Here is a 57,671-nt window from a genome sequence, read left to right on the forward strand (position 1 = left end):
CGCTTCAACTGGAATGAGGACTTCATCTGATGCAGCCAGCGCATTGATCGTAATCATTCCCAATGATGGCATACAGTCAATAATGACTGCATCATATTGATCCTTGATACCATATAAAATCTGTTTCAATACATATTCCCTGCTCATTGCATTTACCAACTGTACTTCCGTACCTGCCAGTCCAATGTTAGAACAGATAATGTCTATTCCTTCTGCCTGATGCCTGATATAACAGTCTGAAGGAATATCTTCATCTTTCATTACTGTATCCATAAGAGCTGTAAGTGTTTCATTACTTTCATCACAATCACGATATCCAAATCCTGCAGATACATCAGACTGTGGATCGGCATCAACGATTAACACTTTCATATTCTTTTGTGCTAATCCTACTGCTAAATTAGCTGTACATGCGGACTTTCCAGTTCCCCCTTTTTGGTTTACAATAGAAATAATTCTAGCCATTTTTCATCACCTTTCATCGTCGTCAATCAAAAAGAGGACTGAATTAGACAACCGGAATCTATATTCCGTGCGAGCTAATTCAGTCCTATAATTACAATAATTCTGTTGTTTTTACTCTTGTCTTACACAAATCCATTTCCAGTCTGGATCTGTAATAATTCATATTCTGGAATGACAGCGCTGCTTTATTTTTCCCTTTTCAGGAAATTAAAAATAAGGACTAAATTAGTGCAACCCCTTGTATTTACTGGAGTTTTCTAACTTGTCCTTATTATAACTCGACCATGCGGGGTTATCTTCGGTAAGGGTTCATCATGGTACTTATTGTATTTCTTTACTATATTTCTCAATGTAGAAGTATAGTAACAAGCTGTCATAGGCATACCTTTCTGATTAAGAAACAGGAAATTGCGGTAACCGTCAATTACAATCCCTTTTCCAGTTTTTTTGCGTTTCAACACTCTTTGAAATGCTTTTCCTGCTTCTTCGCTCATAGGAACTTTTCGTATGCCACACTTTGTTTTTGGCGTTTCTATATAATATCCCTCTTGATTGCGTAATAACTGGTGGTTGATATTGAGTGTATGATTTTCAAAATCTAAGTCCTGTACAGTAAGTCCACACAATTCAGATATTCGTAAGCCTGTTTTTAACAGTATCAGCACATCATCATAATATTTCTGATACACCGTATCATACTGGAGAAAGGACAGCAGTTTTTCTTCCTGTTCCTCACTCAATGCCTGTCTGCTTTCGCTGTCATCATCAATAACCTCGCTTAACTGAAAATCAAAAGGGTTCTTCCTTACATAATCGTCCTCGATTGCCATATAGAAAGAAGCCTTTAAGGAACGCTTATAGTTACTAATGGTTTTGAAGCCGTAGCCCTTTTCTTTCATTCTGACCGCCCATTCTTTTGCGTCTGACGGTTTAATGCTGTCTATGCTTCGTGAACCCAGCTTGTCCTGTTTCAATGCGTCCATGAGATATTTTCGCCCTGCTAGTGTATTCTTCTTGACATTGATTCTCTGTGCCGTCTTTTTGGCATATAGTTCACACAATGTCATTTTCTTTCCTTTGGTGTCTATTCCGTCCTCTAAATCACGCTGTATCTCCCGTTCCTTTTCCCTAAGAGATAAATCATCACGCTTTCCTTTCGGTACTCTGTCCGTAGCCACCAGTTTCCATGAATACACAACCTTTGTTTCGCCTGCACGATTAACATATTTATACATATATCTGCCGTCTGCCCTTTGGCTCTCTCCAGTCCTTAAAATGCGACCTTTGTTATCCCGTCTTTTTTCTGACATCTTTCAAAACTCCTTTCAAAACTGAAAGAGCCTTGTTACGACATATAAGTATCATATCATGCACAAAGCTCTTTTGCATTAGATTTCTTCCAATTTATCAATCATATGTTCAAATTTCTTTTTCTTAATCAGCATACGGTTTCCGTTCATCACAACACACTCGTCTTTATATTCACTTGCAATACGGCGGAGTTTGTTCTCTCCGATACGGAAATAACTGGACGCTTCCTCAATCGTCATAAGGTAGCGTTCCCATAATGGTGTATTTAAATCATACATAAAACTGCACCTCCTTTCTTTTTTGATTTTTAAACAGTCTGACGGCTTTTATCATAGCCCACAGGAGTTCCACCTCTGCATAGTTCTTATGTAGCCGTACCCATTGCGTGCGACGCTCTGAACGCTCAAGCTGTGGCTGTACGGGAGTATCATTATCAGACAGGACAGGTCATGGCGATAAAAGAGGATAAATCTTTTACATGGACGCTGACAGTTTCCGCTCGCTTTAAAGGGAAAAGGTCATGGCGTATCAGCTCCAACGGCTCGCTGTCTGTCTAATGTATCAGACTGCTTTATTCAGTTGTCAAAGAACACGAAAGAAGAAAATCATCTCTCCTATATACCGCGTTGGAAAAGAGAGGAAATGTAACCAAAATTCAAACATTTTTTCTTTTTTCACTACTATCTGTATAGCAAACGTCCATTTGTTAAGCTGGTGATGAAAAAAGATTATTTTTCTTTTCACACCCTAACTACCCAAACCATACTGTTACTGCCAACAATAGAATGAAATATTTTCTTCACTCCATATCAGGACAGAATAGCGTTATTTGTATCACATTTCTTAAACTTTTTTCTTTCTACGCCATATAGGGAACGGAAACCTTAAATTGTTAAGTTGAGGATAAAATAATTTTCTCTTTCCGCATCAACACTCAACAGCTAATGCCTGTTTGAATACAAATCAAGAAATAAAGTGTGATTTCCTCTTTCTGCATAATACTGTCCGCTTAACTCGATTTTCCGACATTTTTTTCAAAACTTTTTTCGTCTTTCACTTCATATAGGGACAGCAAGCCAAAATTTAATGACCTATTTTCAAAAAAAGTTTAGATTTCCTCAACTTCACTCCATATAAGGAATAGAAACCTTGTTTTGTTGCAGATTTTTCAAAATAATTTCAATTTCTTTTTAATCTTCGTGTCTGTACACCGAGTAAAAATTTTATGACCCCATTTCAAAAATAGTTAGATTTCCTTTTCTCGCACCATATCTGTACGCAAGTAGCTGTTTTGTTGCAGATTTCTGTAAAAAATTTGTTTTTCTTCTTTTAATAAACATAGGGAATGAAAAAAGCTCTTTGTTGACTAAATCTGAAAATTTCCATTGCATTAAAAAATACCGTTATTCTTTCTTTTAAATAACGGTATCTCTATTTATAACTCATTAAAACAGATTAAACTAAATGGCTAAAAAACAAAAAGTAGGAGGAAGTATGTGTCACAACTTTGTTTTGGTTTATCTTTCAAACATATCATTCTATGTTTATTCCCGCACGACAAATATTCCGTTTTCTGATGTATCCCACATAAAGTTTTCCCTGTTTACAGTTTGTTCAGTCGCAATTTCAATTTTGGATAGTCCTATATCTGAGGGAACATCATCAGCTTTATAGACCATATAAAAATTCAAATAATATTCATTTTTAGAAGTTGATATATGATACATTCCGTCTAATTCAATTCGTTTATTTCCATTATTATTTTCACTAGATGATGCACAATCACCAGAATATTCTTGTATATCTCCATCAATAAATTCGAAGAAAGAAGAAATTTGTTTATTTATATCCTCTATGTCTTTTTTACTGTTTTGTGAAAACAATTTTTCAAATTCTTTTACATTGCCTTCATTGTATAAATCTATAATTTGTTTCATCATATTATCTGATATTTCTTGTTCCGATTTAAACCAATTAGACATATACTCATTTCTATTTGAGCCAACATTCGTACACCCACAGAAACTTAACATCAATATCATACAAAAAATAAATATTATTTGTTTCATATTATTTATACCTCATTTAATACTTAAATATTTTATATCTATATAACCTATATTTACATTGTAGCATTTAGCTTTAAACTTGTCTTTAACTTTCTCCATAAAATAAATTATTGCTTTTCTAAAACATCGTCATTCTCTTGTGGAATAGCGGTATCTATTCGTTCTTCTATGGTTGATTTTTCTAATTGTAATAAGTGTTTATGCTTGTCTTTAAGTTCTGCCTGTTCAATCATATCTTTTAGTATCGTTGTATGATTTTCTCTGTCTAATGCCTGTACCATTTTTATGGTTGGTGCAACCTGTCTTTGTAACCAATGCAACGCTTTTTGTAAAGTATAAGGTTCTGGCTTTGTAGTTAAGCGTATCGGTTCTCTGTTTTCCCCTACAAACCATGCCCAATCATCATTTGTTTTCCATTGATTTTTTGGCTTGTCGTCCTCTCTGTTAACAAAGCGGACATAATGATTGATGATAGAAAAAGCAGTGCGTTCAGCGTCCCGATAAGTCAGTAAATCTACAACCGCATAATAGGCTCGTTCATTCTTCATGCGTATTTCAAAGCGGTTCTTAATCTCCGTATCTTCAACTTCTATGCTATTCTTGACATACTGCTCATAATTTTTCTGATAAGCACACATATATAATTCACTGCTTGTTGAACCGAGATATAAGGTTTCTCCTGTATTCTTTGGTAAATCGCTACCACATTTTTCCGTACCGCTGTAATCTTTCTGCATACGAAAGTAGGAGATACATTCGCCAGCCTTGTATTTTTCCTTTAACTTTGGAATATCCAATATTCCTGCTTTATCATTGATTGCCAAGTCAAGCCGTTTCATCTTACCACCTGCCGTTAAACAATCAAGCATGAAGTCATACCATGAGCGTTCCTGTGCCAATAGATAACTTTCCATTTGACGACAGCCTCTGCCTTTCAGTTCCAATAAAACACCTAAATGCTCTTGCATGGAACACATGACATTGATGTCGCCTAAAACATATTTGCTTTCATATCCGTATTTTCCATAATCTTCATAAAGCATATAATCGGGTTTTAGTTGTAATACATCACGGATAATCGCCAATGCGTCCGTAGTAGGAAAGCGAACACGGAAGTAATCAATCAACAGGAATAGTGGTTCTTGTGGATTGAAACGCTCAATCTGTTTTTCTATGACTCCTTTTAATTCGTCATTCAATGGCTGTTTCCCTTTTTCAATGCGGTTGTAATATTCACGGCTGATACCACAAGCAACAGCAAGCCTTGTTTGTGTTACTCCGTATTCCTCACGCTTTTGTCTTAATTCTTCAATAAAGTTTTTATCATTCATTCTTTAATTCCTCCAATCAAAAAAGGCAACTACCATTTACTGATAATTGCCTATCATTAAAAATCCGTATAGAAAAAGCAGTCAATCCTAAGACTAACTGCTCTGATTGCTATGAAGTGCTTGTATTTTCTTTACCACTTCTTGCCTATAATTTTCAATATCCAAAACTCTTTTTTTACCTGCTGTTAAATACATAATCGGTAAATCAATTTTTTCAAAATCATTCAACAATAATAACGGTTCTTCAAAAATGCAAAACGGTTGTCCTATTTGACAACTAGTGCTTTCTTGATAAATTCTAAAATCCTCAAATAAAAATTCATTTTGAGGAAGTGTAATATTTTTAACTTCTTCTCTATACAAGTATCTTGCAAAGTTATACAATCCAAATGCAAAAAAGGAAATTTTTCTTGTAAATGGATTTTCTCCATAATCTTTTGATTTTCTATGTGCTTTACAGAGATTAGCCAATTCCAATGAGAATTTTTCCCAATTTTTTTCTATTAGTGCAAGGAAACCGTTTATCACAGCTTTTTCTTCTGCTGTATGTTTATTTTGAAGAAATTCTTTACTTTCATCAATCACATATTGTTTCCACATAGGTTCTTGATAATACAGATACATCACTAAATTTGTGATACTGCATGCAGACTTTAACCCATTCTTACTAAGTCCGTTTTCTTTTGGAAATATTTTTTCAATGTCACGAAAGCGGTTTGCACAGAATATATGTGGTAAAATATTCCAAGCGTGAATGGAATGGTCGCAACCGCTGTTTGTTATTGTGAGTTGTCCCCATGTTACTGCCGAATTGAACGCATTATTTAAATAGCTCATATCCTTTTCTTGTAATGCTAAGTAACTTCCTAAATAAACAATCTTTTTTCCGAAATTTTCATGCAATAATTTCAGCCATATAATAATCTGTTCTTCTGGCTTTTTACTTTGACAGTATTTCGTATACTTCTTTAATCGCTCATCAATATATGCGTTCATGTTGGCATATCCAAACATTTTATCCACATTTTGTAAATATAGTTTGATAAGTTCCTTTTTTTCCATAGAGTACCTCGTTTCACTTATAAAATTTTGCTATTTGCTACATAAATGCTTTCAATCCCATTAGAATAAGTATAATAGCAATATATACACCCCACTTATCCCAATTATAAGTGTCATAATAAAATTGAAAACAATACAAACTTTCTTCTGATTTAAAGAAAAATGTTCAAATTTTTCAAGGTTGTATTGACGAATATAACTTTTAGTAATTATGGAATAAATTGAATAACCAATAGCAATGATACTTGAAATAATAGCAATAATATCAGTCATTTTACAATCCATATCTTCCCTCCTAAAAAGTTTGCATATCATTACCACAAAAATTAAAATATTATAATGTTTAAATTTATTGTTTTTCTTTTGTGAAATAGATACATTTTATATCACATCTTATAAAATGCGGTTTTGCCTTGTAAATACAGCGTTTTCCGCCTGTTAGTGTATAGTGTCTTTTGTTTTTTGTGCCCCCCTTGTTAGATAACGGGGGCTTAATCTTCGCTCGCCACAGGCTCGCTCACAGACGAAGTAAACCAGCCACTTGCAAGACATGGCAGAAAAATCTGAAAGATTTTCCTGCCACCGTGTCTGGATCACTCCGTCTGCCTAACTAATAATATAGTATTATGTAAAAATGTCATTTTATTTAGGTACATCTACCGAATAGCTTAAACAGTCACCTCTTTTGTTACTTTGTAAGTCATTGTAATACCATAGATACATGACTCTGTCATATACATTGATTTCAATTACACCGTCCGGTTTTTGTCCTTCTACTTCCAATGAATAGATTTCTTTATCATGTGCATAGCCGTAAACAAAACGCTTGCTTGGATAATCGGGGTTTAAGTCTTGTTGGAAATCACTTAATTTCAAAGAAGAGTGAATAAGCTCTGTAATATCATCTAACAAAATTCTATCTCGTTTCGTTGTAACCGGTGTAGCATTTATAAATGCGTATTGTGTATGCCCATTCTGTATCTGCTTTTTACAACGAGCCATTACTAAGCCTTGAATATCATCGTTATCATTTCCAGCCCGATAGAAAATCGTATCATATTTTTTGCCTTGCCATATATGCAAGGTTTCATCAACATGATTAAGAAAATCAGCAGGAACCGAAAGTTCCTCATTTTCAGCATTCAAAGTGGAAAGTTGAATAGCTTCTTCAATCGTGTCATAATATACAAGCTTGGCATTATTTTTATCATAATCATTTATCGTAAATTCCACGTATTCATTATCTTTATTTTCTTCTTCCGGAACATAAGTATAACGACCATTTTCAATATGGTCATCATATTCAACATCAACAAATAACCCAATCCCTATCAGAGCTACAAAAATCAAAGAAATCGCTCCAATTATGATTAACATTATTTTCAAAAATTTTTTCATGGCATACACTTCCTTAATCACTTCAAGTTTATCTATTATTATTTATCATATTATATCATTAGAAAATTGAGTAGTCATCACTTTTCTAGTATCTGTCAGAATATTTTTTATTCCATAAATTATCAAGAGTGTAAACATTGCTACGCAACAAGCTCTTGACAATTCATGTCCTAAAAAATGATTAATAATCAAGCAGAAAAAGAATAGTTATACTGTATTACAGCAACAAAAAAGACATCTCATATTCTGTATGAAATGCCAATTTTGCCTTTATTTATGCTGTTTTCTCTGTCGTATCAAGGTTCTTTCATTCGTAGTAAATTAGTGGTAAAATTCTTTTATTTTTTGTTTCATATTGCTTAAAATCCCTGTGTTTATGCGGATAATTCGATTTTTACTCTTTTTAAACTAAAAAAAGAATCCCCATATCTTTTGTCACAAAAGATATGGGGATTTGGTGTTACATAAATAACAGAATAAAATGAGGAGGGAACGCGTGATGTCTGTTCATCACGCAAGAAAAAATATGAAAGATAAAAACCGGTTCAGTGTACTTTTAAAGCATCTGACATCTATGGCTAATTTAAAAAACTATGCGCTCGCCAAATCTCTGCAGTACGACGAGTCTTATATCAGTAAGTGGATCAGCGGAAAACTACTTCCTTCTGACAAGAACCATGAGCTGATCCTTCAGGCAATCAGCGAATGCATCGTCCAGTCCCTGACACCTGAAACGATTCCCGTGTTTCTGAAAGAATATCAGGTGAAAGATACTACCGATCTCCAGGCCGCTCTCTATAAACATCTGGAATCCGAATATAACTATGTCAAAGAACTGCAGACCTCGACAGGTTCTGAAGTAGCCTCCAAGATTTTCTATTATCCGGAACTGACTTTGGATCAGTTTATTTTCAAAATGAAACATCCGTCTCTTCGTAAGGTAGATTCCGTCAACTGCCATGCCATGGTAGATATTTTAAATATTGACACCAATTATCAGATGTTGATCGCAGAAATGAATGGTCTTCACAATGATCGAAAATTGGTTCTTCCGGGTGTTCATTTTTCCCTTATGCTGGATCTGGAACACACAGATTTAAGCAATTCGAAAATTGCAGTGTTTTTAATCGATCTTCTTTCAAATCTTGCCAATATTGATTTCAATCTTTATTATGGCACCCAGGCAGAAAAGAAGCTTATCTTTTCCGTAAAAGATATTTACTCTATTTCCGGAATGCTGATGGACCAAAACCATTGTTTATCAGTCACTACCATAGAAGATGAAACTCTTTCCTCGGAGCTTTATCATAAATTAAAGTCTCTTTGTAACAAAGAGTCTCTCTTGATCCGCAAAACAAGTATTGAAGCCATGATTCGCAGTCACGAGTATGAGCATGCTCTCTTTGCTCAAAATCCAGCCTGTCTTCTCGCTCATTTTACGGAGCATTTTCTTCCGGACGATTTACATGAAGAGCTCTTAGAAACCTTCGAATCGGTTTTGGATCAAGCAGACCCAAACACCTTAAGACACTTACATTCTCTGACAAAACAATTATTATCCTCTGCGCCGATTAAAATATTATTCTATGCTTCGGTCTTTAATGACTTTGCGATTTCCGGCGAAATGGATTTTTACGGATGCCGTGTTCAGCTTACTCCAAAACAGAGGCTTGTCCTTATGAATTATATTGATCGGTTATACCACAATAATCACAATTTTGATATCCGAGTACTTCCGGACGGTGTTCTGTCAGATTATCAGCACATACCAAGACCTAGTGTTATTTTTGCAGACACATTTTGTTCCCTGCGTCTCAAGCGAAATACACCGGACTATGGTATCTGTGTCACAAATAAGTTATTTTTGAATGAAATTTTCTCAGACTTTTACTATGAAACCTGGAATTCAGATTCTCTGATCAAGGCAGATTCTCTGATTTCACATTCCATATTTTCTTTGGAGATCCTGATTTCAGAAGTCTAGCCTCTTGACCGGATTTATCCTAATATTATTTATCCTGTTCTCAAGATAGAAGCAGACATTTTTGCACTGTTTATTTCCTGCAGACAAAAATGCCTGCTTCTTTTGTCACATCGTATCCTTTGCCAGCTTTTTGTTTTACATAATCTCTGAACTCCTGGTATCTGCTCAAGATGTACTGATTCTGATTGCCATGGCAGGAAAGGATATATGCGATCAACGGTTCTGCATCCTGAATTTCCAGCTTATCTTTATATTCCTGCCACGAAATTTCATGAAAATATGGTTTCAAGATTTCTTTTCCGTTTTCTTTCCCAAATTTCTCATACAGATTGTCAGCTGACAGTACAATCCGATTGTCAAATCCTTTTGCCAGTTCACTTACTTCTTTCATATGTTTTTTTCCATAGGTACTGCATATGAATCTTCCGGATTTCTTTAATACTCTTGCCACTTCCCTGCAGGTCTGACTCAGATCTTCACAATAAAACAGCATATGATTGGCGATCACCAGATCAAAGGTTTCTGCCATAAAGGGAATCTTTTCTGCATCTAGGATTTCAAATTCGAATCTCTTATCCTTTTGACCGATGTTTCTTCTGGCATCTCTTAACATACCCTCGGACAGGTCAGAAAGTGTTATGCTGATGCTGTCTGGTATTTTCTGTATATTCTCTTTCCAGAGCATTCCGTTTCCACAACCGATTTCTAAAACCTTCAGTCCATTTTTCAATTCAAGATTTCGATAGATCCAGGGGAACCATCCCTCCTTATTTACCGAATATAATCGGTGCAGGCGGATTCGGGAAGCAATATTGGTGGCATTTTGATACTGCTTCTTTACCGCATTTTCCATTCCTGTAAGATGAATCAGTTCCAGCATTTTGTTCCAGTTTACCGTATGATACTCTCTGATCTCGCCGGAAGTATCTTCAATTGCCTTTTCAACCAGTTGCAATTGTTCGATCTTATCACGAACCAGTTTTAATTGTACTTCCAGCGAATCTGACAAAAAATGATAATCCATATCTCCGATAGTCATATTTTTGATATCATTCAGCGAAAAACCCAAAAACTTCAGCAGAAGTATCTGCTGAAGTCTTGTGAAATCCTCATCTGTATAAAAACGAGCTCCTGATTCATTTACAAAAGACGGTTTTAATATATCATGGCTGTCATAATATCTGATGGTACGCACGGTGACATGTGCCATACGGGCAAATTCTCCCGATGAATAAAATCCCTCTTTTTTCATTTATCTCTTACTCTCCAATCCCACTTTCCACCAGTTCTACCATCGCTTCAAGTGCCTTCTCTTCATCTTTTCCCTCACACACGATCTCAATGGTATCTCCAGACTTAATGCATGCACCAAGTACGCTCAGAACACTTTTCGCGTTTCCTTCCGTATCCCGGTAATGAAAAGTGATCTTACTTTCATATTCCAGTGCCATCTTGCAGAAAAGTCCTGCCGGTCTCAAATGCAATCCCGTCGGATTTTTGATCGTTACCTTTTTACTGATCATTTTCTCCTCCACTGCTCTTTGTCAATGTGATCTGTACATTGATCGTATCTTCAAGTTCAATTCCGTCAGGAAGTGTAACCTGGATCGGAACATTATAGGTTCCCTCTGTCTTGCAATCGTTCAGATTGATTGACACGCTTCCTTTTTCAAGAGTAAAATCATCCAGATCCTCTTTCGAACCACGCACAACAATTTCCAGATTGCCCTGTTCGGCATATGACACCTTGTAATCCTTTGGTGCATTCAGCAGCGCAATGGAATTGTATGGAAATTCGACTGTCTTAGTTCCGAATTTCTCTACCTGGATCTTTATAACGATCGGTACGCCTCCTGCGCTGTCCTGGTCTGTCTTTGCCCAGTACGGAAGATAATTGGCGATATCTACTGTCTTCTCTATTGTCTGGTCCAGACCATCTTCTGCCAGCTCTTCTGCCGGAATTTCAATAGAATCCACCGTTTCCAGCTGCTCCTCTGTGCCTACGATCTGAATGCTTTCCGGCTGGATACTGATTCCGCTGAAATGATATCCGCTCGCAGTACCAATCAGTGAAGTATCAAATTCTACCGGAATGCTCTTTGTCTGAAGCATGATAATTTTTACCTTCAGTCCTTCGTCTCCCAGGTTATTCTCAATCTGTGTTGAATCTATGATCTTTCCATTGTTATCATAAAGGATCAGCTCTGCTTCTTTTTCCTCATCTTTGGACTGTCCGGAAACATCTACAAGTGCTACCACCTTATCGATCGAATCGATTACTGATTCCGGTCCGCTGATCTTGATCTTCTCCGGATTTGCTTTCAGCTCACCTACCTGATATCCGTCTCTCGGTGTTCCCGAGCTGGTTGCAGTGATCGGGAAAGTCTCTGATTTTCCAAGTTCAATGCTTACTCGCAGATTGATCGGGTTGGCAGTCGCCTCAAACCTTCCGGCATAAGAAGGGATCGATATATCGATCGGGATCAGGGATCTGGTTCTGACATCCAGATTCTTCATATCCGCTGTTGCCCTGATATCATCGGTTTTAATTTTATTTAAAATAGAACGTTTTGCCTTTACCGTTACGGATACCGTCCTGCTGTCATCCAGAATCTGATATGTATTGCCCGGATTTGTTACGATTTCCGGGTGTGTCACTGTCACCTGGATTCCGGAAAATGTCCGTTCATCCACCGGATCTTCAATATTCATAACAATTATCCATAAAAGGACAGAGAATACAAATGCCAGCAACTTAAGACCCCAGTTTTTAGTCAACGCCCTTTTCATGCGATCTCCATCCTTTCCATATTTTTTTCAAACGTCCGATCTCCGCACTCTTCTTACTGATAGATTCCAGACGTTTTTTCAGATATTCCGGTGTAACATTGCGCACAAGCTGTCCGCCCATCGCTACAGATACATACCCGGTCTCTTCTGATACGGTGACGATCAGAGCATCACTCACCTCACTCATTCCGACTGCTGCACGATGTCTGGTCCCCAGTTCCTTACTGATTCCCATATTGTCCGACAGTGGAAGATAGCAGGTCGCTGATACGATCCTGTCTCCACGGACGATGATCGCGCCATCATGAAGTGGTGTATTGTGTTCAAAAATATTGATCAGTATCTGCGGTGATACAATACAGTCCAGTGCGATTCCGGTACTCTCGTATTCTGTCAGCATGATTGCCTGCTCTACGACGATAAGAGCTCCTGTCTTCACGGCTCCCATCGCAAAGGATGCTTCTACGATTCCATCGATCGTTTTCTGACTGAAACGTACATTATCTTTTCCTCTTTTATCCAGTGCTACCATATTAGGAACAAACTGTTTTTCCCCCAGTTTTTCCAATGCTCTTCTGAGCTCAGGCTGGAAAATGATCACAACTGCGGTTGCCATGACCGGAAGTGAATTCTGTGCAATCCACAAAATCGTATACATTTTAAAAAATGCAGCCACCAGGATAAACAATGCAACAGCCAGAATCCCCCGCAAAAGCATCCAGGCTTTTGTATTCTTTATCCAGAGAATAATCTGATAGAATAAAAATGTAATAATCAGTATCTCAACAGCATCTACTACCCGGATCTGCGGGAAGTACCACGATTCTGATACAAATCTTTTTAAAACCTGTGTTAATACTGTATTCAACAGTGTACCCCCTTTCTATCCGTTATTTATACCCCTGTTTTTTATAATATTTCCCTATTTGTTATCGCTATTCAGTTCATTTTCCACAATACTCTGAATGTCCAATTCTTCCTTCAGGCTCTGTGCAAGAAGGATTTCATCTGTATTGCCTCCAACTCTTGTCGGCCGCTGAACTGCCGGACTCTTTGGACGTTTTACCTTAGAAGCCGTCTTTTTTTTGCGTACTGCCGGTTTTTCCATCTGCCCGCTCTTCGGTCTCGGTCTTCTCTCCGGCTCTGCTCCTGCAATCTCACCAGTCTCTTTCCGCTCATTGATATGTTTGACCGTCTTCTCCGGAGCTGTCACCGAAATCTTAGGGATGGCTTTTACATAATAGTAATATTCATCATCTTCAAACTGAAGGCGTTCTGTTCTGGAATAATCCACTGAGAACAGGAAAAATTCCATGATAAAGCCTATCACGACTGCTGCAATATTTCCAATGATCAGCATGTTGTAAGAGGTATGTATATCGAATGCAATATCTCCGATCACAATTACAACAATATTCACAACTGCACCGGATGCTGCTGCGATCTTCCACGCATGATCTACCGAAAGCCGGCGCACTGTATATACCACAAAAATAGAGATAATAAATGCGATCGCAGTGATCCACAGAGTCTTATCCTGAAATACCGCCTTCACAAAAAGCGAAATCTGCCTGGTAATTCCATCCGCACTGGTGATCGCTGTTGCCGAAGTTCTCACGCATTCGATCATATAGTAAATGATCGTTCCAAATACAACCGGTACTGCTGAAATCGGTCCAAGTACAAGCGCACAGGCAACCGGCACTACATACGGAATATGAAGCATAAATGCTACTGGTGTGACCAGCAGAAGAAGTGCCTTTTTTGGAGTAAATCTGCAGTAAAAGATAAACATTACCACAAAGATCAGTGCCGCCGCTGCTGCCACTCCCATAGACAGTTTGAACAGATGCACGATTACAAGTCCTGCCGCCACATATGCCGTTACAACCGGTGGAAGAAAGGTGCAGATCACTGCCAGCGCCACCGCTACAACCGGGGTTGCCACCGCTTTCATCAGTCCGATATTCTGGTTAATCATAAGAAATGTGACCAGTGCCAGAATAAACTGCACAGCTTTATCAATATAGATTGATTTCGTCGCGTATAATTCCTGTAATTTGTCTCTCCATACTATCAGATCATTCATTATCGTTTCTCCCTTTCATACATTCTGTTCAGTCTTGTAAGATCGTGATTGAATTGTTTCACACGCTTTCTTGCTTTTTCATGTTTGGTTCCGTAAAAATGGGAAGCAACGATTCCATAAAAAATAACAAGTACCAGATATCCAATTATTACAGCTGCCGCAAGCATCACAAGAAACTGCATATTCAGATTTTCCATCAGTTCATCCAGAAAAGCAATCACTCCGATTCCCACTGCAACAGCATAGCCGACCGTTACCCATATGATCGTAGCAATGGTGTGAAAGCTCCGGTAATCTTTTTTATAATAGGAACTGATCTTAAAATCTTCCTCTCCCTGTTTGCTTTCGTACATCGCCATCCTTGTCATCAGCTTAACTTTGCTTTCATTTAACATTTTGTCACCTCATACGTTTTATTCGTATATGCATTACTTTCAGTATAACAAATATCAGATTCCTTGTCCAATACTTACCGTCAAAAAGTATACATTTTCGGCTCCTGCCTTTTTCAGCACTCTCGCCGCCTCGTCTAAGGTACTTCCTGTCGTATAAATGTCGTCGATCAGAACAATATTTTCTCCTTTTACATTTTTCTGCACTGTAAATGCTCCCCTGATATTTCGTTTTCTCCCTTTATCGCCCAGATCTTTCTGAGGAATGGTCGCCTTAATCCTCTTAACAGCGCCTGCCTCCATGGCAATTTCGGTGTTTTCTGATAATACTTTTGCTACAATTTCCGCCTGATTAAATCCCCGCTTTCTTTTTCGCCGGGAATGCAGCGGAACCGGCACGATCAATGTGATCTTTCTTTCCCATAGATAAGAAAGAAAATGCTCTGCCATTTCTTTTCCGAACGTCTGTCCGTAAATCCTCCGGTTCTGATATTTCATTGCATAAACTGCATTTTCCACTGCATCTTTATGCACCCAGAGGCTTCTGCCATCGACAAAAAAATGCTTCTGTCTGGTGCAGTCATAGCAATATTCTTCTGCCGGATCTGTCAAGGGCTTTCCACAGCACATGCATCTTACTTCACCAATATAAGGAAGTTTTTCACGGCACGCCTTGCAGATTCCATTGTGTTCCGTAGAATGTTTCTTTCCTGCACTTACAATTTCTCCGCAAAACGGACATTTCGCGGGATAAATTAGTTCCAGAATTGTTTCTTTGACCTTTTTTAAGTTTTCCATTCGCTTTTCGGATTTGATTTTCTACATTTTAGTGTAACTATCCGCAGAATTCCCGGATCCGTTCTGCCAGACTGGTATTCCGGTTGTGTTCATTGGTATTCCGGATCATCTCCTGGAAGGTCTGGTCACTCCCAACAATTGTCACACATTTTCTGGCTCTTGTGATCGCCGTATAAAGAAGATTCCTGTGAAACAGCTGTCTCGGTCCGCTCAGAAGCGGGATGACAACCGCCGGATATTCGCTTCCCTGCGACTTGTGAATGGTGATCGCATAGGCGAGCTCCAGTTCTTCCAGCAATTCAAACGGATACTTTACCTTTCTTTTTTCATCGTATTCGACTTCCAGTGTTTCAGTATATGTATTGATCTCGGTGACAATTCCCATATCACCATTGAAAATCCCCATCCCTTTATCCACCGTCAGTCCATACTTGGTTGTGATCTCCCATTCAAGCTGATAGTTATTCTTGATCTGCATCACCTTGTCGCCCACGCGGAATTTGTGATCGCCATATTCTTTTTCCGCTTTTCCCGGCTCCGATGGATTCAAATACTGCTGCAAAATACTGTTCAGCCTTTCCACTCCCAGCAGTCCTTTCCGCATCGGTGTGAGTACCTGGATATCATATGGTTTTGCATTGACATATTTGGGAAGCTTCTTCTGGATCAGCGTCAGCAGAACGCTGATGATCACATTCGGATCCTGCCTTTTTAAAAAGAAGAAATCCCGGCTCTTATTATCCAGAAGGACCGGTTCTCCACGGTTGATCTTATGTGCATTTACCACAATATCGCTCTCCTGTGCCTGTCGGAAAATCCGGGTCAGCATGACAACCGGAAAACATTCCGATGCGATGAGATCCTTCAAAATACTTCCTGGTCCTACTGATGGAAGCTGGTTACAGTCCCCTACCAGGATCAGCCTAGTCCCCGGTACAATTGCGGTAAGAAGTGCATTCATCAGAGGCAGGTCTACCATAGACATCTCATCGATGATGATCACGTCGGTTTCCAGTGGATTGTCTGCATTTCTTGCAAAACCGTTCCGGTTCGGGTTCTCATCCTCTTCCGGATTACCGTTCACCTCCAGAAGCCGGTGGATCGTCTGCGCTTCCCATCCGGTTGCCTCTGTCATTCTTTTTGCAGCGCGCCCTGTTGGTGCTGCCAGCATAATTTCCATATTTTCACTGTGAAAATATTCGATCATGGCATTGATCGTCGTCGTTTTTCCGGTTCCAGGTCCTCCTGTTAGAATCATAATTCCATTCCGCACAGCCGCCATGACCGCATTTTCCTGCTTCTCGTCAAGCTGCATTTCGGCTTCTTTTTCAATCTGATGAATCTTTTTTTTGATCACTACATTGGCTTCCTCATATTCCAGATTCAGATCATGTAACATTTTCGCGGTATTGAGTTCCAGATAATAGAAGTGGGACACGTATACCCGCAGACCTTCTTCAGATTCTTTGAGTACGATCTTCTTTTCCATCGACAGATCCATCAGATATTTCTCAATATCCTTGATCTCCACTTCCAGAAGTGCGGATGCCCGGCGAAGCAACACGTCCTTTGTCAGATAGACATGCCCTTCGGCGACACTCTGCTGCAAAGTATAAAAAATACCACTCCGGATACGGAAATCCGAGTCTGAATGGATGCCGATCTTCGTTGCGATTTCGTCAGCGATCTTAAATCCAATCCCCTGAATCTGATCTGCAAGCTGGTATGGATTTCCTTCCAGTACCTGATAGGTCTTCGGACCGTAAAACTGATAAATCTTTGCTGCAAGTGTCGTCGAAATTCCAAATTTCTGAAGATAGATCATTGCCTTCCGCATATCTTTTTTCTCTTCTACCTGTACAGCGATCTCTCTTGCCATACGTTCGCTGATCCCACGCACCTCCGCAAGTCTTTCCGGTTCTTCTTCGATGATCCGGAAGGTATCTTCCCTGAATTTTTTCACAATCCTGCCGGCAAGAGATGCACCGACACCTTTGATCGCCCCTGATCCCAGATAGCGTTCGATCGAAAGCAGATCTTCCGGCGCTTTGATCTCATAACTCAGCACTCGGAGCTGTGTTCCGTATACACTGTGAACCACATATTCTCCGTTCACCTCGACCAGCTCTCCCTCTGATAAATAGTTAAAGTTTCCGACACAGGTCAGATCGCCATCGTCATTATTCAAATTAAATACGGTATATCCATTGTCTTCATTGCGAAATACAATGTGTTCTACGTAACCTTTTACTGTTTCCATACTTTTTTCCTTTTTAAAAAGGCTGTCTCTCTACAGAAACAGCCTTCTCATGTGCTTATCACTAGAAATCTTTTTTTCCGTTCATAAACTCCACATACTGACCGGTACCGATTGCAACAACCTTCATCGGGTCTTCCGCCGTCATCGTATTGATGCCTGTCCTTTCTTCAATCAGTTCTTCCAGCCCGCGAAGCAGCGCGCCTCCACCTGTCAGTACAATTCCTCGATCCAGAATATCCGCGGAAAGTTCCGGCGGTGTTCTCTCCAGAACTCCAATGACCGCTTCGACGATCTGACTTGTAGTCTCATGCAGTGCTTCTTCGGTCTCAGAAGCCGTTACCGTGACCGTCTTTGGTAATCCTGTTACCAGGTTCCGCCCCCTTACTTCCATTGATTCATCTTCTACAAGAGGATATGTCGTTCCGATCTTGATCTTGATATCTTCTGCTGTCCTGTCTCCGATCAGCAGATTGTGCTTCTTCCGGACATAACGGACGATTGCTTCATCAAAATCATCACCTGCAACTTTTAATGATGTATTCACAACAGTTCCTCCAAGGGAAATCACCGCAATGTCGGATGTACCACCACCGATATCCACGATCATGTTGCCGCATGGTTTTGAAATATCTATTCCAGCGCCGATTGCCGCTGCAACCGGTTCCTCAATCAAATGTACTTCCCGCGCACCGGCTGCAAAAGCAGCCTCTTCTACCGCCTTTTTTTCAACCTCTGTAACACCGCTTGGCACACAGATACTGATATTCGGCTTCTTAAATGTACGCTTTCCCAGTGCTTTCTGAACAAAATATTTGATCATTTTTTCTGTGACAATGTAATCGGAAATAACGCCCTGTCTGAGAGGTCTTACCGCAACAATATTCCCTGGTGTCCTTCCAAGCATCAGCCTTGCTTCTTCACCGATTGCTTTTATCATATTGGTATCTCTGTCAAAGGCAACGACTGAAGGTTCTTTCAGTACAACTCCCTTTCCTTTCACATAAACGAGGATACTTGCTGTTCCTAAATCAATTCCTAAATCTATTGACATCACGATTCCCCTTTCACATACTCACCTTATTATAATCAAATCTTTAATAAATAGGAAGTCTTTTTTTCAAGTTCAGGATTTTTTAAGATTTCTGTATCATTTTCTGTCCAGCATCATTTTGATGTATTTTCCTGTATATGAATTCGGGTTTTCTGCCACTTCTTCCGGTGTACCGCACGCAACAACCGTGCCCCCCTTGTCACCGCCTTCCGGTCCGATATCGATAATATAATCTGCTGTCTTGATCACATCCAGGTTATGTTCGATCACGATAACCGTATTGCCATCTGCCGCGAGTCTGCGCAGGATTTCCGTCAACTTGTGCACATCTGCAAAATGAAGTCCGGTTGTCGGTTCGTCCAGAATGTACACTGTCTTCCCAGTGCTTCTCCGGCTCAGTTCAGTTGCAAGCTTGATCCGCTGTGCTTCACCGCCGGAAAGGGTTGTAGACGGCTGGCCAAGACGAATATAAGAAAGTCCTACATCGTAAAGAGTCTCCATTTTTCTGCGGATACTCGGAACATTTTCAAAGAAATGAAGCGCCTCTTCTACCGTCATATTCAGAACATCATAAATGCTTTTTCCTTTATATTTTACCTCCAGTGTCTCACGGTTGTAGCGCTTCCCGCCGCATACCTCACACGGCACATATACATCCGGAAGGAAATGCATCTCGATCTTGATGATTCCATCTCCGCTACACGCTTCACAGCGTCCGCCCTTGACGTTAAAGCTGAATCTTCCTTTTTTATAGCCTTTCGCCTTCGCATCCGCGGTTGCCGCAAACAGATCCCGGATCAGGTCGAATACTCCGGTATATGTCGCCGGATTGGATCTTGGCGTCCTTCCGATTGGAGACTGGTCAATGTCGATCACTTTGTCCAGCATTTCCAGTCCTTCAATCCGCTTATGCTTTCCAGGAATCACACGGGCACGGTTTAGCTTTTTCGCCATACTCTTGTAAAGGATTTCATTCACCAGCGAACTCTTACCGGAACCTGATACGCCGGTTACACAGGTCATCACGCCAAGTGGGAACTTCACGTCAATATTTTTCAGGTTGTTCTCTGCTGCACCTACAACTTTGATCCAGCCGGTCGGAACTGCGCGGGTTTCCGGAACCGGGATCTTGATCTTTCCGCTTAAATATGCACCTGTGATCGACCGTTCTACTTTCATGATCTCCTGTGCCGTTCCCTGGGCAACCAGTTCTCCACCGTGTTCTCCGGCTCCCGGTCCAATATCGATTACCTGGTCTGCCGCAAACATGGTATCTTCATCATGCTCAACCACGATCAGTGTATTTCCAAGATCACGGAGATGCTTGAGTGTTGCGAGAAGTTTGTCATTATCTCTCTGGTGCAGACCGATACTTGGCTCATCCAGAATATAAGCCACACCCACAAGACCGGAACCGATCTGCGTCGCAAGCCGGATTCTCTGTGCTTCTCCACCGGAAAGAGTTCCTGTTGCACGGGCAAGTGTCAGATATTCCAGACCCACATCCAGAAGGAACTGCAGGCGCGCTTTGATCTCTTTTAATATCTGTCCGCCGATCATCTGCTGCGTCTTCGTCAGTTCCAGATTACTGATAAACCGCTGAAGCCGTTCAATCGACATTGCTGTTACTTCTGAAATATTTTTATCTCCGACCGTTACCGCAAGTGCGCCCTTTTTCAGTCGCTGTCCGCCACATTCTCGGCAAGGTGTGATCTGCATAAAACTCTCATATTCTGCTTTCATAGTCTCCGATCCCGTTTCACGGTATCTTCGCTCCACATTCCGGATCAGTCCGTCAAATGCAACGTCATAGATCCCTTCCCCGCGTTGTCCTTTATAATAGACCTTGACTTCTTTTCCATTAGTCCCACGAAGTAAAACATCCTGGATTTCTTTCGGATACTGTTCAAACGGCGTATCCAGGTCAAAATGATATTCCTTGCAGAGTGCTTCCAGAATCGCGTGAGTAAAACTGCTCTTATCGGTACAGGACTGCCATCCTGTCACCACGATTGCTCCTTCATTGATGCTGAGTGATTTGTCCGGAATCATCAGATCTTCATCAAACTCCATTTTATATCCGAGTCCGAAACATACCGGGCAGGCACCAAATGGATTGTTAAACGAAAAGCTTCTCGGCTCGATCTCATCAATACTGATTCCGCAGTCCGGGCAGGCAAAATTCTGGCTGAAATTCAGCGGTTCCCCTCCGATCACATCCACAACCAGAAGCCCCTCCGCAAGACTTAATACACTTTCTATGGAATCTGCAAGTCTTTTTTCAATCCCCGGTCTGACAACCAGACGGTCTACAACAATCTCAATATTATGTTTTATATTCTTGTCCAATGAGATTTCTTCGGAAAGCTCATACATATTTCCGTCAATCCTTACACGGACATAACCGCTTTTCTTTGCTCCGTCCAGAAGCTTGACATGGGTTCCTTTTCTCCCCCGCACAACCGGTGCCATCAGCTGGATCTTTGTTCCTTCCGGAAGTGCCATGATCTGATCGGTCATCTCATCTGCCGTCTGCTTCTTGATCTCTCTTCCACACTTCGGACAATGCGGAATCCCGATTCTTGCATACAGCAGTCGAAAATAATCGTAAATCTCCGTCACGGTTCCGACTGTGGATCTCGGATTGCGGTTCGTAGACTTCTGGTCGATGGAAATCGCCGGTGAAAGCCCTTCAATACTTTCTACATTCGGCTTCTCCATCTGCCCAAGGAACTGCCTTGCGTAAGAAGACAGAGATTCCATATATCGTCTTTGTCCCTCTGCATAAATTGTATCAAATGCAAGGGATGATTTGCCGGAACCACTGAGACCGGTCAGTACTACCAGTTTGTTTCTCGGAATATCTACATCAAGATTCTTCAGATTGTGCTCGTTCGCACCTCTGATCTTTATCAGTTCTTTCTTTTCTTCAGCCATCTGTTCTTCCTCTTCTATCTCTTCGCTTTACTCCATCTCATTCAAATGCTTTTTCAGCTCGATCAGCTTATCACGCAGCTCTGCTGCCGCCTCGAAATTCAGCTCTGCTGCCGCTTTCTTCATCTGCTTTTCCAGCTTCTTGATCAACTTCTCCAGCTCTGCCGCACTCATGGATTCCGGATCTTTTTCCAGCTTCATCTCTTCTGCTGCAACCTTCTTTGAAATACTGATCAGATCACGCACCGACTTCTTGATCGTCTGTGGCGTGATTCCATGTTCTTCATTGTATTTCATCTGAATCTCACGACGGCGCATCGTCTCATCAATCGCCATCCGCATCGAATCCGTCATGTTATCCGCATACATGATAACATGCCCCTCTGCATTTCTCGCCGCACGGCCAATGGTCTGGATCAGTGAAGTTTCCGAACGCAGAAAACCTTCTTTGTCCGCATCCAGAATCGCTACCAGTGTGATCTCCGGAATATCCAGACCTTCTCGAAGCAGGTTAATTCCAACCAGTACATCAAATACATCCAAACGCATATCCCGGATGATCTCTGTCCTTTCCAGAGTATCAATATCCGAATGTAAATATTTCACACGAATGCCAAGCTCCCGCATATAATCGGTCAGATCTTCCGCCATACGCTTTGTCAGCGTTGTGATCAGTACCTTATTCTTCTTCGCTGTTTCTTTATTTACCTCACTGATCAGATCATCAATCTGTCCTTCGATCGGACGCACTTCTACTTCCGGATCCAGAAGACCTGTCGGTCGGATTACCTGCTCTGCCCGCAGCAGTTCATGAGACTCCTCATACTCTCCCGGTGTCGCCGATACAAACAGTACCTGGTCAATCTTACTTTCAAATTCCCCAAAGCTGAGCGGTCTGTTATCCTTTGCCGACGGCAGACGGAATCCATAATCCACCAGTGTTGTCTTTCTCGACTGATCGCCGTGATACATGGCTCCAATCTGTGGAATCGTCTTATGCGACTCGTCGATCATGATCAGAAAATCATCCGGAAAATAGTCAATCAATGTACATGGCGGCTCCCCTGCTTTCTGCCCGGTCAGATGCCTCGAATAGTTTTCAATTCCGGAACAAAATCCTGTCTCTCGCATCATTTCTATATCAAAATTCGTTCTCTCAGAAATACGCTGTGCTTCCAGAAGCTTATCTTCCCCTTTAAAATAACGAATCTGCTGCTCCAGTTCTTCTTCAATCTCCCCGATGGCACGCTCCATATTCTCCTTGGACACTACATAATGAGATGCCGGGAAAATTGCCACATGCCCGATCACATTCAACACTTCACCGGTCAATGTATCAATCTCTGTTATTCTGTCTATCTCATCACCGAAAAATTCAACTCTGTATGCAATTTTTTCCGAATACGCCGGGAAAATCTCAACCACATCTCCTCGTACCCGGAACGTTCCACGCTTGAAATCCATATCATTGCGGTCATACTGGATCTCAACCAACTTCTTCAGGACTTCATCCCTGTCTTTGATCATGCCCGGTCTAAGTGAAATCACCATCTCCTTGTAATCAATCGGCGAACCCAGTCCGTAAATGCAGGACACACTTGCCACAATGATGACATCATTCCGCTCAGAAAGCGCTGCTGTCGCAGAGTGGCGGAGCTTGTCGATCTCATCGTTGATGGCAGAGTCCTTGGCAATGTAAGTGTCGGATGACGGAACATAAGCTTCCGGCTGGTAGTAGTCGTAGTAGGAGACAAAATATTCCACTGCGTTATTCGGAAAGAACTCTTTGAATTCCCCATACAGCTGCGCTGCCAGTGTTTTATTGTGTGCAATAATTAATGTCGGTTTGTTCATCTGTTGAATAACATTCGCCATGGTAAATGTCTTACCAGATCCAGTAACGCCAAGCAACGTCTGACACTGGTTTCCTTCTTTGAAACCTTCGACCAGCTCTTTAATTGCCTGCGGCTGGTCTCCGGTTGGTTTATATTCTGATACTAATTCAAAATGATCCATATGATTTCTCCTGATTGAATCTAATTTATTTTGGAATGTAGTAATATTATTTCTAGTATTGTTACTTGTCTAGTATATCATTCAATATAAAAAAAGTACAGAACAAAACCGAATGTTTGTTCTGTACTTTTTTATTTTCTAAATTCCATTATTCTTCCAAATTTCTTCAATAATCCAACCAATATTACATGTGATCTGCCTATGAATTTAATCCGTTTCTTATTTAATTAATTTAAAATTATAATCCGGAATCAATAATACACATGTACTCAATACCCATATAAATCCTTTTTCAAAATTTCTGCTGACTTCATTTTGAACATTCAGTATCTCAGATAAATTTATCTGTTCAAATTGCTTTCTAAGCTCATTTTCATTTGCATCTTCCTTTTGAATTCTAGCTGCCTTGCGAATATTATGACATACAATCTCTTGTAAAACTTTTCTCATATACTCCCAATATGTCCGATTCTCACATGTATATCCGATTTTTGTAATCCAATCTTTTAATTGATATTTTAATGTCTTTTTCTTCTTCTCATCTCCTACAATACACAATATTTCTTCCAATTCTTTTTCTAACTCATTCGCAGAAAGCTTCAATATTGCATCACAACATCCATTTCTTTTTTCAACATCACTTACCCGATATCTATCTCCTGCAAGTAAATCATCAATTCTATGTGGCAACTCAACCGCCTTTTCAATAACACTTTCTGCCCTTACTAGGATTTTATACTTGTCTCCCGGCTGCAATGATACCAAAATTTTTCGATTTATATACTCTTCATCTGGTATAGATTTTAAATGCAAATATGATTCAATCATTGGATAATTCAGATACAATTTCCCCATATCAGTCGAATCCGCAAAGCAATGCTGCATTTCTAAAATCTTTTCTTCAGAAAATGCCGGATCATGCCGTTCATAATCAAATACAAGAATAATATTGGTAAAATCATTTCTATAATAGATTGTCTCCGGATGTTCCTTTTTACTGATTACAAACGGTAAATCAACATCCATTTCATCTTTTGCCCAATCATTTCCGTATTCTTTTACAATATCCTCATATAACTTATAAATGTTCGTACCGTAAATCCATACATCATTTATATCAATGTTCATTTCTGGAAAACATTTAAAAATAAGCCAAAATAATTCATCCTTTTCATGTTTTCCTTCTACAACCAGTAAGCTCCGGCTACGCCGCCTTGTCTCTACTGCGTAATTATTCATATTTTTCAAACTCCCCACTGATATACATCTTTTCAAGATTGTGACCTTCTCTCAGCTCCCGTTGAGTCGCATTACAAAGAGCTGTTAATGTTCCCTTTCTTGATAAAATAAACAGGCAATCCGGTCTCATAATTCTATTTGTCATCAAGTTCGTATTATGCGATGTCATAATCATTTGGCATTTTGGATACTTCTGTTTAAAGAAACGAATCACATTTTCTGCCATTTCATAATGGTAAAACGCATCAAATTCATCTAAATAGATCAAAGACGCATCCCATACTTTCGGAACCAGTCTCCGATATAACTCTGCTAATGCCAATGTACCACTTGATGCATTTTCATAAAATGGAACTAATTGTTCATGTGAAAAATACAGTTCTCTTTGTCCGTCTGGTAATTTTTTTAATACCAATTTACATTCAATACCCATTGCATTTAAAAAATCTTCAAAATCCTTCAGATGTTCCGGATTTTCCAGACTCTCATAAAAACCTTGATTCAGTCTTCCAAAGCGATACTGCATCCCATTTCCTACTGTAATCATCATCATTCTTCTAACATAATTCGATAACCGGATAAGAGCTGAATCATTTTTCAAAGCCACATTACTAATCAGCCATCTCAAAAATGGAAGTTTTGGTTCACTGATTTCATCATCTTCTCCAACTTCCAGAGATTGTAAATAGCGCTCTATATTGGCAGTTTCTGCATCAATATAATCTAAATTATCAAAATTGTATTCTCGCAAACCAAAATTACATTTAAAAATGCTTTTTCCATTTACGGATAATTCTTCTTCACGTAATTCCTGATTTGATAATCTCGAATATTTGTAACTTAATTCTGTATCTTCAAATATGAATTCATATTGAAACATTGCTGCATCTTCTTTGGAATCCGCGTTGAGTAAAATTCCATTACTCGCATATCTTGTTCCGCCAAACATTGTTGAACCAATATCAAGAATTGCTCTTCCAAGGTTCGTCTTACCAGTCGCATTACATCCATAAATCAACATTTTGCCGATGATACCATCTGAAAGACAATCTGTATTAAACTGATAGCCTGCAATATTTTCAAAATCTATCGTAATTTCATCTTTAAAATTTTTGTAATTCTTTAACATGAATTTTTTAAGCATATCTTATACCATCCTCTCAAAAAATTATTAACGTATAATTCTATGCTTACAGTATAACCAATTTTCACTCTGTTCGCAACAACATGCCGTAAAAAAATTACGGCATGTTGTGACATGGTTTCAATTTTTTATTTTTCATTTTACTTCTGGTTCTTGTTTTTGTATGAATTCTTGCACACTTGTAAGCAATATCGGAATCAACACCACCATAATCATATGTGATATTATCATTTCTTGCACTGCCCAGTTTCTCGTAATAGATAAAATAGGATAAATATCTCCATATCCCGACGAAAAGAAAGACACAAAACTAAAATAAATATATTTTTCATTATTGGCACTACCCATATTATCTTCATTTAAAGCAATATTTAAATCTGGTTCTATAATGCCTATTTTTCCGTTTTCATTTTGTATCATAATGTCTAACGGACACAATTTTTCTTTATCTTATTCATCATAATTCCCATTTACACTCCACGTTTTTCCATCAATTTTTTTCTCTATTTTCTTTCTATGTAAAGAGACATTTTCACCTTGCATTTCAAGTAAATTCATTTGAAACGCAAAATATACGTTATTATGATATGCCACATACAAATTAGCATATACACTAATTACAACCCCCACTATAATTACATATTCTAAACATACACATATTACAAATTTTTACAGTATATCATTCAGAGTAAAAAAAGTACAGAACAGGCGAATGTTTGTTCTGTACTTTATACGTTTTCTATATTATTTATTCAAAAAACTATTTCTGAATATTTTTCTTTTTTCCCTTTTCCAGCTCTGTATCTGGATTGAAGTCTTCTGATAGATATTTTGAATTTTCTTTAATTGATTTCACCAGTTCTCTGAATGCCGTTATCTTTTCATCCTCGTTCATTTCAGTATTCCTTTTGTTCTTCAAGCTGTTCCAGACAATATTTTTCTGCCAGAATTATAAATTCATCTGCAACTGAAATCTGCCGTTCTGATTCTTCTTTACTTGCAATATAAAAATCATCATAATCGCTGGCATGGCGAATCTCTTCTGCCTGACCGATTTTCCTTCCCATTTCCCTTGGAAACACAGACGTCTTCACATAATCCTTATTGAAGTTTGCCACAGCATCTTTATGTCTTTTATATGCTTTACCGCTGACAGCATGTACTGCATTAATTGCATGAAAGATGGAATAGTACGCTCTGTTATTAGCTCCTTTATAATCTTCAATAAAAAATAATGCTCTTGCTGATTTCAGATCATTTCGGGCTGTTTCCCGACGATATAACACCAGATCCCGCCTAGTACCGATTCCTGATTATGCTGCTCCATACAAAACTACCCCTTCTTTATGGATATTGGAATAAAATGGATAGTTCACAATCCACTTGTTAAAATGTGCTTCACTTTTTGCAATAGGCTTTATGTCCGTGTCATGATCCATATTAAAGTCATAGGTCATGTACGAGAGCTGTTGTGCATATGCCTTTAATTCCAGATCTGATATATCCACCAGGATCATAATGTCTACATCAGAATCCGGGCGGAAGTCCCCCCTTGCATAAGAACCATAAAGGATTATCTGACGTACATGGGAACCATAAATCTTCTTGACCGCTTCCACATACTGTTTAATTAAATCCTGCATAATCTTTGGCATACATCATCACCTCATTTTCTGCTGATAATACTATAAATTTCTTGATTTTATTATAACCAGTTTACCCTCGTTTCTCAATCAATATTTTCCATGTAACAATGTTACTGCTTTCTTCGACGAATTTTGTTCACCGTTATGGTATACATCTTGTTCTATATTTTTACTGAAATCAAAAAAAGCAGAGCCTGCTCCACTCAGACTCTGCCTCTCACTTTTTTCTTTTTATACTGCCGCTATTCTTCTACTTCTCTCTCATAAACGATCTCACCGCCAAGAACTGTCATATCCACTTTCGTGGCCTTAATCTCATCCGGGTCGATCTCATAGATATTCTTCTCGAGAACTACGAAGTCCGCATTTTTTCCCACTTCGATGGTTCCGTTTTCGTCTTCTGTATAGGAAGCGTAAGCTGCGTTTTTTGTAAAAAGCTTCACCGCTTCGTCTACGGATATTTTTTCGGATGGGATCCAGCCTTCCTGTGGCTGACCGCTGATATTTTTGCGGGTAACTGCAAAATAAATATTCTCCATTGCATCAAAGCTTACCACAGGAGCATCCGAGCCGCCGGACGTATGGATTCCCATATCCAGCATACTCTTCCATGCATACACCTTATCCATACGTTGTGCGCCGATGGCAGGTTCCACTGTGTTCATATCCAGATCGATAAATACCGGCTGGATATATGCCAGCAGATCCTGGTCTTTCATCCCCTGCAAAATACGCGGATTGGTGATCTGGCAATGCACGATACCATGTCTGCCCTTTTTGTTATCCTTCCGGTAAGGAGATTTCGCAGCTGCCTCAATGACCATATCCATGGCACGATCGCCTATACAGTGTACCGCCGCCTGCATCTGATGCCGGTCAAAAAAAGCAAACAGATCGTCAAGCTCATCCTGACTGAATGTGATGATCCCGGTATTTTCCGGCGAATCCTCGTAAGGCTCATTCATGGCCGCTGTTCTTGCACCAAGGGAACCATCCTGGATCAGCTTCATCGGTCCAACAGTAAAGTGATCTCCCCTCTGCCCGGTACGATATCCTTCCTCGATAAAAGCCTTCGCATCCTCCGCCCGCTCAAAAAGGCACTGCTCATAATGGCGGATACTCAGCTCTCCTCTGGCATCCAGTGCCTTGTAGGAGGCCATGATCCGACGCCAGTTTTTTCCCGGAAGGGAGGCAAGATCATCGGACTGTACACCTGTAAATCCACATTCATTCAGCTTCTTCGCACTGTATCTGATGTAGCCTTCCACTTCTTCCTGGGATGGTGCTTCCAATACGGAAGAATAAAACTGTACTGCATTCTCCTTCAGAAGTCCGGTATCCAGATCAACCTCCTTCTCAATCTCCGGAAACTCCGGGATTTTTTTCAGAAGCTCCAGACCACAGCTGTTGCACACAGCCACATGCCCGCAGACACGCACCATAATGATGGGGATTTCCGTTGAGAGTGCATCCAGCTCATCCTTATGCGGATAGCGCGGCTTATCAAAATGCTCCTCATTCCAGCCTCTGCAGTAGAGCCAGGTCAGCTTCTGACCTTTACTCTCCTCCAGTCTTTTTTTTGCTGCAGCAAGCATTTCCTCAACACTTGTGCAGTCAAACAGTTTCACAGATCTTTCCACAAATGCATAATGCAACATATGCATATGTGTATCCACAAAACCGGGCAGCATCAGCCTTCCCTTAAGGTCAATCCGTTTTTTGCAGGAAAAAGCTTCCGCTTCTTTATCAGTTCCCACAAAAACGATCCGGCCATTTTCGATTCCCACAGCCTCTGCCACTTTTTCACTGTTATCCAGTGTTCTTATACATCCGTTAAAAAAAATCGTATCCACTGTTTATTTTTCCTCTTTTTCTTTTTTATCCTCGTAGAAAAGTGCCATATCCTTGTCTACTTTTCCGATTCCCATGTAACGCGCCTTATAATCCTTCAGCAGTTTAAAGAAGGTACCACTTAAGATAAATAATGTGGCAACATTTACAAATGTAGGGAATACGGTTGTAAAGTCTGCAATTACCCACAGCTGTGCCGGTGTTCCGTTTCCGTAAAGAGTAAGCACTGTGACCAGAAGACCCCATAATGGCGTTCCAAGGATAAAAACCTTCTCTGCGATCTTCAGAACCTTCTGATTGTTTTTCAGCCAGTGCTTCAGGATCACGCTGTAATAGGTGAACCATCCGGTTGATGTTGTCAGTCCGAAAAGAAAAATACTGATCGCGATCAGTGCTCTCGCAACAGAGCCCATTCCAGACTCAAATGCTGTCAGTGTCAGCTCTGATCCCTGAAGTCCTGAATTCCAGTAGCCTGTGGTGATAACAACAAGACCTGTCATGGAGCAGACTACGATGGTGTCTGCAAATACCTCAAATGCTCCCATCAGTCCCTGTTTTACAGGATGGTCTGTTTTTGCGGAAGCATGGATCATAGGTGAGGTTCCCCAGCCTGCCTCGTTGCTGTATACAGAACGGGCAAATCCAAGACGCATAGCTGTTGCAACACCGGCTCCCATAAATCCGCCGACTGCTGCCTGTGTTGTAAATGCACCCTTGAAGATCAGTCCAAAGGTTTCCGGCAGCTTGTCAAAATTCACTACCAGTATTGCAAGAGATCCTACAATGTAAAGCATGCACATGATCGGTGTCATATAGGAAGAGATCACACCGACTTTCTTTACACCGCCAATGATGATCAGGTAGATCGCTGCCACATACAGAAGTGACGGCACGATGTACGGCAGGTGGAAGGTACTACCGACAGCCTCTGATACTGTATAATTCTGTAAGGTGATGAACCATGTCATAAAAATACAGCCGCCGAACAGTACTGCAAAAAGTTTCCAGAAGGGAAGCTTTTTCTCTCCGCCAAGACCCTTCTGCATGTAGTAGGTCGGGCCTCCCTGGTACTCACCGTTTGGCTGTTTTTCTCTGTAGTACACAGCAAGTGTTACCTCTGCCATCTTGATGACCATAGCAAGAAGCGCCGCGATCCAGAGCCAGAATAATGCACCAGGTCCTCCTGTTGCAATGGCTGTTGCAACACCGGACATGTTGGATACTCCAACAGTACCGCCGATCGCAATAGAAATAGCCTGGAACGGTGTCAGGCTCTTTCCGTCGTCTCCGCCTTCCTGACGGCGTTCTTTACTGAACATATTTTTCACAATGTAACCAAAATGGCGGAACTGGAAGAAACCGGAACGTACTGTCAGATATACGCCTGTAGCGAGAATCGTGATCAGCAGCGGCAGTCCCCAGAGCCAATTGGTCAGATTTTCAAATAATTCAAACATCTTTTCCTCTCCTATCCTTTTTATTGTTTTTCTTTTGCATACATTCGGAAAATCCGCATACAGAATATAAAAAATCCCCAGAACATGAAGTCAGATACGGATACCCGGTGTTCTCGACATACAGCTCTTCTGCCATATATCTGCGAGCCCCGTTTCTGCCCTCTTTATACTTCATGCTCTGGGGATCTTACATTTCAGTCCACTAATCTTCCAAACGATCACAGTATATCACAGTTCCGGAGGAATTGCTACTTTTTCCGTTTGAATTTTGTAATGCTCAGTACCAGGTTATCTTTTCGATTCATGAAAATAACAGTCATCTTCACGTCCATATTCTTGTAAATACAATAGATTTGACTAATGGTATGCTCTATAACTGTGATATGCATAATTTCTATGCTATCAGAGACCATGTTAAATTTGTTCTACAATCATACCGTTTGTGGTATGGGGATCATCCGTTGCGCTTATTAGAATAATATCCGTTTATATAAAATTATCCCTCAGGACTTTTTTAACAGAAAAAATTACTACTTTTTGCAATATTCATAAATATTAAATGGTTCTTCTCTTTTTTAAATAAGATATCAGCTTCTTTCCTTTGATGAAAATCTGATTTCTGACACTCTTGGTCTCCTTTTTCCTGCACTAAAAAAACGCCACAAATTGTGACGTTTTTTAGTACCCTTTATATTTCAGTGAGATTTCTTGATTCTAAAACTCACTTTTTCCATATTTTCTTTCTGCCCCTCGATATGGCTGTTCTTCCAAACTTAAAATTGCTTTTTCAAATTTTCTGCCAGTGCAATTGCATTATCAGCATAATTACTAACAAGAAGTGCCTGCTCGTATATCTTATCAATATCTCTATATGCCTGTGGAAACATTTTTACGGTATATTTATCCAAAATGTTTCCTCCTGAGTTCTCCCAATGCCCCACGTGCATCTAATAATTCTGCACCTTCTGCGACTTCCCGTTCTGCTTCAAAAATTGCCTTATCAATCTGATTTGTGCTGAGTAATTCTTCATAAGTTTCCATACTCATAACTACTAAATCTCCATAACCATTTTTTGTAATAAATACTGGTTGCTGTTGTTTGTGACATATTTCAGATATTTCATTTGTATTTCTTAAATCTGTAATTGGTTTTATTATTGGCATTGTAACTCCTCCTTTCTTTGTACATTATTATAACAGAATATTGATGGAGTAGATCACTAACTTCTTTCTTCATTTTCCAAAACCTTCTGCTGATATCTCATGTCTGCCACCGTGTACACTGTGATGAAAGCCTTCGGATCAAGATTATTGATGTAATTCATGAGTTTCTGATACTCATTTTTATCTACGATCGTAATGATCTCGTGTCTTTTATCTAAATTGTACGCTCCGATGGCATCATAAATGGTTGCTCCACTATGAAGCTCATGCAGAATAAAATTCCGAAGTTCTTCTTCATACTTTGTAATAATACATACTCTTCGTTTCAGATTCTGCCCGAAGATAAAATGATCTACCACCATCCCATTAAAATAAGTACCAAGAACGCTTAAAACCACCGTCTTCTTATCATATACAAGTGCTGCCGAAAGCGCCACACACATACCGGCTAAAGACATGGCTTTCCCCAATTCGATGTGCAAATATTTATTCATGATCTTAGCCACAATATCAAGTCCGCCGGAAGAAGCATTCATATTAAAGAGAATACTGAGTCCTACACTGACTACCAGAACATAACAGAGGACATCCAGTTCCTGGGTTTTTGTCAGGGAACCGATATTCGGGAAAATCCGTTCAAAAATACCGATAAATACCGGCAGTAAGATACTGGTATACACGGTTTTCGTACCAAATTCCCGTCCACATGTTATGAATCCGATGATCAAAAGAACAACATTCAGGACCATCGTGATCACTGAAAGCGGTAAAGGTATAAAATTCGTAAGAATAATTCCAAGACCGGAAATACTGCTGACCGATGCATGGCTCGGCACCAGAAAGAAATAAACCGCTGCAGCGATAATTGCCACTGCAGCGGTAAGTGTAAATAGTTCCCATACAACTTCTTTGCAATTGATTTGTTTTTTCATTCCCAAACCTACCCTATCATGACATTTTTATAGAACTGCTATTTTACTCCTCTGATCGGAAGGACTTGCAGTTCTATATATACAAGTATAGCGTATATACAAAAAAATTGATAGTATTTTTTAATTTATGTAAATTTTGTTGAATCCTGTTGTTACTGTTTTTTGAATCTTATTCGGCAATTGCATTTCCGGTGTACAACTGATAATATTTTCCCTTTTCTGAAATCAGTTGGTCATGGGTACCTCTTTCGATAATGCGTCCCTGTTCCAGAACCATGATACAGTCGGAATTCCGAACCGTAGACAGACGGTGTGCGATCACAAACGTAGTACGTCCATGCATCAGTCTGTCCATGCTTTCCTGAATAATACGTTCAGTACGCGTATCAATAGAGCTTGTAGCCTCATCCAGGATCAGTACCGGCGGATCTGCAACTGCTGCTCTGGCAATTGCAAGAAGCTGTCTCTGTCCCTGGCTTAAGTTTGCCCCATCCCCGGTGATGACCGTATCATATCCTTCCGGAAGTCTGCGGATAAATCCATCTGCATTTGCCAATTCTGCTGCTGCAAAGATTTCTTCATCTGTTGCATCCAGTTTTCCAAAACGGATATTGTCTTTTACCGTTCCTGTGAACAGATGTGTATCCTGCAGTACAATTCCAAGGGAACGTCGCAGATCCGCTTTCCGAATCTTGTTTATATTAATTCCATCGTAGCGGATTTTTCCATCCTGAATATCATAAAACCGGTTGATCAGATTTGTAATGGTTGTTTTTCCTGCTCCTGTCGAACCTACAAAGGCAATTTTCTGTCCTGGCTCTGCATACAATTTCACATCATGAAGCACGATCTTATCATTATTGTACCCGAAATCCACACCATCAAATACTACATTTCCCTTAAGCTCAATATAATCTACCGAACCATCTGCCTGATGTGTATGCTTCCATGCCCAGCATCGGGTATGTTCCTTACATTCTATAAGTTTTCCATTTTCTTTTTTCACATTGACCAGAGTCACATACCCGTCATCTACTTCCACTTTCTCATCCAGAAGGGTAAAGATACGCTCTGCTCCTGCAAGTGCCATTACAATGGCATTCATCTGCTGGCTGACCTGGTTGATCGGCATACTAAAGCTTTTATTGAATGTTAGAAAGCTTGCCAGTGCACCCAGTGTAAATCCTCCCACACCATTCAGCGCAAGGACACCTCCGACAATCGCACAGACTACATAACTGATATTTCCGATCTGCGCATTCAAAGGTCCGAGGTAGTTTGCATAGGTATTCGCACGGTCTGCGCTTACAAAAAGTGCCTCATTCAGTTCTTTAAATTCTGCCTTACTTTCTTCCTCATGGCAGAAGACCTTGACAACCTTCTGTCCATTCATCATTTCTTCAATATAACCATTGACTTTTCCAAGATTTTTCTGCTGTTCCAGGAAATATTTCCCGCTCTGTCCGGCGGCTTTCTTGGTACCAAATATCATAATTGCAACCATGATCATCGTCACAACCGTAAGTGGAATATTTAAGATCAACATACTGACAAATACACTGATGATCGTAAATCCGCTGTTGATGATCTGCGGAATACTCTGGCTGACCATCTGCCGCAGGGTATCGATATCGTTCGTGTAAATTGACATGATATCACCATGTGCATGGGTATCAAAATATTTGATCGGCAGCTTTTCCATATGTTCAAACAGCTCATTACGCATATTCATCATCATTCCTTGTGTCACATTGATCATGATACGGTTATATGCGTAAGTCGCAACGATTCCAATTCCGTAAAATACCGCAACCCTTTCAATTGCATGTGCAAGCGGTGAAAAGTTCGGTGTACCGTCAGACAGCAGAAACGGTGTAATATATTTGTCGATCAGATCTCTTGTAAACATCGTTCCCTGCACATTTGCGATAACCCCTACAAATATAAGGATAAATACTGCAATACAATGAACTTTATAATCACGGAAAATGTAGTTTATCAGACGCATCAAAAGTTTCCCCGGATATTTCACTTTATTCTGTGGTCTTCCCATCGGTCTTGGCATTATGCTTCACCTCCGTTTTCATCAAAATCTCCTCCGCCCTGAGTCTGCGATTCGTATACTTCGCGGTAAATTTCATCGGTCTTCAGCAATTCTTCGTGTGTACCAAATCCATGAACCTGCCCTTCATCCATAACGATGATACGGTCTGCATCCTGCACACTGGATACACGCTGTGCAATGATCAGCTTTGTTGTATCCGGGATTTCTTCACGGAATGCACGGCGGATCTTCGCATCTGTAGCAGTATCTACCGCACTGGTACTGTCATCCAGGATCAAGATCTTCGGTTTCTTAAGCAGTGCTCTTGCAATACACAGTCTCTGCTTCTGACCACCGGATACGTTGTTTCCTCCCTGTTCAATGTGGGTATTATATTTATCCGGGAAACGCTCAATGAATTCATCTGCACATGCAAGCCGACATGCTTCCATACATTCTTCGTCGGTCGCCTCTTTGTTTCCCCAGCGCAGGTTATCCAGAATACTTCCGGTAAACAGTACATTTTTCTGCAATACAACAGACACCTGGTTTCTCAGTACTTCCAGATCATAATCCTTGACATTCTTTCCGCCAACCAGGATTTCTCCGCCTGTCACGTCATACAGACGACTGATCAGATTCACCAGACTCGTCTTCGCACTTCCGGTTCCTCCAATGATGCCAATCGTCTCACCGGAATGGATGTCCAGATTGATATTCTTCAGGACTTTCTCTGCACTGTCTTTTTTGTAAGCAAAATCTACATTCTTAAATGAAATACTTCCATCTTCCACTTCATAAAGCGGATGTTCCGGATTATGGATATCGCTGGTTTCACCCAGTACTTCTGCTATACGCCGCATACTTGCCATACTCATGGAAATCATGACAAATACCATAGACAGCATCATCAGACTCATCAGAATGTTCATACAGTATGCAAGAAGACTCATCAACTCTCCTGTTGTCAACGATTTCACTACGATCATCTTTGCACCAAACCAGCTGATCAGGATGATGCAGGTATAAACAGTGAACATCATGATCGGTGAGTTCCATATAACATTTTTCTCTGCTCTTACAAAAATATCGTAAATATTCTTACTTGCATACTGAAATTTACTTGTTTCCTGTTCTTCTCTTACATATGCTTTTACTACACGGATCGCAGATACATTTTCCTGAACGGATGCATTTAAAGCATCATATTTTGGAAATGCCTGCTGGAAATAAGCCGTTGCATGACGAATGATAAAGAAGAGGATCACTCCCAGGATCACAACTGCCACAAGGTAAATACTTGCCAGTCTGGCATTGATCATAAATGCCATCACCATTGCACAGATCATACTTGCCGGTGCTCTCATCATCATACGCAGCATCATCTGGTACGCATTCTGCACATTGGTCACATCTGTTGTCAGACGTGTAACCAGACCTGCTGTACTGAAATGATCAATATTTGCAAACGAATAGGTCTGGATCTGATCGAACATCTTATTTCTCAAATTCTTCGCGAACCCGGTCGAAGCCTTTGCTCCGTATCGTCCTCCTGCCATTCCGGCAAGCAGGCCACAAAATGCAGCCACGATCATAATTCCACCAACTTTGTAAATATGGTGAATATCTCCGGTATTGACACCCTTATCGATAATAGATGCCATCAGAAATGGAATCAATGTCTCAAACAATACTTCCAGAATCATAAAAAACGGTGTTGCGATCGATGCCGCTTTATATTCTTTTACTTCTTTTAATAAAGTCCGAATCATGAATTCTCTCCTTTCATTTTTTCCATATTGTAATAAACTTTATCGATCACATGCATAAATGCATGTAATTCTTCTTCTGTAATGCCTTCTTCCAACTGCGCATCCATTTTCTGAAAAATTTCTCCCAGTTTTTCATGGTTTTCCCGTCCTTTTTCTGTCAGCATTACTTTTTTCAGACGCGCATCATTTGCAACCGATGCACGGCAGATGTACCCTTTTTTCTCCAGAGTCTGGATAATATTTGTTACCGCTGAACGGCAGATACCAAAATACTTTTCTATATCTTTCTGATAAATTTCCTTATCCTGATGTTCATATAGATAACGTAAGATCCAGCCATGCATCAGGGCAATCTCATCCAGTCCTTCTTCTTTTACACGCATTTCCAGCAGTTTTGAAATCGAACGGTCTATCCGGTGCACCTGATGTCCTACGTGGATTCGCTCTTCACATCCTTCACACAAATGACTTTCCTCCTTCCACTTTTTGCTTCTTCAAAAAAAAGAAAACTGTTCACGAATAAATTGTTCATTCGTAAACAGTTTAATTCTAAACAAGTTTATCACAGATATTTCCCTGCTGTCAACCTGCTATTTACTATTTTCCATCCAATCAAAAAGCTCACAGTTTTTTGCGATCAAAACCGCTGAAACCGGCATTATCATTGTGCAGGAAATTGCTCCAAAAATCATGGAAATACAGTTCTGAAAAAGGATTTTGGAGTTGAGCAACAGCTCAATGGAGTAATTCTGCATTCTCAAATACGCGAATAACAACAGCGATTCTCCCAGATATGCAAACAATAACGTATTAACCGTTGTTCCGATCACATCTTTTCCAATCTTCATTCCACTTTGAACCAGTTTGTTCATTTTGATATCCGGCTTATGACATTTCACCTCATATACGGAAGTTGTTACTGTCAGCGCCATATCGATCACAGCTCCTAACGTGCTGAGTACAATTACGGCTGTTGCAACCTTGGGCATACTGATATCCAGGTTCATATTATAATAGAAAACATCTTCTCCGGCTGCCTGGATCTCATTCAAGCCTCCCGCCCCACTTTTCCATACGACCAGATAAATAAATGCAAATAACACACACATTGTAATTGCAACCGCAAGAAATGCACTCCAGGTTTTAATATTCGTCCCATTTTGATAAAACAAAGTGATACAGGAAATTAAAATTCCTGCACCGGCAGTAACCAGAAACACGGGTGCTCCGACGGCATAAAGCCAGATTGCAAGACTCAGGCACAAAATATTTCCCGCCAGAGCAATCAGAGACATGGCGCCTCTGTCCCCTCCAACAAGCACTATTACTATCATTAGAATCAGTCCCAATATGATCAACATCTTTTTTCCCTCTTTTTCACAGATAGTTTCATCATAACTGCTGTTATGAAAATAGACACTGGGATCGCCAGTACAATTCCGATACTTTCTACAAAGAAACGGCATAATTCACATGGAATATGCAATTTTACAATGGTAACAAAACGCACCTCATTGTTCATCCGGATCAAACATGTAGGAATCAGACCGCAGCCAAACACAAACAACAGCACATTGATCATTGTTCCCATAATGTCATATCCGATCTCTCTGCCCGAACGGAAAAGTTCCACAAATTTTACTTCCGGTTTCTGCTCAACAATCTCGCTTAAAGCCACCGATATGGCAACCGCCACATCCATGATGGCACCGAGTCCTGACAACATGATCTCTGCATGGAAAATTTCATCCGGATTATCAATACTGCCCAGATATTCCATCGTCGAATAATCCAGTTCTTCCATATGCTGCATAACAAGATCAAATATCCCCATGATCATAAGCAGGACACATAGTGTTGTCAATAGTGCGGCAAAAGTTTTCCTGTGGATTCCATTTAATCCAACAAGCGTTACCACTGCAAAAAAAAGGATCAGTCTGCTACATACACTCAGAATTTCCGATGTGTCATCCGCCATCCAGAAACCGATCACAAAAATCAGGATATTCATCATTGCTGTTATGATCGTCAAACCGCCCTGCCGTCCGGCAATCCCAAGGAGCAGAAGTGCAAGGAAGCCAAGCATAACAACCAGCATCGTATCCCGCTTTACTCCAATGATCGATGATCCCTTATAAAACACCCGGTCACCTTTATGGTATTTTTGAGCAAGCATTTCCGTTGTTGTGTATTCATTGGCAATCCTGACTTCTTTCCCTTTGTCTTCTCCGTTTATAATCTTGCCATAAAGACTCTGCTTATATTTCGTTTCTTCTGTTCCACGGGTACTTTTGCTTTTCCCTTCTACAATTGTCACCACTTTTGTCACTTTCACGATCGGTGTCTGATACAGCCAGGCATCATTCATGACAAACAAAATTGCCAGCAGATACAACACACCTGCCACACAATAAAATCTTCCTCTTTTGTTTTTCATCAAATATCTGCTAATCCTTTTCCCGTATTTCTTCATGATCTATCTTTTCTCTTCTTATTCTTTTATCTGCATATCCGCATCTGTGATCCTGCAATACAAAGTCTCATCATTTGGTTCTTTATATGTCTCGAACGTTCCCTGAACGATAATTTCTGTTTCCTGTTCCGGATAATCTTCATCCGACAAATGCAGCATAATAGCTTAATCCATAATCATCTACCAGATAACGGAATGGAAAACGATCGCCAAACAGCAGTGTTTTCTGTGACGCGCCATCAACAACTTCCTGGTACTTAGCATCCAGGTCTTTCAGCTTTTCACTGTATGCAGATGCATTCTCCTGATAAATATCCTTATGATCCGGGTCTACTTTTTCCAGCGCGTCTGCAATCGCCTTACTCAGCACTTCTGCATTTTTTACAGACAGCCATACATGCTCATCATATCCAAAGGAAAGGTATGACTTTTCATACCCTTTCTGTTTTATAAAAAGTTTTATTCAATCATTTAATCTTACCTTTTGATGAACTAACGAAATCGACAAAACGATAAAGATCACCGGACTGACAAAAAATCCTACTGCAGGTGTTGTTCCCAGATTCCGAAGGACCTGCTTTGCCTGATGAACGCAGGCACAGATCGGGCAGTCCTTTCCCGTACAGTTATGGTCTTCCTCTCTGGCAACATAAAAAAGAGAAGCAAAGGTTACAAATATAAGAAAAATACATATAACCGCTGCCATACTTTTTTTCTTTCCTGTATCCATTTCCTTCTCCTTTCCCAGATTTCATCTGTTAATAAATTTTATCTATTCTTTCTTACTGCATTCACCGCAGATTCCGTAAAATACGGTACGATGCGGATCCATCTGAAAATCATGATGCTGCTGCATGTGCTGTTTTAAGCTTTCTACCTCATTGCACTGTAAATGGATCAGCTTTCCACATTTCTCACATTTACAATGATAGCAGTTTTCATGTTCTTCCCCATGATCTCCGATATATTCAAAACAGGCGCTGCTCGAACCGTCTACTACATACTTCGCGGCCAGACCTTCTTTCACCATCTTCTCCAGATGACGGTAAATGGTCGTGGTTCCGACGGAAATCCCTTTTTCCCTGAAAAAATCGCAGATTTCATTCACTGTAACATGTCTTCCCTGTACCGATTTCAGGAAGGTAAGTATTTCGGTCATTTGTTTTGTTTTATATGGTGCTTTTGCCATACTGACCTCCTCCCTTCAATTTGGAAATCGTTTTCATTTTATCACATTATTTTTATATGTCAATGAAATTTGAAAATGTTTTTCATTTTTGTTTTTCATTTTACAGTAAAATTTCCCGTATAAACTTTCGTCTATATGGGAAATTTTTCTTTCTGTTATCTTCTTTTTCTTCTGACCACCCTGGTTGTTCTGTTCACCTTTGCTGCCTTGTCCACCACCTGACTCTGCATACGACAATGTGTCCTTCTCCCCTTCGTACTTGGATTTTACTTTCTGACTCTTATTGATGTTCTTATACTTAACAGCATCAGAGCAGGCAGCCAAATCTTTGATTCCTAAGTCTATGCCGATTCCATCGTCATTAAGCGTTTTGTTGCATAAAGGAGCTGGCTTCTTTTATCCTCCGGATTCGCTTCTCTGATCAGATAGCTTAACCGACAAGATTTTCCATAGTATCTGCCAGCACCTGCGCTCCTGCAAATATGTCTTCCCATGCCGTATCTTCATATGGTGAATGACTTACGCCTCCGATACTTGGCACGAAAATCATTCCCACATCGCAGATATGTGCCATCGATAAGGTATCATGAAACGGGCCACTTGGCATACGCATATATGTATATCCCCGCTTTTTGCACACATCTTCGATTGTGTCTACGATTGCTTCATTCATCATCTCTGCCTTTGCATCTTTCAGACACTTCTGGGTACTCTCTACATGAAATCTGTCCGAAATTTTCACTGCCGCTTCTTTTATTTCTCGGATTCCCTGTGCCCTGCGCTCCATATCTGTATCTCTGATGTCGATCGTATAGTCTACTCTTCCCGGAATCGTATTGATTCCACCCGGATGTACTTTGAGTGTTCCTACTGTTGCCACAAACATATCTCCCAGACGGGATGCTATTTTTTCTACTTCTGCAATATAATTTGCAGCAGCCGTCATTGCATCTTTCCGCATATTCATCGGTGTGCCGCCTGCATGATTTGCTTCCCCCTCAAAGCTTCCTTCAATCCAGTATGGACCTTTGATCCCGGTTACAATCCCTATCTGCCTGCTTTCCTGTTCCAGCACAATTCCCTGTTCAATATGAAGTTCAACAAATTTTTCATATTTATCTGCGTGCGCTGCCTCTTCCAGTTTTTCCGGATGATATCCGCACTTTTGCATTGCCGCCTCTTCACTGATGCCCTCATTGTCTGTATATTCACTAAGCCGTCGTTCCATTCCAAGACCGGCAATTACCTTACTTCCAACCATACCTGCATTAAATCTGGCACCTTCTTCATCTGTAAAAAGAATTACTTCAAACGGGCTTTTTAATTTTACATGATTTTCTTTCAGGCACTGTGCCACTTCAATCCCTGCTATACTTCCGAGTAATCCGTCAAATTTTCCTCCATTTCGTACCGTATCGATATGGGAACCTGTTGCGATCACACCATGCAGCTCCTTTTCATTCCAGTTATCCGGATACAGGCGTCCCATAAGATTTCCAGCTGCATCGATTTCTACCTCCAGTCCTGCTTCCAGCATCATCTCTTTTGCCATCATCCGCGCTTTCGTCTCTTTTTCGCCGAACGCCAGACGTGTATAACCGCCTGTCTCATCCCGGCTCATCTCATTGATCCGCTCTATCCTTTCCTTTAATCGCTCCTGCTTGATCTGCATATCTATTACTCCTTTCTACTGTAATTTTCATTCTGCTCCCACTCTCTTTTCTATCTTGATAGTACATCAAATAGCTCTCAAAATCCACGATATTCTTACCAAAATTTTTCTTCCCAGTTCAAAAAATAACAGAAGCACCACACACAGATTACTCTCTGCATTGCGGTGCTCCTGTCTCTTCCTTTATTTAACCTTTTTCAATTTCTCTGGTTATTTTCTATTCGAATGACTGCTCTGTACGGTTGATGATCTCATCCTGAAGCGGTTTGCTTAAGTTACGGAAGAAATCACTGTATCCTGCAACACGCACGATCAGATCTCTATAATCTTCCGGATGCTTCTGCGCTTCCTGCAGAGTCTTTCTGTCGATAACGTTGAACTGTACGTGATGTCCATCCATTGCAAAGTAGCTGCGGATCAGACTTGCCATATTGTCAAGACCTTTCTCTCCTGCTACAACGTTCGGTGTGAACTTCTGATTCAGAAGTGTTCCTGCTGTAGCAAGATGATCCATCTTAGCACATGATTTGATAACAGCTGTCGGTCCATTTACATCTGCTGATTTCTCCGGTGAAATACCTTCTGAAACCGGGATATGTGCTTTACGTCCGTTAGCTGTTGCTCCGATCACATCTCCGAAGTAAACATGGCAGGTTGTAGGAAGCATATCGACTCCGTATTTTCCGCCTCTCATAGTCGGACGTCCTGTGATCAGGTCATGATACAGATAGAATACGTCCTGCATCAGATCATCTGCGTAGTCATCATCGTTACCATATTTTGGTGTCTTGTCATGAACCATACGGTAGATTGCATCGTATCCTTCAAAGTTGTGATCCATTGCTTCGATCAGTTCTTCCATTGTGAAGTTCTTCTTGTCAAATACATTGTATTTAACAGCTGCAATACAGTCTGTAACGGTTCCAATACCAACACCCTGAATGTAGTTCGTGTTGTATCTTGCTCCTCCTGCATTGTAATCTTTTGCATTACTGATGCAGTCGTTTGTTACAACGGAAAGACACGGTGCCGGCATATTTTCTGCATATAATCTCTCGATTACGTTGTTTCCACGGATCTTGATATCGATGAAATGCTTCATCTGTTTCTTGAATGCATCCCACAGTTCATCAAATGTCTTAAAGTCTTTTGCATAACCAAGCTTCAGTCCGAGCTGTTTGCCTGACATTGCATCATAACCGTTGTAAAGAGTCAGCTGGAAGATCTTCGGAATATTCATATAACCGGTCAGGATATATGCTTCACTTCCCCATGCACCTGTCTCTACACAACCTGAAGATCCACCACGGCGGGCATCCTCCAGAGTCTTTCCTGCATTAACAAGCTCCATGATCTGTGCTTCTGTATTGTAGAATGCTGGCTGTCCCCATCCTTTTCTTGAGATCTCGCATGCTCTCTTAAGGAAACGTGCCGGTGTTTTCTTGCTGATAGTTACATTAGAGTTCGGCTGTACAAGCTTCATCTCATCCATACAGTCAAGGATCAGGTAGCTGACTGCATTTACACCGTCTTTACCATCTGGTGTAACTCCACCTGTATTGATATTCGCAAAGTCTACATAAGTAGCACTTTCTTTTAAGGTAATACCAACCTTAACCGGTGCCGGTTGGTTGTAGAATTTGATCCATAAGCATTCAAGCAGTTCTTTTGCTTTCTCGTCATCAAGGATTCCTGCTTCTGTATCTGCTTCATAGTAAGAGATCAGATGCTGGTCCAGACGTCCCGGGCTGAATGCATCCCATGGGTTCAGTTCTGTTGTAACTGCAAGATGTGTGAACCAGTATAACTGGATTGCCTGCCAGAAGGTCTGCGGTTTGTGAGCCGGTACAACTTCCAGGTTGGCTGCGATCTGCTCTAATTCTTTCTTACGTGTAGGATCTGCTTCTTTTTCTGCCATTTCAAGGGCAAGCTTGTGATATCTTTCTCCAAGAATGATAACCGCATCACATGCAATATCCATTGCTTTAAGTTCTTCAAGCTTATCGGTAGCTTCCGGATCATTCATGAAATCCAGTGCATCCATTGTCTTTTTGATTTTTTCTTTGTACTCCTGATATCCGACTTTGAAGTTCTGTTCGCCACCACATGTATGTCCAGGTCCTCTCTGTTCCATGAACTCTGTGAACATACCTGCTGAATAACAGTCATTCCATTCCGGAGTCATAGCTGCAAGGATCTTCTCTCTCATGCTTCGTCCTGACCAGTAAGGAATGATCTCCTTCTCCTGGATCTCACGGTCTTCTTCTGTTGTATGGAAAGATACAAGGTCACGTTCACTCATGACTACCATATCTTCTTTGCTGTGACAGCAAAGTTCCGGGAATGTAGGCGAAGCCTGTGGGTCTTTTCCTTTTTCACCGACGATCAGTTCACCGTCTCCCAGATAAAGTGTCTTCTTTGAAAAATATTCCTTTAATACCATGGCTCTCATAACCGGAATCGAATATTTCCCATCATTTTTTCTGTAAAAATCTGTCTCGATTCTTGCTCTTTCGAGATCGATATGAACCGGTGTTGTAACACTCAGTTCTCTCAGCTTCTGAATTCTTTCATTCATGCCTCTTGCCATTTTCTTATCCTCCTATTTTTGTGTTGGTATACCCCGCATCCTGAAAAAGCTTTATAAAACTTTCCATCTCTTCTTTTTCCGGTGCATGTAAATCAGTTCCCTTGTATTCCATACCCAGCTTCGGATATTTACTGCTTCCTGTATTATGGTAAGGCAGCAGATTGACCTGTGCCGGATGAATGCCGTGTTTCTTCAGAAAATGAATGGTATCTTCCATGTTCTGCACATTGCCGTTCACTTCTTTGATTGTCGGGATTCGGACGTAAATCCTTGCCCCTGCATCCGAAAGCTTCACCAGGTTATCCAGAATCAGCTTATTGTCAACTCCGATATACTTTTTATGTAATTCCGGATCCATCACTTTTACGTCATATAAAAACGTATCTACATACGGTAAAATTGCTTCAAATTTATCATACGAAACATATCCGCAGGTGTCAATGGTAAGCGAAATTTCTTCTTTTTTAAGTGCTTTCGCGATCTGTAAAATATAATCCGTTGACATCGCCATCACTTCCCCGCCGGAAAGTGTGACTCCACCGCCGGACTGTTCATAAAACATCCGGTCTTTCATCAGCTCTTTAACCAGTTCCTTTACCGGATACTCCTGCCCTACGATCTCCCGAATGCCTTGCGGACAGAAATTATCACATTTTCCGCAAAGCTGACATTTCTCTTTGTCAAGCTCCGGCTTTCCATCTACCATAGTGATGGCATCGTTCGGACAGACCTTCGCACAGGTTCCACATCCGACGCACTTTTCTTTATCACACTGAAGTTCTCTCTCAAAACGCTGTGTCTCAGGGTTGTGACACCACTCGCACTTTAATGGACATCCTTTAAAAAATACAGTAGTACGGATTCCATCTCCGTCATGGATCGAATACTTCTGAATATTCGTTACTAAATTCATGGTAGCTCTCCTTCTTGTCATTTTTCTTTTTAGACTAACGTTTGTACCATAGTCTAAAGATACCAAAAAAACAAATAATTGTCAATCCTTTGGCAAACTTCTTCTCAAATATTTTTACAATCCTGATCTTCTTTCCTTAAGTAGACGAAACTCTGCACTCAGCTCATCACATATATAAAGAAGAGATACTTCACAGACTGTTTTTATCTGCAAAGTACCTCCCACTTCTCTATTGTACATTCTTCAAAATCACACACTGATTACCTCTGGAACAAAAAGCCGATTCAAACTGTGCTCTGTCATAGCTCACAATCCCTTCGATCGGGTCTGCAACAGTCACACTGTCTACACTGTATCCAATCAGTACAACACAATGATCGTTCATCGCCCAGCTGGCTTCTCTTCCATCTTCCGTATTCCAGCTTTCCATTATCTGACGTTCTTCCATACCAATTGTTCCCCATACAACCACGGGGGTTCCTTCACTTACAAAACGATACAGCTGTTCCGGCTCTGATCCTGTCTCGTCCTCTGCTTTCATTGCATTTCCATTATCTGCAAGATAGCCATCTGCTGCCGTCACGATTGCTCCCGCTCCGCAGCTTAATCCATCCGTCTCAGACTGTGGATTTCCTATAAAATAATTGTAAATATCATTTCCATATAAAGTTTCATTGTCTCCGTAATAAGTGTTGGTCCATCCAACTGTCGGTAAATATTCGAGTGCCATTGCCATCTTATCTGCAGAATATCCATAATAATTCAAAGCCATTGTAAGAGATGTGATCTCACATCCGGTAGGAAGCTCCGGCATCTGTCCTGTAAATGCAAAATCAGAAATACAGCTACTCTCTGGAAGGGGTGTCTCTTTCACTATTTCCGCATTTTTTATCTTCTGCGTCTTTGCTGTCGTTTTCTCCACTGCTGTAACAGACTGTCTTGCTCCTTTGATCTGTTCCAATTTTGCTTCTATATATGTAGTATCTTTTAATGTAAATCCTACGATAACGGCGCCAACCAATATCCCTGCTGCCGCTGCGATCCATTTTGCTGCACTGCGAATCTGCATCCGTACCTCCGTTTCTTAATACTTCTGTAACAATTCCGTCATATATACTACAACTTTTTTCGTGTTTCGTCAAATCTGCGGGGGAGTTTTCACAAATATTTCATAAATGAGAGTTGGCAGCACAAGTGATTCCAGATAGAAGGATTGCCTGCGCAATGGGTGCAGATCCGATAAAAATTAATCTGTCCTGCTGTTTTTTATCAATCGAATGAAATCCTGGCAAATACTATGCCATATATTTCTTCTTCAGTTCTTCCACCTTCGCGGTATAAGCCTCCTGCTGCTTTTTCTGCATGATCTCACTCTTAATCTGCTCTTTTACATCATCAAGCTTCGCATCTTCGGCTTCTTTCTTATCTTCCACTTTGATCAGATGGTATCCAAACTGTGTCTTGACCGGTCCAACCACATGTCCGATTTCTGCTGCAAATGCGGCATCTTCGAATTCTTTGACCATCTGTCCTTTTCCGAATTCGCCAAGGTCTCCACCGTTTGCTCCTGACGGGCAGGTAGAAGATTCTTTTGCAACATCCTCAAATGCTTTCCCACCACTTACAATGGATTCAAGTAGTTCGTTACATTTGTCTTCGGAATCAACCAGAATATGTTTTGCATGAACAGATACTCCTTTTGCAAATCTTGCTTTGTTTGCTTCAAAATATTCTCTGATCTCTTCAGCTGAAATTGTGATTTCCTCAAAGATCTTGCCGATCGCCATCTGTGCAAGGATATCTTTTCTTGCATTTTCCAGAATTGCTTTAAACTTTTCTGTCTCGTCTAACTTTTCTTCTTCACCATATTTTGCAAGTGCATAAACTGCGATCAGCTGATCAACACACTGTTTGCGGAAATCCGGATGGGATGCGTATACCTGCTGTTCTCTCGGAAGGCTTGCGATAAATGCATCTACCTCTGCTGATGTAATTTCATGTCCGCAGATTACTGCTTCAACTGTTTTTTCCATAATTTCTTTGTACTCCTTTTTCTCGTAGTGTTTCAATTGTACCATTTCATACGGTGTTAGTCAAAGTTGGTTTTATTTCTATGAAACTTCTCTTCATCTGATATCTTTTCTTCCGACTTCATGTTATACTTCGTTTAGGTATGTTTTTTTAGTTTTTTCATTGGAGGTTATTAACATGTCAAACGAAAGTACAAAAACCAATCAGATTACCGAAGGAGTTATCTGGAAGCAATTATTGATTTTTTTCTTTCCTATTGTAGTTGGAACTTTGTTTCAACAGCTTTATAACACCGTAGATGCTGTCATCGTCGGTCGTTTTGTCGGAAAGGGCGCACTTGCCGCAGTCGGGGGATCTTCTGCCGTTCTTTCCAATCTGATCATCGGATGTTTTACGGGACTTGCAAGCGGTGCATCTGTAATTGTTTCCCAGTTTTATGGTGCAAAGGATGAGCGGAATCTGCAAAAGAGTCTGCATACCGCTTATGCTTTTTCCGTTATCCTCAGTATTGTATTTACAATACTCGGATGGGCCTTAACACCATTTCTTTTGAAGCTCATCGATACACCTGCAGATACACTTGCGGATTCTATTCTTTATCTGCGGATTTACTTTTTAGGTATCTTCGGTACCTTGATCTTTAATATAGGCTCAGCCATCATGCGCTCCATCGGTGATTCCCGCAGACCACTATATTACCTGATCATCTGTTGTTTTCTAAACATCATCCTCGATCTGGTACTAGTAATCGTATTTGATATGGGAATTGTCGGAGCCGCTATCGCGACCATTATTTCACAGGCAGTAAGTGCAATCCTTGTCACCAATGCACTGATGAAAAAATATGATGACTGCAAGCTTTATCTGAGCAAACTGCACATAGACCTTTTGAAGCTGCGTCTGGAATTCCGCATCGGTATTCCAAGTGCACTGCAGGCATTTATGTACAGTATTACCAATATCATTATTCAGGCAGCGATCAATGGTTTCGGAACCGATACTGCCGCTGCATGGGCTTCTTTTGGTAAACTAGATGCGCTTTTCTGGACAGTCAACGGAGCATTCGGAATTGCGATCACAACCTTTGCCGGTCAGAATTACGGAGCAGGAAAAAAAGACCGCATTTTCAAAAGTGTCCGTATCTGCCTTGCAATGGCAGTGGCTGTATGCGGAGGGATCGTTCTGTTTTTAGCCATCTTCTGCCGCCCACTGTTCTCAATTTTTACGACAGATCAAAATGTGATCAATATCGGTATTGATATGCTGCGTTTTATGGCACCGTGCTACACTATTTATGTATTTATTGAAGTTCTCTCCGGTGCACTTCGCGGAACCGGCGATGTCCTGCTGCCGACACTGATCACACTTGGCGGCGTATGTCTGATCCGTATTCCGTGGATTATGTTTGTCTTACCGGCACACCATACCACAACCTGTGTAATGCTTAGTTATCCGATTTCCTGGATCACTACCACAGCTTTGATCATACCGTACTATTTATATAGAAAAAAACATGCTTACGATTAAGGAGAATTGAACATGGCCAAATCCGAATCTACCAAATACCGGCTCGCCGAAGCAATGAAAACCTGCATGAAGACCACTTCTGTCGATGATATCACCATCCGCCAGATTGTGGAAGTCTGCGGCGTCACACGCCAGACCTTTTACCGCAATTTTCTTGATAAATATGATCTGATCAACTGGTATTTTGACAAACTTCTTCTTAAATCATTTGAACATATGGGCGAAGGTACCACTGTTTATGACGGACTGGTCAAAAAATTTGAATATTTAAAGGAAGAGCACCTGTTTTTCGCTGCAGCATTCCGCTCTGACGATCAGAACTCTTTAAAAGAACATGATTTTGAACTGATTCTGGAATTCTATTCAAACCTTATTTTCCAGAAAACCGGAAGACGCCCGGATGCAGAAACTTCATTTCTTTTAGAGATGTACTGCCGTGGCTCGATTTACATGACTGTCAAATGGCTGCTTGGCGGAATGAATTTTCCGCCTGCGCAGCTTGCAAAACAACTGGTACTTGGCATGCCGGAAAAACTTGTGCAACTCTTCACTAATTTGCATATTTTGTCTTAAGCTTTTGTATAAATGTTACACTTTTCATATTCTGTAACTTTTTTTACCGCCTTCTTATTGTTAAAATAGTATCAGAAACAAGTGGTTTTACCATAAACGAAAAGGAGATATGTATCATGGCAAACAGAATTATGTTAAATCAGACATCTTATCACGGAGCAGGTGCAATCGCAGAGATTGCAACAGAAGCAAAAGCTCACGGTTTCAAAAAAGCTCTTGTATGTTCTGACCCGGATCTGATCAAATTCAATGTTACTTCCAAAGTAACAGATATCTTAGACAAAGAAGGACTTGCTTACGAAATCTACTCTGATATCAAAGCAAACCCGACTATCGAGAACGTACAGCACGGTGTACAGGCTTTCAAAAATTCAGGTGCTGATTACATCATCGCAATCGGTGGCGGATCTTCTATGGATACTTCCAAAGCAATCGGTATCATCATCGCAAACCCGGAATTTGAAGATGTAAGAAGCCTGGAAGGTGTAGCTCCGACAAAGAAACCTTGCGTTCCGATCATTGCCGTTCCGACAACAGCCGGTACTGCTGCAGAAGTTACGATCAACTATGTAGTAACAGATGTAGAAAAGAAACGTAAATTCGTCTGTGTAGACCCACATGATATGCCGATCATCGCTGTTGTAGACCCGGAAATGATGTCCTCTATGCCAAAAGGACTGACCGCTTCAACCGGTATGGATGCATTAACTCATGCGATCGAAGGCTACACCACAAAAGCCGCATGGGAAATGACAGATATGTTCCACTTAAAAGCAATCGAGATTATCTCCAAATCTCTCCGCGGTGCTGTTGAAAACACCAAAGAAGGAAGAGAAGGAATGGCTCTTGGACAGTACATCGCCGGAATGGGCTTCTCAAACGTAGGTCTTGGAATCGCTCACTCAATGGCTCATACCCTTGGAGCAGTCTATGACACACCACACGGTGTTGCATGTGCAATGATGCTTCCGATCGTAATGGAATACAACGCAGACTGCACCGGAGAAAAATACCGTGAAATCGCCCGCGCAATGGGAGTTGAAGGCGTAGATAATATGTCTCAGGAAGAATACAGAAAAGCAGCTGTAGATGCAGTCCGCAAACTCTCTGAAGACGTAGGAATCCCATCCAAACTCGAAGCCCTCAAAGAAGAAGATCTCCAGTTCCTCGCAGAATCCGCCCACGCCGACGCCTGCGCACCTGGAAATCCAAAAGACGCATCCGTAGAAGACCTCAAAGATCTCTTCAGAAAACTGATGTAAAGAACAAAATATACATAGTCTGGTAATAAAGCAAAATAATATTCACATCCTATAAATTGATATTCCACTTGCTTTGCTTACCAACAAAGTAGAAAAAGCAACCCCCACAAATTCCGCTAAAAGCGAAATTTGTGGGGGTGAACTTTTTCTCCCCGTATCTTAGTTGATGCAACCCACTTGAGGTATCAGCGCCCGAATCGCCATACATCTTGTTTGGATGCATTGAGGGAGCTGATGCAGTTCTTAAGGTTGTGGAAATTTGTGTTATTCCGTGAAATCCATCTGTCTGAGCGCACCGCGCGAGTTATGGATTTCACGGAATGCCCTTAACAAATTTACAGAACCTCAAGAACTGCCCGCGCACCGAACCGCATCCAAACAAGATGTATGGCGATTCGGGCGCGTCCCTCAAACCAATCCCCCATCAAATAAAATACTCTATCGTCTTCTCTTCCGACAACTTCGTTTTCTCATTAAACAACAAAACTGCTTCCCGCCCCTCTTCCGGTCCAAAAGAATACAGTTCCAGAACTTCCCGGTTAAACATCTCCTCCGGTACGATCCGGTTATACCGGTCCGGCTTGTCCGTCACAAGTACAACCTCCTTTTCCTCAAAAGGCTCTTCCCTGTAATACGGATCAAACATATAAACTATTCCATTTTCTGCCCCGGTAAGAAGCACATAATGCCACTCATCCAGAAAAAGCCTTACAACAACTGCACCACCACGATGCAGCGCATCATTGATATAACTGGTATCACCCAGATAGACATTTTCCCCATGAAGATATTTTGCAGAGATTGCAAGTTGTCCCGTCTTCCCAAATCCATTCAGCCAGTTGCTAAGAAACATCATTGCCGCACAGGAAGTGCCACTTTTTCCGGCAACTCCCTCCGCACTGTAGCAATCCAGGCAATAAAGCATGATATTTCTCAGAATTTCCGGCGGGATTTCCTCCCTTGGAAATAAATAGCTGATCGCATTCTGCATGGACGTCGGTCCACAATCATAATCCGAAAACTGATAATGCAGTGGATTTTTCAAGGTTATTCCTCCGTTCCTTTTACCAGGAATTCTGTGTCTACAAGATTCCAGATCTCATCCCGTCCCTGCTTTGTCTCTGCTGAGAAAGGAATCACAACGGTTCCCGGAAGCAGCTTCAGTCCGGTCTTAATTGCCTTTACCTGCTTCTGTACCTGACTTCGCTTCAGCTTGTCAAGCTTTGTTGCGATAATGATCGGATTGAATCCCTGATCTACGATCCAGTCATACATCATCTTATCATTCGCAGATGGATCATGACGGATATCGATCAGAAGGAAGACGGCTCGCAGCTGTTTAGAGCCATGAAGATAACGCTCGATCAGTTTTCCCCACTGTGCCTTCTCCTGCTCGGAAACCTTTGCATAACCATATCCCGGAAGGTCAACCAGATACATTTCTTCGTTGATATTGTAAAAGTTGATGGTCTGTGTTTTTCCAGGTTTTGCCGAAGTTCTGGCAAGCGCCTTCCGGTTCATCAGTGCATTGATCAGAGAGGATTTGCCGACATTGGATTTTCCGGCAAATGCAATCTCCGGCAGGGTGTGATCCGGCAGTTTACTTGTAATTCCACATACTGTTTCCAGATTTACATTCTTAATTACCATCGTTTTTCCTCCGTGTGCGCACAAGCGCGATCTTCAGAACCTCTTCCATCTGCGATACCGGAATAATCTCCAGTCCCTTCGTAATCTCAGAAGAAAGTTCATCCACATCTTTTTTGTTCTCCTTCGGTACAAGTACCGTCCTGATTCCGGCATTCTTTGCCGCCAGGAGCTTCTCTTTCAGTCCTCCGATCGGAAGTACTCTTCCCCGCAGCGTAATCTCACCCGTCATGGCAAGATCGGCACGCACTTTCTTGTCTGTAATTGCAGAGAGCATCGCAGTCGCCATCGTAATGCCGGCTGAAGGTCCATCTTTCGGAACTGCCCCTTCCGGAATATGGATATGGATATCATGTTTTTCAAAGAAATCTTCAGCAACCTTATATTTACTGCTGATTGACCGGATATAACTGATTCCTGCCTGCGCAGATTCTTTCATCACATCGCCAAGCTGTCCCGTCAGAATGATCTCACCCTTTCCTGGCATTACATTCACTTCAATCTGCAGGGTATCTCCTCCTACACTGGTCCATGCCAGGCCACGGACGATTCCCACCTCATCCTCTGCATTAGCCATCTGATAGGTGTACTTTTCCTTTCCAAGATACTTTTCAATATTCCGCTCTGTTACCTGAACTCTCTTTTTATCATGTTCATAGATCTCTCTGGCAGCTTTCCTGCAGATATTACCGATTTCACGCTCCATCTGACGCACACCGGCTTCCTTGGTGTAGTTCTGCGCAATTTTCCAGATCACACCCTTGCTGATCGTAAGCTGTTCTTTTGTAAGTCCATGTCTTTCCAACTGCTTTGGAATCAAATGTTCTGTCGCAATATGCAGCTTTTCATTCTCCGTATAACTGCTGACCTCAATTACTTCCATACGGTCAAGAAGTGGTCGGGGGATCGTCTGCAGCGAGTTAGCCGTCGTCACAAATGTCACCTCAGACAGATCGACCGGGACTTCCAGATAATGATCACGGAAACGGTTGTTCTGTTCACTGTCCAGCACCTCCAGAAGCGCAGAAAAAGTATCTCCCTTATAGTCTGTGCTGACTTTATCAATCTCATCCAGAAGGAGCAACGGGTTCTTTACCCCGGCGCTCTTAATACCGTTTGCAATCCGTCCCGGCATTGCACCAACATAAGTTTTTCTGTGCCCACGGATTTCAGCCTCATCACGGACACCGCCAAGAGAAATCCTCACATACGGTTTTTTCAGTGCTTTTGCAAGTGATCTTGCAATAGATGTCTTTCCAGTTCCCGGAGGACCTACCAGACACAGAATCGGGCTGTCTCCCTTTTTCGTAAGAGCACGTACTGCCAGAAATTCCAGCACACGTTCTTTAACCTCTTCCAGTCCGTAGTGTTCTGCTTCCAGAAGCTCTTTCGCATATGCAATGTCTGTGAAATCCTCAGCCCGCTTATTCCATGGCATTTCCAGCATGGTTTCGATATATGTACGGATCACACCCGCTTCTGCCGGACTCTGCATGGAATTTTTAAATCTGCCGATCTCTTTTTTCAGCTTTTCTTTTACCTCATCCGGTGCATCCAGCGCTTCTGCCTTCTGTGTAAATTCCTCCGCATCGGAAATTGTAGTATCCTCACCAAGCTCTTCACGGATCAGCTTCAACTGTTCGCGCAGGATATATTCTCTCTGATGCTTATCCACACGCTCTTTCACCTTCATCTGGATTTCATCACGGATGTTTATGATCTGCATCTCATTGACAAGCTTAAAGGAAATAAGCTCATAACGTCTGTCAAAATTAAGTTCTTCCAGGATTTCCTGCAATTCCCGGTAATCCAGAGGCATATTCGCTGCCACCTGATTCACCATCTTTTTCAGATCCGTGATCTCTTTGATCTGGTTTACCATATCTTTTGTGATCTTCGGCATTCTCGCCGCATAATCCAGATACAGATCCCGAAGTCCCCGCATCATCGCTTCCCGGTTGATCTCGCCTGCAATATCCGGATCACTCTCTTCCGGGATCGTGATATTTGCCCGAAGATACGGATCGGTAAATTCTATTGTATTTAAAACCGCTCTCTCTTCTGCTGATACAAGCACCCGCAGAATCTGCTTTGGCAGTTTGATGATCTGTTTTACTGTCGCAACTGTTCCCACACGGTAGAGATCCGCTTCTCCCGGATTTTCCGCTTCCACATCTTTCTGTGTCAGCAAAAAAATCTTCTGGTCGCTTGCCATCGCTTCCTGAACCGCTTCAATCGAGCGTTCACGGCTGATGTCAAAATGAGCCACCATCTCCGGCAGAATTGTCATTCCCCGCAGGGCAACCATTGGCAGACTTTCTGTTCTGTTCATATAGTTTTTTCTCCTGTTAAATAAAAATGGATGCTTCTGGTCTTAACCGTCAGCACCCATTTCCATACGTCTGATTTTCTTATGCACTTTCCGGTCTTGCTTCGATCTTTTCTGTACTCGGTGCTTTCTCCCCAAGTACTGCCTCTTTTGTCACAAGACAGTATTTCAGATTCTCGTCAGACGGTGCTTTATACATGATATCCATCATTACATTTTCCATGATCGCACGGAGTCCTCTGGCTCCTGTCTTACGCTTCAGGGAAGTCTCAGCAATCGCCTCCAGCGCCTCTTTGTCGAATTCCAGTTCCACATCATCCAGCTCCAGAAGCTTCTGGTACTGTTTTACGATCGCATTCTTTGGTTCCGTCAGAATGCGGATCAGATCTTCTTTATCCAGAAGTTCCAGGGATACAGTTACCGGCACACGTCCTACAAGTTCCGGGATCAGTCCGAACTTCACAAGATCCTGTGGAAGGATCTGCTGCAGAAGCCGGTCGATATCTTCCTCATGCCGCTGCGCGATCTGTGCCTCGAATCCAATGGATTTCTTATCTATTCTGTTCTCTATGATCTTATCTATTCCCTCAAACGCTCCACCGCAGATAAATAAAATATTGGTGGTATCGATTTGGATCATCTCCTGCTGCGGATGCTTACGTCCACCCTGTGGCGGTACATTTGCGATTGTACCTTCCAGGATCTTCAGAAGTGCCTGCTGAACACCTTCTCCTGATACATCACGGGTAATCGACGGATTCTCAGATTTTCTTGTGATCTTGTCAATCTCGTCAATATAAATAATTCCGTGCTCTGCACGTTCAATATCACCATCTGCGGCCTGAATGATCTTAAGAAGAATATTCTCTACATCTTCTCCGACATATCCTGCTTCTGTAAGCGCAGTTGCATCTGCAATTGCAAACGGTACATTCAGGATTTTTGCGAGAGACTGTGCCAGAAAAGTCTTACCGCATCCTGTCGGTCCTACCATCAGGATATTACTCTTCTGAAGCTCCACGCCCAGATCTTTTTCTGCCATAATACGCTTATAGTGATTATATACCGCAACAGAAAGTACTTTCTTCGCTTCGTCCTGTCCGATCACATAATCATCCAGAAATGCCTTGATTTCTTCCGGTTTCAGAAGATTGATATCATCATATGCATTTTCTTCTTCATAACCAAGTTCGTCTTCAATGATCTCAGTGCATACATCCACGCACTGGTCGCAGATAAACACCCCGTTTGGTCCGGCGATCATCTTGCGTACCTGACTTTGTGGTTTATTGCAAAAAGAACATCTTACGATTTCTTCATATTTTCCTGCCATATTCTTACCTCGCACTTTTTTACACGTAAAGGGAATGTCCCAATAAGGACATTCCCTTTTCCCGTTAACGGCTTGTAATAACCTTATCAATCAATCCATATGCCAAAGCTTCTTCGGCAGTCTTCCAGTTATCTCTTTCCGTATCTGCACAAATTGTCTCATAACTCTGACCTGTATTTGCAGCCATCAATCTGTTCATTCTTTCTCTGATCTTCAGAATATGCTGTGCATTGATCTCAATCTCGGTTGCCTGACCCTGTGCACCGCCTGAAGGCTGGTGAATCATGATCTCTGCATTCGGAAGGGCATATCTCTTTCCCTTTGCTCCGCCTGCGAGAAGGAAAGCTCCCATACTTGCAGCCATTCCCATACACATCGTAGAGACGTCACATTTGATGTAATTCATAGTGTCGTAGATCGACATACCTGCTGAAATCGATCCACCAGGACTGTTAATATAAAACTGGATATCCTTTTCCGGATCTTCTGCTTCCAGAAACAGCAGCTGCGCTACGATCAGGCTCGCTGATGCATCATTCACTTCGGTATCCAGGAAAATGATTCTGTCTTTTAAAAGTCTTGAATAAATGTCGTAAGAGCGTTCTCCACGGCTTGTCTGTTCAACGACATAAGGTACTAAACTACTCATGTAACACTCCTCCTGCTATATTAAAGTATGAAACAGATACTTATTTTTCTACGGCATTGTCAACTACAAATGTAATTGCTTCCTGAACTGCCATATCCTGCTTCATCTGTTCTTTTTCTTTGTCGCCCATGAAGCTCTTAAGCTTGTCAGCTTCCATCTGGTAAGCTTCTGCCATCTTAGCGATCTCTTCGTCTAATTTTTCATCTGTGATTTCGATGTTTTCTGCTTTTGCAATTGCTTCAAGAACAAGTCTTGTCTTGATTCTCTTCTCAGCCTGCGGACGA

Annotated in this window: 54 protein-coding genes and 1 pseudogene (2 of these 55 cut by a window edge); 5 read left to right on the top strand and 50 right to left on the bottom strand. The window is 41.1% G+C overall.

Features of this window, described 5'->3' with window-relative positions:
* The 7 genes and pseudogenes from G4407_RS02495 to G4407_RS02525 all read right to left on the bottom strand — a co-directional run.
* A protein-coding gene (locus G4407_RS02495; protein WP_129794750.1) for a ParA family protein crosses the window boundary here: on the bottom strand, positions 1-465 show its 5' portion. Its footprint begins 321 nt before the window's first position; 465 of the gene's 786 nt are visible here — the first part of the coding sequence; the start codon lies at positions 463-465; its stop codon lies beyond the left edge, outside the window.
* A gap of 284 nt (positions 466-749) precedes the next feature.
* Positions 750-1,775: pseudogene (locus G4407_RS02500) on the bottom strand (integrase DNA-binding domain-containing protein); the annotation flags it as partial.
* 78 nt (positions 1,776-1,853) lie between these two features.
* Positions 1,854-2,054 (bottom strand): excisionase, encoded by a 201-nt coding sequence (locus tag G4407_RS02505; RefSeq protein ID WP_055065933.1) that lies wholly within the window; start codon positions 2,052-2,054, stop codon positions 1,854-1,856.
* A gap of 1,266 nt (positions 2,055-3,320) precedes the next feature.
* A complete protein-coding gene (locus tag G4407_RS02510; RefSeq protein WP_055065934.1) occupies positions 3,321-3,845 on the bottom strand; it encodes a DUF5104 domain-containing protein in 525 nt (174 codons plus the stop codon).
* Positions 3,846-3,952: 107 nt separating this feature from the next.
* Positions 3,953-5,176: an XRE family transcriptional regulator gene (locus tag G4407_RS02515; protein WP_173687620.1), complete on the bottom strand. Its 1,224-nt coding sequence runs from the start codon at positions 5,174-5,176 to the stop codon at positions 3,953-3,955.
* A gap of 93 nt (positions 5,177-5,269) precedes the next feature.
* Positions 5,270-6,238: a hypothetical protein gene (locus tag G4407_RS02520; protein WP_055065838.1), complete on the bottom strand. Its 969-nt coding sequence runs from the start codon at positions 6,236-6,238 to the stop codon at positions 5,270-5,272.
* Between the two features lie 642 nt (positions 6,239-6,880).
* A complete protein-coding gene (locus G4407_RS02525; protein WP_040015611.1) occupies positions 6,881-7,636 on the bottom strand; it encodes a hypothetical protein in 756 nt (251 codons plus the stop codon).
* 499 nt (positions 7,637-8,135) lie between these two features.
* On the opposite strand from G4407_RS02525, the gene G4407_RS02530 reads away from it, so the two are divergent.
* A complete protein-coding gene (locus tag G4407_RS02530) occupies positions 8,136-9,620 on the top strand; it encodes a hypothetical protein (protein WP_173687621.1) in 1,485 nt (494 codons plus the stop codon).
* Positions 9,621-9,690: 70 nt separating this feature from the next.
* On the opposite strand, the gene G4407_RS02535 is transcribed toward G4407_RS02530, so the two are convergent.
* The 19 genes from G4407_RS02535 to G4407_RS02620 form a co-directional block, all read right to left on the bottom strand.
* A complete protein-coding gene (locus tag G4407_RS02535) occupies positions 9,691-10,872 on the bottom strand; it encodes a MerR family transcriptional regulator (protein WP_055157323.1) in 1,182 nt (393 codons plus the stop codon).
* A 7-nt stretch (positions 10,873-10,879) separates the two neighbouring features.
* The gene (locus G4407_RS02540; protein WP_008374578.1) at positions 10,880-11,143 is read right to left on the bottom strand and encodes an HPr family phosphocarrier protein; all 264 of its coding nucleotides are present in this window, start codon (positions 11,141-11,143) and stop codon (positions 10,880-10,882) included.
* Positions 11,133-12,332: a CdaR family protein gene (locus G4407_RS02545; RefSeq protein ID WP_173687622.1), complete on the bottom strand. Its 1,200-nt coding sequence runs from the start codon at positions 12,330-12,332 to the stop codon at positions 11,133-11,135. The genes G4407_RS02540 and G4407_RS02545 overlap by 11 nt, the downstream gene beginning before the upstream one ends.
* A gap of 58 nt (positions 12,333-12,390) precedes the next feature.
* Complete coding sequence (cdaA, locus tag G4407_RS02550; protein WP_173687623.1) at positions 12,391-13,278, bottom strand: diadenylate cyclase CdaA; 888 nt, start codon at positions 13,276-13,278, stop codon at positions 12,391-12,393.
* A 54-nt stretch (positions 13,279-13,332) separates the two neighbouring features.
* On the bottom strand, positions 13,333-14,499 hold the full coding sequence (locus G4407_RS02555; RefSeq protein ID WP_173687624.1) for a hypothetical protein: 1,167 nt from the start codon (positions 14,497-14,499) through the stop codon (positions 13,333-13,335).
* The gene (locus G4407_RS02560) at positions 14,499-14,894 is read right to left on the bottom strand and encodes a hypothetical protein (RefSeq protein ID WP_173687625.1); all 396 of its coding nucleotides are present in this window, start codon (positions 14,892-14,894) and stop codon (positions 14,499-14,501) included. The genes G4407_RS02555 and G4407_RS02560 overlap by 1 nt, the downstream gene beginning before the upstream one ends.
* Before the next feature lie 54 nt (positions 14,895-14,948).
* Entirely contained in the window at positions 14,949-15,689 is a 741-nt protein-coding gene (locus G4407_RS02565; protein WP_173687626.1) for a ComF family protein, read from the bottom strand.
* Positions 15,690-15,726: 37 nt separating this feature from the next.
* Positions 15,727-17,949 carry an SF1B family DNA helicase RecD2 gene (recD2, locus tag G4407_RS02570; RefSeq protein WP_173687627.1) on the bottom strand — a complete coding sequence of 741 codons (2,223 nt, stop codon included), beginning with the start codon at positions 17,947-17,949 and terminating at the stop codon, positions 15,727-15,729.
* A 61-nt stretch (positions 17,950-18,010) separates the two neighbouring features.
* A complete protein-coding gene (gene mreB, locus G4407_RS02575; RefSeq protein ID WP_055157310.1) occupies positions 18,011-19,000 on the bottom strand; it encodes a rod shape-determining protein in 990 nt (329 codons plus the stop codon).
* A 96-nt stretch (positions 19,001-19,096) separates the two neighbouring features.
* Complete coding sequence (gene uvrA, locus G4407_RS02580; RefSeq protein ID WP_173687628.1) at positions 19,097-21,937, bottom strand: excinuclease ABC subunit UvrA; 2,841 nt, start codon at positions 21,935-21,937, stop codon at positions 19,097-19,099.
* Between the two features lie 27 nt (positions 21,938-21,964).
* A complete protein-coding gene (uvrB, locus tag G4407_RS02585; protein WP_173687629.1) occupies positions 21,965-23,950 on the bottom strand; it encodes an excinuclease ABC subunit UvrB in 1,986 nt (661 codons plus the stop codon).
* Positions 23,951-24,169: 219 nt separating this feature from the next.
* On the bottom strand, positions 24,170-25,189 hold the full coding sequence (locus tag G4407_RS02590; RefSeq protein ID WP_173687630.1) for a hypothetical protein: 1,020 nt from the start codon (positions 25,187-25,189) through the stop codon (positions 24,170-24,172).
* Positions 25,182-26,333, bottom strand: coding sequence for an AAA family ATPase (locus G4407_RS02595; RefSeq protein WP_173687631.1), 1,152 nt, complete (start codon positions 26,331-26,333; stop codon positions 25,182-25,184). The genes G4407_RS02590 and G4407_RS02595 overlap by 8 nt, the downstream gene beginning before the upstream one ends.
* 135 nt (positions 26,334-26,468) lie before the next feature.
* Positions 26,469-26,753 carry an ion channel gene (locus tag G4407_RS16475; protein ID WP_243259154.1) on the bottom strand — a complete coding sequence of 95 codons (285 nt, stop codon included), beginning with the start codon at positions 26,751-26,753 and terminating at the stop codon, positions 26,469-26,471.
* A 340-nt stretch (positions 26,754-27,093) separates the two neighbouring features.
* Entirely contained in the window at positions 27,094-27,228 is a 135-nt protein-coding gene (locus tag G4407_RS16675) for a hypothetical protein (protein ID WP_270223125.1), read from the bottom strand.
* A 1-nt stretch (position 27,229) separates the two neighbouring features.
* Positions 27,230-27,619: a HEPN domain-containing protein gene (locus G4407_RS02605; RefSeq protein ID WP_330585933.1), complete on the bottom strand. Its 390-nt coding sequence runs from the start codon at positions 27,617-27,619 to the stop codon at positions 27,230-27,232.
* Positions 27,620-27,646: 27 nt separating this feature from the next.
* On the bottom strand, positions 27,647-27,988 hold the full coding sequence (locus tag G4407_RS02610; protein ID WP_117557014.1) for a nucleotidyltransferase domain-containing protein: 342 nt from the start codon (positions 27,986-27,988) through the stop codon (positions 27,647-27,649).
* Positions 27,989-28,221: 233 nt separating this feature from the next.
* Positions 28,222-29,832: an amidohydrolase gene (locus G4407_RS02615; protein ID WP_066559186.1), complete on the bottom strand. Its 1,611-nt coding sequence runs from the start codon at positions 29,830-29,832 to the stop codon at positions 28,222-28,224.
* A 3-nt stretch (positions 29,833-29,835) separates the two neighbouring features.
* Positions 29,836-31,287, bottom strand: a complete 1,452-nt coding sequence (locus G4407_RS02620; RefSeq protein WP_055157245.1) for an alanine/glycine:cation symporter family protein — start codon at positions 31,285-31,287, stop codon at positions 29,836-29,838.
* 245 nt (positions 31,288-31,532) lie between these two features.
* On the opposite strand from G4407_RS02620, the gene G4407_RS17140 reads away from it, so the two are divergent.
* Positions 31,533-31,766, top strand: coding sequence for a relaxase/mobilization nuclease domain-containing protein (locus G4407_RS17140; RefSeq protein WP_172676486.1), 234 nt, complete (start codon positions 31,533-31,535; stop codon positions 31,764-31,766).
* A 294-nt stretch (positions 31,767-32,060) separates the two neighbouring features.
* Here G4407_RS17140 and G4407_RS16680 read toward each other — a convergent pair whose 3' ends face one another.
* The 18 genes from G4407_RS16680 to G4407_RS02710 form a co-directional block, all read right to left on the bottom strand.
* Positions 32,061-32,195 carry a hypothetical protein gene (locus tag G4407_RS16680; protein WP_274597637.1) on the bottom strand — a complete coding sequence of 45 codons (135 nt, stop codon included), beginning with the start codon at positions 32,193-32,195 and terminating at the stop codon, positions 32,061-32,063.
* On the bottom strand, positions 32,188-32,451 hold the full coding sequence (locus G4407_RS02630; protein WP_055157239.1) for a type II toxin-antitoxin system prevent-host-death family antitoxin: 264 nt from the start codon (positions 32,449-32,451) through the stop codon (positions 32,188-32,190). Before G4407_RS02630 ends, G4407_RS16680 begins: the two co-directional genes overlap by 8 nt.
* Before the next feature lie 56 nt (positions 32,452-32,507).
* On the bottom strand, positions 32,508-33,383 hold the full coding sequence (locus G4407_RS02635; RefSeq protein WP_055157237.1) for a YitT family protein: 876 nt from the start codon (positions 33,381-33,383) through the stop codon (positions 32,508-32,510).
* Positions 33,384-33,552: 169 nt separating this feature from the next.
* Positions 33,553-35,448, bottom strand: coding sequence for an ABC transporter ATP-binding protein (locus G4407_RS02640; RefSeq protein WP_173687632.1), 1,896 nt, complete (start codon positions 35,446-35,448; stop codon positions 33,553-33,555).
* Positions 35,448-37,199 carry an ABC transporter ATP-binding protein gene (locus G4407_RS02645; RefSeq protein WP_117835661.1) on the bottom strand — a complete coding sequence of 584 codons (1,752 nt, stop codon included), beginning with the start codon at positions 37,197-37,199 and terminating at the stop codon, positions 35,448-35,450. The genes G4407_RS02640 and G4407_RS02645 overlap by 1 nt, the downstream gene beginning before the upstream one ends.
* Complete coding sequence (locus G4407_RS02650) at positions 37,196-37,663, bottom strand: MarR family winged helix-turn-helix transcriptional regulator (protein WP_022220303.1); 468 nt, start codon at positions 37,661-37,663, stop codon at positions 37,196-37,198. The genes G4407_RS02645 and G4407_RS02650 overlap by 4 nt, the downstream gene beginning before the upstream one ends.
* 126 nt (positions 37,664-37,789) lie before the next feature.
* A complete protein-coding gene (locus G4407_RS02655) occupies positions 37,790-38,560 on the bottom strand; it encodes a YibE/F family protein (protein WP_055246697.1) in 771 nt (256 codons plus the stop codon).
* Complete coding sequence (locus tag G4407_RS02660; RefSeq protein ID WP_173687633.1) at positions 38,554-39,636, bottom strand: YibE/F family protein; 1,083 nt, start codon at positions 39,634-39,636, stop codon at positions 38,554-38,556. The genes G4407_RS02655 and G4407_RS02660 overlap by 7 nt, the downstream gene beginning before the upstream one ends.
* A gap of 54 nt (positions 39,637-39,690) precedes the next feature.
* The gene (locus tag G4407_RS02665; RefSeq protein WP_173687634.1) at positions 39,691-39,831 is read right to left on the bottom strand and encodes a hypothetical protein; all 141 of its coding nucleotides are present in this window, start codon (positions 39,829-39,831) and stop codon (positions 39,691-39,693) included.
* Positions 39,812-40,042 carry a metal ABC transporter substrate-binding protein gene (locus G4407_RS02670; protein WP_330585935.1) on the bottom strand — a complete coding sequence of 77 codons (231 nt, stop codon included), beginning with the start codon at positions 40,040-40,042 and terminating at the stop codon, positions 39,812-39,814. The genes G4407_RS02665 and G4407_RS02670 overlap by 20 nt, the downstream gene beginning before the upstream one ends.
* 93 nt (positions 40,043-40,135) lie before the next feature.
* Positions 40,136-40,402: a hypothetical protein gene (locus G4407_RS02675; protein ID WP_173687635.1), complete on the bottom strand. Its 267-nt coding sequence runs from the start codon at positions 40,400-40,402 to the stop codon at positions 40,136-40,138.
* 42 nt (positions 40,403-40,444) lie between these two features.
* The gene (locus G4407_RS02680) at positions 40,445-40,861 is read right to left on the bottom strand and encodes a Fur family transcriptional regulator (protein ID WP_055157005.1); all 417 of its coding nucleotides are present in this window, start codon (positions 40,859-40,861) and stop codon (positions 40,445-40,447) included.
* Between the two features lie 33 nt (positions 40,862-40,894).
* Complete coding sequence (locus tag G4407_RS02685) at positions 40,895-41,098, bottom strand: hypothetical protein (RefSeq protein ID WP_173687636.1); 204 nt, start codon at positions 41,096-41,098, stop codon at positions 40,895-40,897.
* 193 nt (positions 41,099-41,291) lie between these two features.
* A complete protein-coding gene (locus tag G4407_RS02690; RefSeq protein WP_173687637.1) occupies positions 41,292-42,533 on the bottom strand; it encodes a M20 family metallo-hydrolase in 1,242 nt (413 codons plus the stop codon).
* Between the two features lie 217 nt (positions 42,534-42,750).
* Positions 42,751-45,123, bottom strand: coding sequence for a trans-4-hydroxy-L-proline dehydratase (gene hypD / locus G4407_RS02695; RefSeq protein ID WP_173687638.1), 2,373 nt, complete (start codon positions 45,121-45,123; stop codon positions 42,751-42,753).
* 4 nt (positions 45,124-45,127) lie between these two features.
* Positions 45,128-46,036, bottom strand: coding sequence for a trans-4-hydroxy-L-proline dehydratase activase (locus G4407_RS02700; RefSeq protein ID WP_173687639.1), 909 nt, complete (start codon positions 46,034-46,036; stop codon positions 45,128-45,130).
* Positions 46,037-46,265: 229 nt separating this feature from the next.
* A complete protein-coding gene (locus G4407_RS02705; RefSeq protein WP_173687640.1) occupies positions 46,266-47,105 on the bottom strand; it encodes a C39 family peptidase in 840 nt (279 codons plus the stop codon).
* A gap of 226 nt (positions 47,106-47,331) precedes the next feature.
* Positions 47,332-48,069, bottom strand: a complete 738-nt coding sequence (locus G4407_RS02710; protein WP_243259223.1) for a peptidylprolyl isomerase — start codon at positions 48,067-48,069, stop codon at positions 47,332-47,334.
* Between the two features lie 175 nt (positions 48,070-48,244).
* On the opposite strand from G4407_RS02710, the gene G4407_RS02715 reads away from it, so the two are divergent.
* The 3 genes from G4407_RS02715 (at position 48,245) to fucO (ending at position 51,429) form a co-directional block, all read left to right on the top strand.
* Positions 48,245-49,594, top strand: coding sequence for an MATE family efflux transporter (locus tag G4407_RS02715; RefSeq protein WP_117835648.1), 1,350 nt, complete (start codon positions 48,245-48,247; stop codon positions 49,592-49,594).
* A 12-nt stretch (positions 49,595-49,606) separates the two neighbouring features.
* The gene (locus G4407_RS02720; protein WP_173687641.1) at positions 49,607-50,167 is read left to right on the top strand and encodes a TetR/AcrR family transcriptional regulator C-terminal domain-containing protein; all 561 of its coding nucleotides are present in this window, start codon (positions 49,607-49,609) and stop codon (positions 50,165-50,167) included.
* Between the two features lie 116 nt (positions 50,168-50,283).
* Positions 50,284-51,429 (top strand): lactaldehyde reductase, encoded by a 1,146-nt coding sequence (gene fucO, locus G4407_RS02725; RefSeq protein WP_118218149.1) that lies wholly within the window; start codon positions 50,284-50,286, stop codon positions 51,427-51,429.
* Between the two features lie 424 nt (positions 51,430-51,853).
* On the opposite strand, the gene G4407_RS02730 is transcribed toward fucO, so the two are convergent.
* The 6 genes from G4407_RS02730 to tig all read right to left on the bottom strand — a co-directional run.
* Positions 51,854-52,474 (bottom strand): peptidase C39, encoded by a 621-nt coding sequence (locus tag G4407_RS02730; protein WP_173687642.1) that lies wholly within the window; start codon positions 52,472-52,474, stop codon positions 51,854-51,856.
* A 2-nt stretch (positions 52,475-52,476) separates the two neighbouring features.
* Positions 52,477-53,079 (bottom strand): ribosome biogenesis GTP-binding protein YihA/YsxC, encoded by a 603-nt coding sequence (gene yihA / locus G4407_RS02735; protein ID WP_173687643.1) that lies wholly within the window; start codon positions 53,077-53,079, stop codon positions 52,477-52,479.
* Positions 53,069-55,408 carry an endopeptidase La gene (gene lon / locus G4407_RS02740; RefSeq protein WP_173687644.1) on the bottom strand — a complete coding sequence of 780 codons (2,340 nt, stop codon included), beginning with the start codon at positions 55,406-55,408 and terminating at the stop codon, positions 53,069-53,071. Before lon ends, yihA begins: the two co-directional genes overlap by 11 nt.
* Before the next feature lie 79 nt (positions 55,409-55,487).
* Positions 55,488-56,738, bottom strand: coding sequence for an ATP-dependent Clp protease ATP-binding subunit ClpX (clpX, locus tag G4407_RS02745; RefSeq protein ID WP_008374524.1), 1,251 nt, complete (start codon positions 56,736-56,738; stop codon positions 55,488-55,490).
* A gap of 64 nt (positions 56,739-56,802) precedes the next feature.
* A complete protein-coding gene (gene clpP / locus G4407_RS02750) occupies positions 56,803-57,387 on the bottom strand; it encodes an ATP-dependent Clp endopeptidase proteolytic subunit ClpP (protein WP_008374523.1) in 585 nt (194 codons plus the stop codon).
* A gap of 40 nt (positions 57,388-57,427) precedes the next feature.
* Positions 57,428-57,671, bottom strand: partial view of a trigger factor gene (gene tig, locus G4407_RS02755; protein WP_173687645.1) — the end only. It continues 1,043 nt past the right edge of the window; only the last 244 of its 1,287 coding nucleotides appear in the window; the start codon falls outside the window, past its right edge; the stop codon is at positions 57,428-57,430.

It is taken from the genome of Allocoprococcus comes, from assembly GCF_013300725.1.
Classification (GTDB): domain Bacteria; phylum Bacillota; class Clostridia; order Lachnospirales; family Lachnospiraceae; genus Allocoprococcus; species Allocoprococcus comes_A.

Excerpts from the sequence above, each read along its gene's own strand:
- G4407_RS02505 (WP_055065933.1), bottom strand. The coding sequence starts at position 2,054 with ATGTATGATTTAAATACACCATTATGGGAACGCTACCTTATGACGATT.
- G4407_RS02510 (WP_055065934.1), bottom strand. The coding sequence starts at position 3,845 with ATGAAACAAATAATATTTATTTTTTGTATGATATTGATGTTAAGTTTC.
- G4407_RS02515 (WP_173687620.1), bottom strand. The coding sequence starts at position 5,176 with ATGAATGATAAAAACTTTATTGAAGAATTAAGACAAAAGCGTGAGGAA.
- G4407_RS02520 (WP_055065838.1), bottom strand. The coding sequence starts at position 6,238 with ATGGAAAAAAAGGAACTTATCAAACTATATTTACAAAATGTGGATAAA.
- G4407_RS02525 (WP_040015611.1), bottom strand. The coding sequence starts at position 7,636 with ATGAAAAAATTTTTGAAAATAATGTTAATCATAATTGGAGCGATTTCT.
- G4407_RS02530 (WP_173687621.1), top strand. The coding sequence starts at position 8,136 with ATGTCTGTTCATCACGCAAGAAAAAATATGAAAGATAAAAACCGGTTC.
- G4407_RS02535 (WP_055157323.1), bottom strand. The coding sequence starts at position 10,872 with ATGAAAAAAGAGGGATTTTATTCATCGGGAGAATTTGCCCGTATGGCA.
- G4407_RS02540 (WP_008374578.1), bottom strand. The coding sequence starts at position 11,143 with ATGATCAGTAAAAAGGTAACGATCAAAAATCCGACGGGATTGCATTTG.
- G4407_RS02545 (WP_173687622.1), bottom strand. The coding sequence starts at position 12,332 with ATGAATATTGAAGATCCGGTGGATGAACGGACATTTTCCGGAATCCAG.
- G4407_RS02555 (WP_173687624.1), bottom strand. The coding sequence starts at position 14,499 with ATGAATGATCTGATAGTATGGAGAGACAAATTACAGGAATTATACGCG.
- G4407_RS02560 (WP_173687625.1), bottom strand. The coding sequence starts at position 14,894 with ATGTTAAATGAAAGCAAAGTTAAGCTGATGACAAGGATGGCGATGTAC.
- G4407_RS02565 (WP_173687626.1), bottom strand. The coding sequence starts at position 15,689 with ATGGAAAACTTAAAAAAGGTCAAAGAAACAATTCTGGAACTAATTTAT.
- recD2 (WP_173687627.1), bottom strand. The coding sequence starts at position 17,949 with ATGGAAACAGTAAAAGGTTACGTAGAACACATTGTATTTCGCAATGAA.
- mreB (WP_055157310.1), bottom strand. The coding sequence starts at position 19,000 with ATGTCAATAGATTTAGGAATTGATTTAGGAACAGCAAGTATCCTCGTT.
- uvrA (WP_173687628.1), bottom strand. The coding sequence starts at position 21,937 with ATGGCTGAAGAAAAGAAAGAACTGATAAAGATCAGAGGTGCGAACGAG.
- uvrB (WP_173687629.1), bottom strand. The coding sequence starts at position 23,950 with ATGGATCATTTTGAATTAGTATCAGAATATAAACCAACCGGAGACCAG.
- G4407_RS02590 (WP_173687630.1), bottom strand. The coding sequence starts at position 25,189 with ATGAATAATTACGCAGTAGAGACAAGGCGGCGTAGCCGGAGCTTACTG.
- G4407_RS02595 (WP_173687631.1), bottom strand. The coding sequence starts at position 26,333 with ATGCTTAAAAAATTCATGTTAAAGAATTACAAAAATTTTAAAGATGAA.
- G4407_RS16475 (WP_243259154.1), bottom strand. The coding sequence starts at position 26,753 with ATGATACAAAATGAAAACGGAAAAATAGGCATTATAGAACCAGATTTA.
- G4407_RS16675 (WP_270223125.1), bottom strand. The coding sequence starts at position 27,228 with ATGAACGAGGATGAAAAGATAACGGCATTCAGAGAACTGGTGAAATCA.
- G4407_RS02610 (WP_117557014.1), bottom strand. The coding sequence starts at position 27,988 with ATGCCAAAGATTATGCAGGATTTAATTAAACAGTATGTGGAAGCGGTC.
- G4407_RS02620 (WP_055157245.1), bottom strand. The coding sequence starts at position 31,287 with ATGTTTGAATTATTTGAAAATCTGACCAATTGGCTCTGGGGACTGCCG.
- G4407_RS02630 (WP_055157239.1), bottom strand. The coding sequence starts at position 32,451 with ATGCCAATAATAAAACCAATTACAGATTTAAGAAATACAAATGAAATA.
- G4407_RS02635 (WP_055157237.1), bottom strand. The coding sequence starts at position 33,383 with ATGAAAAAACAAATCAATTGCAAAGAAGTTGTATGGGAACTATTTACA.
- G4407_RS02640 (WP_173687632.1), bottom strand. The coding sequence starts at position 35,448 with ATGCCAAGACCGATGGGAAGACCACAGAATAAAGTGAAATATCCGGGG.
- G4407_RS02645 (WP_117835661.1), bottom strand. The coding sequence starts at position 37,199 with ATGATTCGGACTTTATTAAAAGAAGTAAAAGAATATAAAGCGGCATCG.
- G4407_RS02655 (WP_055246697.1), bottom strand. The coding sequence starts at position 38,560 with ATGTTGATCATATTGGGACTGATTCTAATGATAGTAATAGTGCTTGTT.
- G4407_RS02660 (WP_173687633.1), bottom strand. The coding sequence starts at position 39,636 with ATGAAAAACAAAAGAGGAAGATTTTATTGTGTGGCAGGTGTGTTGTAT.
- G4407_RS02665 (WP_173687634.1), bottom strand. The coding sequence starts at position 39,831 with ATGCTGCATTTGTCGGATGAAGATTATCCGGAACAGGAAACAGAAATT.
- G4407_RS02675 (WP_173687635.1), bottom strand. The coding sequence starts at position 40,402 with ATGGATACAGGAAAGAAAAAAAGTATGGCAGCGGTTATATGTATTTTT.
- G4407_RS02680 (WP_055157005.1), bottom strand. The coding sequence starts at position 40,861 with ATGGCAAAAGCACCATATAAAACAAAACAAATGACCGAAATACTTACC.
- G4407_RS02690 (WP_173687637.1), bottom strand. The coding sequence starts at position 42,533 with ATGCAGATCAAGCAGGAGCGATTAAAGGAAAGGATAGAGCGGATCAAT.
- hypD (WP_173687638.1), bottom strand. The coding sequence starts at position 45,123 with ATGGCAAGAGGCATGAATGAAAGAATTCAGAAGCTGAGAGAACTGAGT.
- G4407_RS02700 (WP_173687639.1), bottom strand. The coding sequence starts at position 46,036 with ATGAATTTAGTAACGAATATTCAGAAGTATTCGATCCATGACGGAGAT.
- G4407_RS02705 (WP_173687640.1), bottom strand. The coding sequence starts at position 47,105 with ATGCAGATTCGCAGTGCAGCAAAATGGATCGCAGCGGCAGCAGGGATA.
- G4407_RS02710 (WP_243259223.1), bottom strand. The coding sequence starts at position 48,069 with ATGGAAAAAACAGTTGAAGCAGTAATCTGCGGACATGAAATTACATCA.
- G4407_RS02715 (WP_117835648.1), top strand. The coding sequence starts at position 48,245 with ATGTCAAACGAAAGTACAAAAACCAATCAGATTACCGAAGGAGTTATC.
- G4407_RS02720 (WP_173687641.1), top strand. The coding sequence starts at position 49,607 with ATGGCCAAATCCGAATCTACCAAATACCGGCTCGCCGAAGCAATGAAA.
- fucO (WP_118218149.1), top strand. The coding sequence starts at position 50,284 with ATGGCAAACAGAATTATGTTAAATCAGACATCTTATCACGGAGCAGGT.
- yihA (WP_173687643.1), bottom strand. The coding sequence starts at position 53,079 with ATGGTAATTAAGAATGTAAATCTGGAAACAGTATGTGGAATTACAAGT.
- lon (WP_173687644.1), bottom strand. The coding sequence starts at position 55,408 with ATGAACAGAACAGAAAGTCTGCCAATGGTTGCCCTGCGGGGAATGACA.
- clpX (WP_008374524.1), bottom strand. The coding sequence starts at position 56,738 with ATGGCAGGAAAATATGAAGAAATCGTAAGATGTTCTTTTTGCAATAAA.
- clpP (WP_008374523.1), bottom strand. The coding sequence starts at position 57,387 with ATGAGTAGTTTAGTACCTTATGTCGTTGAACAGACAAGCCGTGGAGAA.